Here is a 56,287-nt window from a genome sequence, read left to right as displayed (position 1 = left end):
CCCCATGCGAGAGTAGGGAACTGCCAGGCATCCATCCAGTAAGAGAGCCCTGAACACGCGTTCAGGGCTTTTTTACGTCTGCAGAAAAGTCAGAAGTGCGTAAAAGTTAACCTTTCTTCAGCCAGCTGACGATAAAGTCTGCGATCCGGTCAGGCTGATTGATATCCAGCAGCGGCAGATCCAGCGCCAGTGCTTCATCGCTGGCTACGGCAATAACATATTCATCCAGCAACTCTTCTGCCCCACCTTTTACACCACGCCGCCACAGTGCAATTTTTGTCACTTTCTCATCCCTGAATCCTTCAACCAGTATCAGATCCAGCGCTGCGCTATTCATCTGTGCTGCCAGATGTTGCAGAGAGGCGGGTTCATCAGGCGTCTCACACATCAGTGCCCAGCGCCGCTCGCTGGCAACCATCACCTGATCGGCGCCCGCTTTACGTAAAACGTAGCTGTCCTTGCCTGGCGTATCGATCTCCAGCTGATGATGAGAATGTTTGATCAAACCGGTCCGAACACCGCGCTGTTTTAACAGCGGTATCAGCGATTTAAGGAGCGTGGTCTTGCCGGTACCGCTCCACGCGGCAATGGCGAGTAAAGGTACGTCCATTATTCTCCCTGCTCCTGTGCCAGATCGTCTGCTGTATTAATATTGCGAAATACCCTCTCATCTTCCTCAAACAGCACGGCGTGACCGCCGCTGGCACGCAAAAACTGCATCAGACGCCGTTCGCCGCGTGCGAGATACGTGGCAAGTTCATCAGCCAGCGCCCGGTTAAGCAGAGCCAGCACCGGATGATCGCGCATGGCTGACCTGACCCAGACCGCCGGCGCCTCTGCGCGCTGTTGCCACAGCCGCAGAACAAAATCCTGAGGGATGTAGGGTGTATCACAGGCGCAGAAAACGACCCACTCACTCTGGCTATGGCGTAATCCGCTCAGCATACCTGCCAGCGGTCCGGGCCAGTCAGGCAATGTGTCGGTTATCACCTTACAGCCGCTTAACTGATATTGATCAAGGTGCCGGTTAGCGCTGATCAGCACACTATCTACCTGTGGCTGCAGTCGCTGCAGAACATGCTGATAAAGAGGCTGATTGTGCAGCTGCACCAGCCCCTTATCACGGCCTCCCATACGACTACCCTGGCCGCCTGCCAGAATAACGCCGGTAAATACGGGCATGGTTGTCTCCTTTAATGAACCCATGCAGTGTAAGCAGTGTGATGAGGGATCCGCTATGAAAAACCATCGTCTTAACGAACTGATTGCGCTTCTGCAGCCTGCCTGGCAGCAGGAGCCAGAATGTCACCTGCTGGGCTTTTTACACAAGCTCGCGCAGGAGGCGGGCTTTCATGGCCCGTTAAGTGAATTACGCGACGACATATTGATTTACCATCTCAAAATGCGTGATACCGACAGCACGACAGAAATACCCGGTATCAGAAAAGATTACGAAGCAGACTTTAAAACGGCACTGTTACGCGCACGCGGTGTGATCAAGGCTGACGAGTAGTGCTATCCTTGCGCATCTACTGCAAAGGTAACATACAGGGCCGAAAATGAACGACGCTGCCTTTAATTTTCATACGCTGGATCCGGATGCCATCCTCGATGCTTTATGGGATACCGGGCTGCGGGTGGAGTCAGGCTTAACGGCGCTGAACAGCTACGAAAACCGCGTTTACCAGTTCAGCGATGATGAAAACCGGCGCTACGTCGCTAAGTTCTATCGTCCGCAGCGCTGGAGCCGGGAACAGATCCTTGAAGAGCATGCGCTGTCGCTGGATCTATTGAATGACGACGTGCCGGTAGCGGCACCGCTTACGCTACAGGGCAGCACGCTTAACCAGCATGCCGGATTTATGTTTGCCGTGTTTCCCAGCGTGGGTGGTCGTCAGTATGAAACGGATAACGAAGAACAGATGGAGTGGACAGGACGCTTCCTCGGCCGCATGCATCAGACCGGCTGCCGTAAATCTTTTGTCCGGCGTCCGGCGCTGGGTCTTGAGGAGTATATCCGGCAGCCACAGCAGACGCTGGCGCACAGCGAGCTGGTACCGGCAAGGCTTAAAGAGAGCTTACTGAAGGCGCTGGACAGCCTTTTTATCACGCTGCAGCAGAGCTGGCATACAAAATGGCAGCCGCTGCGCCTGCACGGCGACTGTCATCCGGGCAATATTCTGTGGCGCGACGGTCCGATGTTTGTTGATCTGGATGACGCGCGCACCGGTCCGGCCGTGCAGGATCTCTGGATGCTGATAAACGGCGACCGGCAGGAGCAGCGCATTCAGTGGGATATCCTGATAGAGGCGTATAACGAGTTCGGTGATTTCGATTTACATGAATTGACACTGATTGAGTCTTTACGCGCCATGCGCATGGTTTATTATCTGGCCTGGGTCGTACGCCGCTGGCAGGATCCCGCTTTTCCGCGTGCGTTTCCCTGGATGACTGACGAGGATTTCTGGCGCCGGCAGATTGCCCTCCTGATTGAGCAGGAGCGACTGTTGCACGAACCCCCATTACGGCTTGGTCCGCAATTTTAATAACGTACTCAGGAGATAGGTTAACAATGAAAAAAATCTGGCTTGCGCTGGCGGGAATGCTGCTGGCATTTAGCGTATCAGCGGCGCAGTTCACCGACGGTAAACAGTATGTCACGCTGCAGAAACCGGTGGCAGGTGAACCGCAGGTCATGGAGTTCTTCTCATTTTTCTGCCCGCACTGCTATCAGTTTGAACGTGTTTACCACGTCAGCGACGCGGTGAAGAAGAACCTGCCGGCTGAGACTAAAGTGACAAAATATCACGTCGATTTTCTCGGCGGTGATTTAGGCCCGGTGGTCACGCATGCCTGGGCAGTGGCCATGGCGCTGGGCGTGGAAAGCAAAGTTACCGCACCGATTTTTGATGGCATTCAGAAAACGCAAACCATCACCGATCCGGCCAGCCTGAAAGAAACCTTTATTAAAGCAGCAGGGATCTCAGCTGGCGATTATGACGCTGCCTGGAACAGCTTTGCGGTGAAAGCGCTGGTTGCGCAGCAGCAGAAAGCGGCTTCTGATGTCAATCTGCAGGGCGTTCCGGCTATTTTCGTCAACGGCAAATATATGGTCAATAACGGCGGGCTCGACACCAGCTCTATGGAGAATTTTGTCGCCGATTATGCCAACGTGGTTAAGTTCCTGGCTGAAAAGCAGTAACGCGACACCCTTAAACGCTGGCAACGCCAGCGTTTTTTATTTCTTCATCCTCATTTATTCTTTTTCCTGCCTGCACTCTGTAGTGATATCCACATGGACGATCGCGTTTTCAAAACCGCGTTCTGCGTCACGGCAACTTATTAACCTGTTGTAAATAAATAGTTATTATCTGCTTATTATTTTTCTCATGCTAAAAAAAGAGTGCCTTATGAAATTTGCGCACAAAGTTATCCACAGAAAGATCGTTGCGATCCGCGTTTGATAACCGTGAAAAAAAGCGCCTCTCTCCCGTGTTCATTCAACATTTTTCTCAGGTTGTGGCATCCTTATAAGCCTGAATCTCGCAACGAAGAAACCTTAACACTATGGCGAAAATCGCAGAAAATCCCCTGATTCTGGTAGACGGATCCTCTTATCTCTACCGTGCATATCATGCCTTTCCGCCACTGACCAACAGCGCGGGCGAACCGACCGGCGCGATGTATGGTGTGCTCAACATGCTGAAAAGCCTGTTGATGCAGTATCAGCCCAGCCATGTGGCTGTGGTCTTCGATGCGAAAGGAAAAACCTTCCGCGACGAACTGTTTGAACACTACAAATCTCATCGTCCGCCGATGCCTGACGATCTGCGAGCGCAGATAGCACCGCTGCATGAGATGGTAAAAGCGATGGGGCTGCCGCTGCTGGCCGTATCGGGCGTGGAGGCAGACGATGTTATCGGTACGCTGGCACTGGAAGCGGGCAAACAGGGCCGTAGCGTGCTGATCAGTACCGGTGATAAAGATATGGCGCAGCTGGTCACGCCAGATATCACGCTGATCAATACCATGAGCAATACCGTACTGGGACCGGAAGAGGTTGAGGAAAAATATGGCGTGCCGCCGGCGCTGATTATCGATTTTCTGGCGATGATGGGCGACAGCTCCGATAACATCCCCGGCGTACCCGGCGTGGGAGAGAAGACCGCGCAGGCGCTGCTGCAGGGGCTGGGCGGCATGCACGCCATTTATGACAATCTCGACAAGGTAGCCGATCTGTCATTCCGCGGCGCGAAAACCATGGCGGCCAAACTTGAACAGAACCGCGATGTGGCCTTTCTCTCTTACCAGCTGGCGACCATTAAAACCGATGTGCCGCTGGAGGTCAGTTACGATCAACTGACGGTGAACCAGCCTGACGTTGAGACGCTGCAGACGCTGTTTGCCCGCTTTGAGTTCCGGCGCTGGCAGGCCGATCTGCAGGAAGGTAAGTGGCTGCAGGGCAAAAAGAGTAATGTGCAGGCGCAGAGCGCTCTGGCTGATGAGCCTGAGGCTGCGGAAGCTACTAGCATGCTCTCTGCGGACGGGTATGTCACTATTCTTGATGAGGCAACCTTTAGCGCCTGGCTCGATAAGCTGAAGCAGGCTGAGGTGTTTGCCTTCGATCTCGAAACAGATTCACTCGATACGCTCAGCGCCACCATTGTCGGTATCGCGTTTGCTGTCGCCCCAGGGGAGGCTGCCTACCTGCCGGTTGCGCATGACTATCTTGACGCACCCGATCAGCTCGATCGCACTGACGTGCTGGCGAAGTTAAAGCCGCTGCTGGAGGATGAACGCGCGGCGAAAGTGGGACAGAACCTGAAATACGATCGCGGCGTGCTGAAAAATTACGGTATTGAGCTGCGCGGCATCCGCTTTGACACCATGCTGGAGTCCTACTGCCTGAACAGCGTTGGCGGCAAGCATGATATGGATAGCCTCTCTGCGCGCTGGCTGAATCACAAGACGGTCACGTTCACTGAGATCGCCGGCAAAGGTAAAAATCAGCTCACGTTTAACCAAATCGCGCTGGAACAGGCGGCACACTATGCGGCAGAAGATGCCGATGTGACGCTGCAGCTGCATCAGCAGATGTGGCCAAAACTGGAGCAGGAAGCGGGCCCGAAACAGGTCTTTACCGATATCGAAATGCCTCTGGTTACGGTGATTTCGCGCATTGAGCGTAACGGCGTGCTTATCGATCAGAACATCCTCGCCAGACATTCGCAGGAGCTGACGACCCGCCTCTCTGAGCTGGAACTGAAGGCGCATGAACTGGCGGGAGAGCCGTTTAACCTCTCTTCCACCAAACAGCTGCAGACCATCCTGTTTGAAAAGCAGGGCATCAAGCCCACGAAAAAGACACCGGGCGGTGCGCCCTCAACCAGTGAAGAGGTGCTGGCCGAGCTGGCGCTTGATTATCCGCTGCCAAAAGTCATTCTGGAACATCGCGGGCTGTCGAAGCTGAAATCTACCTATACCGATAAACTGCCGCAGATGATCAATCCGGTCTCAGGACGCGTTCACACCTCTTATCATCAGGCGGTCACGGCGACCGGCCGGCTCTCCTCAACCGATCCGAACCTGCAGAACATTCCGGTTCGCAACGAAGAAGGGCGCCGGATCCGTCAGGCCTTTATCGCCGGTACAGATAAACGCATTGTTGCTGCGGACTATTCTCAGATTGAGCTGCGCATCATGGCGCATCTGTCACAGGATAAAGGTCTGCTGGAGGCCTTTGCGCAGGGGGAAGATATTCACCGCGCCACGGCAGCGGAAGTATTTGGTTCCCCGCTGGAAAAGGTCTCAGCTGAGCAGCGCCGCAGCGCCAAAGCGATTAACTTTGGCCTGATTTACGGCATGAGTGCGTTTGGCCTCTCGCGTCAGCTGAACATCGGTGCCGGTGAAGCGAAGAAATATATGGATCTCTACTTTGAACGCTATCCGGGCGTACTGCGCTACATGGAAAAGACCCGCGATCAGGCGGCGTCTAAAGGTTACGTAGAGACGCTGGACGGGCGTCGTCTGTGGCTGCCGGATATCAAATCCAGCAACGCTATCCGCCGCAAAGCCGCTGAGCGGGCGGCCATTAATGCGCCGATGCAGGGAACTGCAGCGGATATCATCAAGCGGGCGATGATTGCCGTGGATGGCTGGCTGCAGCAGCAGAACAGTGATGATGTGAAGATGATCATGCAGGTACACGATGAACTGGTATTTGAGATCCACAAAGACGCGGTAGAGAGCGCCAGCGAGAAAATCCGTCAGCTGATGGAGAGCAGTATGTCGCTGGATGTACCGTTGCTGGTGGAAGTGGGTGTCGGTGATAACTGGGATCAGGCGCACTGATCTAACTCGCTGCCTGTTAAACATTTTTCTGGAAATTAAACTACAGCCGCTGTGCGAAAGTGTGACGGAGCTGGTAAAAATTATGTCAAAAGCTGAAATTGGATCACAAAAAATCCTTTGTCGGCCAGAAAAAATCAGGTAAAGTTCGTCGCGTAGGGTACAGAGGTAAGATGTTCTATCTTTCAGACCTTTTACTTCACGTAATCGGATTTGGCTGAATATTTAGCCGCCCCAGTCAGTTATGACTGGGGCGTTTTTTATTGGGCTTTTTTCACCCGGCAACGCTGCCGTTACTCAGCCGGCTGGTTATCTGCGTCGCCTTCACGGGCCGGCTCAAGTTCGCTGAACCAGGTATCCAGTTTCTGGCGCACCTTGTCCACGCCCAGTTTTTTCAGCGAAGAGAACATCTCAACCTGCACGTCGCCCATAAAGCCCAGCGCGGCTTCACGCACCATGTTGAGCTGCGCTTTACGTGCACCAGAGGCGAGTTTGTCCGCTTTGGTCAGCAGCACCAGTACCGGAATATTGCTGCTTACGGCCCACTCAATCATCTGCTGATCGAGATCTTTAAGCGGATGGCGAATATCCATCAGCACCACCAGCCCTTTCAGCGCCTGCCGCTTCTGCAGATACTCTGCCAGCGCACGCTGCCATTTACGTTTCATCTCCTCAGGCACTTCGGCATAGCCGTAGCCGGGCAGATCCACCAGACGTTTCCCTTCAACCACTTCAAACAGGTTGATAAGCTGGGTGCGCCCTGGTGTTTTACTGGTGCGCGCCAGACTTTTCTGGTTGGTCAGGGTATTAAGCGCACTGGATTTGCCTGCATTTGAGCGCCCGGCAAAGGCTACTTCAATACCCGTGTCGGCCGGCAGATGACGGATATCTGGCGCACTGAGCATGAAGTGGGTGATGTGATAATTCAAAGCAGACAAAATAGACTCCAGCTGATAGATACGGACTAATGGCGCTGATTATACCTGTTATGACGCAAAAGTACCCGACAGCCGTAGCCCCGACAAATCGTGTAAGAGATCGCCGATTTCTGCTGCCAGTTTTAGCTTAAATATAAAAAGTTCAATATTTTTTTATCGCTAAAATACAGATGGTTGCGCATGATTTTACTCATTTCTCTCTAAAAAAGAGCGAGATCTTACTTGTTGATTTGGCACTTTCGTCTACATTTGGTGTCAGTGCAAGGCAGCACCCATCAGGATGATGCGCTCAGGAGTGTCCGGAAGACCAGGAGCATGGCAGGAGTACGATTCAGGCAGGAATCGGGAATGGACAGGGATTACTCGCAGGAGCGATATGGCGACGGAGCGACCGGGACGTTGAGAGCCGTAAAGGATTTATTCAGAGTTTCCTTCGTACGAAGGTGCGAAATAAGGCGATAGCAAAAGCTATCGCCTTTTTTCTTTGTCTGCTTTCTGCTAGATTTCGCCGCAATTCTATACTGAACTCACTAGGCATCACTGAGACCGGACATCATGAAGCAACCTGCACCCGCCCAGCGTGGCAAACCCGCTGCTAAAGCCAAACGTAAATCGCGTGAAGAACTGAATCAGGAAGCGCGCGATCGTAAACGCGATAAAAAGCACAGCGGCCATAAATCGGGCAGCCGCACCAGCCCGACGGCGCAGAGCAGCGGCAGCGCACAGACTAAAAAAAGCAGCGATGCCCGCGTTGGCAGCAAAAAACCGGTGGCGCTGGTGGCTGACGGCAAAACGCAGCCCGTGAAAAAAGCGGCACCTCAGCCCAAAGTGAAAGCGCAGAAAGTACGCCTGACGCCTGAAGAGGAGCTGGCGAAGCTGGAGAACGACGAACGTCTCGACACGCTGCTCGATCGCCTGGAAAAAGGCGAGACGCTGAGCGGTGAAGACCAGGCGTGGCTGGATGAGACGCTGGACCGCATCGATGAGCTGATGGAAACGCTGGGGATCGCGCTGGATGATGACGCCGAAGATGAGCAGGCTGAAGAAGATATGATGCGCCTGCTGAAAGGGCAGTAATTCCGTTACCGGACGGCATGCACCGTATCGCATGCCGTGCTGAACAGGTATTCGACAATGTTTTGGCCTGGATCAATTTTAGCGCTGCTGCTCACATGTTATATCCTCTGGTTATTGTTTAAACTACGCCGCCTGTCGCGCCTGAAGTCGCGTTTACGGCGGCGTTCTCTTCACCGCTTCACTGACCCTTCTGCGCGACCTTTCCGGACCACACGCCACCGAAAGAGGTAAGCATGACCGCGCAGCAGATAGAATGGGATCAGCAGCTGGTTGAGAAATACAGCGGCTCAGGCCCGCGTTATACCTCCTATCCCACCGCGCCGGAATTCAGCGAAACTTTTCGCGCCGCAGATTTTGAGCAGGCTGCTGCCCGTTATCCTCACCGGCCGCTCTCTCTTTACGTGCATATCCCGTTCTGCCACAAACTGTGTTATTTCTGCGGCTGCAATAAACTAGTGACGCGCCAGCGGCACAAAGCTGACCGCTATCTGAATGCGCTGGCGCAGGAGATTGCCTGTCGTGCTCCGCTGTTTGCCGGTCGCCGGGTGACGCAACTGCACTGGGGCGGCGGCACGCCAACCTTTCTTGACGAAGCGCAGATAAGCCGGCTGATGGCGCTGCTGCGGCATCACTTCGCAATAACGGATGATGCTGAAATATCGATCGAAATCGATCCGCGTGAGATCGCGCCGGCCACGATCGATCATCTGCGGGCGGAAGGATTCAACCGTCTGAGCATCGGGATCCAGGATTTTGACCGGGCGGTACAGGCGCGCATTAACCGGATACAGGATGAAGCGGCGATTGGTGCGCTGGTAGAGCGCGCGCGTGAACAGGGTTTTCGTTCGGTCAGTTTCGATCTGATCTACGGTCTGCCGCTGCAGAGTGCGGAACGGTTTGCGCTGACGCTGCAGCGGGTGATCGCGCTCGCTCCCGACCGTCTGAGCCTGTTCAGTTATGCGCATATGCCGGCGCTGTTTGCGGCGCAGCGCAAAATCAAAGCAGCAGACCTGCCCGACGGCGCGCAAAAGCTGCTGATCCTGCAGCAGAGCATTGCAACACTGACCGCCGCAGGTTACCGGTTTATCGGGATGGATCACTTCGCCCGGCCGGATGATGACCTGGCGATCGCGCAGCGCAGCGGCCTGCTGCACCGCAATTTTCAGGGCTACACCACGCAGGGTGAGAGCGATCTGCTGGGGCTGGGCGTCTCTGCCATCAGCATGCTGGGCGACAGCTATGCGCAGAACCGGAAAGCGCTGAATGAGTGGTACGCCGGGGTGGAGCAGCAGGGCAGCGCGCTATGGCGCGGATTAACGCTGACGGAGGACGATCGTCTGCGGCGTGAGGTGATTAAACAGCTTATCTGCAATTTCACGCTCGATTTTGCCGCCGTGGAGGCGCAGTGGCCGATTGTGTTTGAGGACTATTTTGCCGACGATCTGGCGCAGCTGGCTCCGCTGGTGGCGGAGGGACTGATTTGCTGTGAGAGGCGGCGTCTGACGGTGACCGGACGCGGCCGTCTGCTGATCCGCTCTGTCTGCATGTGTTTCGACCGCTACCTGCGGCAGAAAAGCCGCCAGCAGCACTATTCCCGAATCATCTGAATAACAAAGGGAGCATAGGCTCCCTTGCTATTAACTGAACAGGCTCGCCGTAATGGCGCATACCACAGCAGCCAGCGCAGTCTGCGGCGAATGGGCCACCGCGCTGCCAATGGCTGCCAGATTATGCGCGATTGTCAGCATGACAGATTGCAGCATGATACTTCTCTCCCGATTACCGCGGATATCATACTCACCGGTAACGGTCTGTACAGCCTGTGCGTGCAAAAAATCAGCAGAAACGCCGCTGATTGCGCAGCGTTACTCCATGCCCAGCTCTTTGAGTTTGCGCGTCAGCGTGTTGCGTCCCCAGCCGAGCAGGCGTGCCGCTTCCTGTTTATGCCCCTGAGTATGACGCAGCGCCGTGGTCAGCAGCGTACGCTCCATCTCCGGCTGCGCTTCAGATAACAGGTTCTGATGACCGGAACGCAGCGCGCGATCGGCCCACTGCGCCAGCAGCGTGGCCCAGCTGTCCGGCAGCGACTGCACCGGGCTGTCAGGCGTGGCGGATTCAAATAGCTCCGGCGGCAGATCCTGAATCAGCACTTCCTGACCGGCGGCCATCACCGTCAGCCAGCGGCAGGTGTTCTCCAGCTGGCGCACGTTGCCCGACCAGTGCAGGCGGGTCAGCGCCGTTTCCGTTTCCGGATGCAGGATTTTGGCTTCCACGCCCAGCTCGCGTGCGGCAACCTGCAGGAAGTAGCGTGCCAGACGCGGAATATCTTCGCGGCGCTCACGCAGCGGCGGAAGATGTACGCGAATGACGTTAAGGCGGTGGAACAGATCCTCACGGAATTTGCCTTCCTGCACGCGCAGCTCAAGGTTCTGATGCGTGGCGGCAATAATGCGCACGTCCACTTTTACCGGTGCGTAGCCGCCCACGCGATAGAACTGACCGTCTGCCAGCACGCGCAGCAGACGCGTCTGTACATCCAGCGGCATATCGCCAATCTCATCAAGAAACAGCGTGCCGCCATCAGCCTGTTCAAAGCGCCCCTGGCGGATCTGATTGGCGCCGGTAAACGCGCCTTTTTCATGCCCGAACAGCTCAGATTCAATCAGGTCTTTCGGGATCGCCGCCATATTCAGCGCAATAAAAGGCGCCTTGGCGCGCGGGCTGTGGCGGTGCAGCGCATGCGCGACCAGCTCTTTACCGGTTCCCGACTCACCGTTAATCAGCACGCTGATGGAGGAGCGCGACAGACGGCCAATAATACGGAACACATCCTGCATCGCCGGCGCTTCGCCAATGATGTCGGTTGTCGGGCCGCTGACGGGCTGATTGCGCGGCTGCTGCTGCTCCTGATAGTGGCTGATAGCGCGCTCGACCAGCGCGACCGCCTCATCAATATCAAACGGCTTGGGCAGATAATCAAACGCGCCCTGCTGATAGGCGCTGACGGCGGCATCAAGATCGGAGTGCGCCGTCATAATGATGACCGGCAGCATCGGGTGACGCTGCTTGATCTGCTTCAGTAGCGCCAGGCCATCCATGCCCGGCATGCGAATATCTGACAATAATACGTCCGGGGTTTTGCTGGCGAGTGCATCCAGCACCTCACTGGCGCTGTCAAACGTCGCGCAGCTTAAACCGGCTCCAGTGAGCGCGCGTTCAAGCACCCAGCGGATGGAGCTATCGTCATCGACGATCCAGACTATCCCTCGTTGCATAGAAACCTCACTGGCGAATGGGCAGGTAGACCGAAAACTCGGTGTGACCTGGCCAACTGTTAAATTCAATTTTTCCGGAGTGCTGATCGATCAGGCTGCGGGCGATAGAGAGTCCGAGACCGGTACCCCCTTCGCGTCCGCTGACCATGGGATAGAACAGCGTATCCTGCAGCTGTGCCGGAATGCCCGGCCCGTTATCTTCCACATCAATACGCGCCACCAGCCGGTAGCGCGTGCCGTGCAGCGTCAGCTGAAAAGCGGTACGCGTACGCAGCACGATGGTCCCGCCCTCTGCGCCAAGCGCCTGCAGCGCATTGCGTACGACGTTAAGCAGCACCTGTTCAATCTGGTCAGGATCGTGCGGCAGCTCCGGCAGGCTGGGATCGTAGTCGCGTACCAGCGTTATATTGTCCGGCAGCTCCATCGAGACCAGCTTGACCACGCGCTCCGCCACCTGATGAATGCTCTGCGTAACGTGCAGCCCTGGCTGCTGCGGGCCCAGCAGACGATCGACCAGATTGCGCAGCCGGTCTGCCTGCTCAATGATAACGTTGGTGTATTCGTTCAGTGACGGGTCAGGTAGCGCGCGCGACAGCAGCTGTGCCGCGCCGCGCAGGCCGCCAAGCGGGTTTTTAATTTCATGCGCCAGGCCGCGCACTAAATCGCGTGCGGCAACCTGCTGAGCATGCTGGATCTGCTCCTGGCTGAGCCGGCGCTGATTGTCCATCGGCGCCATCTCCAGCAGGATCAGGCCGTCCGGCAGACGCTGCGCGGTCAGCGACATGATGTGCGCGCGTCCGTCGACCACCAGCGTGACTTCGCTGTCGGTAAAGCCCTGGCCTGCGGCCAGGCTCTCGCGCATCACGTCAATATTCAGCGAAAAGTAGCCGGTCAGCTCCGGCAGCGGCGTACCGAACAGCTTGCGCGAACTCTGCGCCAGCAGCTGCTGCGCAGCCGGATTGGCATAGTGGATCACCAGCCCGTCATCGACCAGCAGAATACTGTTTATCAGGGAGTTGAGAATCTGCCCCGCGTCGGGCAGTGAGCCAGCAACCATACCACGATCCTCTGCACCAAATGGGTGCACTATAGCGTTTTGGGATGGAAAACTCCCCGATAACGGCAATTTTGCGGTGAAAAAAACCCATCCGGAGATGGGCTAAAGTTTCCACGGCAACAAAAAAACGTTGTCCTCTTTTGCCCGGCATGGCGGACAAAAGAGGTGAATGGCCATTTAAACGCTGTAGTAGAGTTCAAATTCAACCGGGTGTGGCGTCATGCGAACGCGATCAACATCTGGCTTGCGCAGTTCGATATAAGCATCGATAGCGTCATCAGTGAATACGCCGCCGCGGGTCAGGAACTCGCGATCTTCATTCAGCGCGTTCAGTGCCTCTTCCAGAGAACCAGCTACTTTCGGGATCTCCGCTTCTTCTTCTGGCGGCAGATCGTAGAGGTTTTTGTCCATCGCATCGCCAGGATGGATTTTGTTGATGATGCCGTCGAGGCCAGCCATCAGCAGCGCAGTAAACGCCAGGTATGGGTTAGCCGCTGGATCCGGGAAGCGCGCTTCAATACGGCGGGCTTTCGGGCTGGCAACAACCGGAATACGGATAGAGGCTGAGCGGTTACGCGCGGAATAAGCGAGCATAACCGGCGCTTCGTAACCCGGCACCAGACGCTTGTAGGAGTTGGTGGTTGGGTTAGCCAGGGCGTTAATCGCTTTAGCGTGCTTAATCACACCGCCGATGTAGAACAGCGCGGTTTCAGAGAGGCCGCCGTACTTATCGCCAGAGAACAGGTTTACGCCACCTTTAGAGAGCGACATGTGGCAGTGCATACCGGAGCCATTATCACCAAACATCGGTTTTGGCATAAAGGTTGCGGTCTTGCCGTAAGCGTGCGCAACGTTGTGCACGACATACTTATAGATCTGAATTTCGTCCGCTTTTTTGGTCATGGTGTTGAAGCGGGTTGCCACTTCGTTCTGACCAGCCGTAGCCACTTCGTGGTGGTGTGCTTCTACGACCAGACCCATCTGCTCCATGGTCAGACACATGGCAGAACGGATATCCTGAGAGGAGTCAACCGGTGGTACCGGGAAGTAGCCGCCTTTCAGACCCGGACGGTGGCCTTTGTTGCCGCCTTCGTACGCTTTGCCGGTGTTCCAGCACGCTTCGATATCATCGATAGCAACGTGTGAACCTGAAGTCGATGAACCGAAACGGATATCGTCAAACAGGAAGAACTCTGGCTCAGGTCCGAACAGCACGGTGTCAGCAATACCGGAAGCGCGCAGGTACTCTTCAGCGCGCTTGGCGATGGAGCGCGGATCGCGATCGTAACCCTGCAGCGTGCCTGGTTCGAGGATGTCACACCGGATGATGAGGGTCGGATCTTCGAAGAACGGGTCCATTACCGCAGTGGTGGCATCCGGCATCAGCACCATGTCTGATTCGTTAATGCCTTTCCAGCCACCGATGGATGAACCATCGAACATTTTGCCTTCTTCAAAGAAGTCTGCGTTAACCTGATGAGCAGGAATGGTGACGTGCTGTTCTTTACCTTTGGTATCGGTAAAACGCAGATCGACGAACTTAACTTCATGCTCGTTCATCATCGAGAGAACGTGTTCAGCGGACATACTCAACTCTCCTGGAAATGGTCATCTGTTGTCGTGGTGAGAGAACTCAAAATGCCTGGAATGTGTCACGACTACTGACCACCCCTGACTAAGATCCCGGCAAGCTATTCAGCCATCAGGCCACTGTCGTTTGCACTTAAAAAAGATAAAGCGAATTCTGTGCCAACTTTTTTTAAGCGCGATAAATGGCGCTGTGCAGCGCGCTGCATTGCATCAGCAGCTGCACCAGAACAGACGCATTGCTTTATTATGGTGCAAAACGGTGCGCTGGTGGCACTAAAATGGTGCATAAAGCCAGCAGAGTGCAGATATTTGCACCGCTAATGGTGCTAAAAACCAGCAGCGCGAGAATATTGTCGGGAAAACTGTGATCATGTTCAGTATTCCGCTTAATCCGTGTACAATACCGCGTTATTTCTATAATGCCTGAGGCAAAGCTGTGATCGAAAATTTGCGTAACATCGCCATCATCGCGCACGTTGACCATGGAAAAACCACCCTGGTCGACAAACTGCTGCAACAGTCTGGTACTTTTGACGCTCGTACCGAAGCGACTGAACGTGTGATGGATTCCAATGATTTGGAAAAAGAGCGTGGAATTACCATCCTCGCAAAAAACACCGCCATCAAATGGAACGACTACCGTATCAACATCGTTGATACCCCGGGACACGCCGACTTCGGTGGTGAAGTAGAGCGCGTCATGTCCATGGTGGATTCGGTGCTGCTGGTTGTTGATGCGATGGATGGCCCTATGCCGCAAACCCGCTTCGTAACCAAGAAAGCCTTTGCTCACGGTCTGAAACCCATTGTTGTTATCAACAAAATTGACCGTCCAGGCGCGCGTCCTGACTGGGTTGTAGACCAGGTATTTGACCTGTTCGTTAACCTCGACGCAACTGACGAGCAGCTGGACTTCCCTATCATTTACGCGTCAGCGCTGAATGGTATTGCAGGTCTGGACCACACCGATATGGCTGAGGATATGACTCCGCTGTATCAGGCCATCGTCGATCGCGTTTCTCCGCCGCAGGTTGAAGCTGATGCGCCGCTGCAGATGCAGATCTCTCAGCTGGACTACAACAACTACCTGGGCGTTATCGGTATCGGCCGCATCAAGCGCGGTAAAATCAAGCCGAACCAGCAGGTTACTGTGATTGACAGCGAAGGCAAAACCCGCAACGCGAAAGTGGGTAAAGTGCTGACGCATCTGGGTCTGGAGCGTATTGACAGCGATCTGGCAGAAGCGGGCGACATCATTGCCGTTACTGGTCTGGGTGAGCTGAACATCTCCGATACCATCTGCGACACGCAGAATGTAGAGGCGCTGCCGGCGCTGAGCGTGGATGAGCCTACCGTGACCATGTTCTTTAACGTCAACACCTCACCGTTCTGCGGTAAAGAAGGTAAATACGTTACTTCACGTCAGATCCTGGATCGCCTGAACAAAGAGCTGGTACACAACGTTGCACTGCGCGTTGAAGAGACCGAAGACGCTGATGCGTTCCGCGTATCAGGTCGTGGTGAGCTGCACCTTTCTGTTCTGATCGAAAACATGCGTCGTGAAGGCTTTGAGCTGGCGGTATCCCGTCCGAAAGTTATCTTCCGTGAGCATGAAGGCCGCAAGCAGGAGCCGTTTGAGAACGTTACCCTCGATATCGAAGAGACCCACCAGGGCTCAGTGATGCAGGCGATGGGTGAGCGTAAAGGCGACATGAAAAACATGGATCCGGATGGCAAAGGCCGCGTACGTCTCGACTACGTGATCCCAAGCCGTGGTCTGATCGGCTTCCGTAACGAATTCATGACCATGACCTCCGGTACCGGTCTGCTCTACTCGACTTTCAGCCACTACGACGACGTGCGTCCGGGCGAAGTTGGTCAGCGTCAGAACGGCGTTCTGATCTCTAACGGTCAGGGTAAAGCCGTTGCGTTTGCTCTGTTTGGTCTGCAGGATCGCGGTAAGCTGTTCCTGGGTCACGGTGCAGAGGTTTATGAAGGCCAGATCATCGGTATTCACAGCCGCTCTAACGACCTGACGGTAAACTGCCTGACCGGTAAGAAACTGACCAACATGCGTGCGTCAGGTACCGATGAGGCAACGACGCTGGTTCCGCCACAGAAAATGACGCTGGAGCAGGCGATCGAGTTCATCGATGATGATGAACTGGTTGAAGTCACGCCACAGTCAGTCCGTATCCGTAAACGTCACCTGACCGAGAACGATCGCAAACGCGCGTCTCGCGGCGGTAAAGAGTAAACGATACGTTCTGTTATCAGGCCCCGCACTGCGGGGCTTTTTTGTTTCTGTTGCCCGCCTTTTTCCCCGAATGCTCCCTGTTCAGCTACGCTTTTTGCCGCTAGAGTGAATGATCCCGGAAGCACAGAGGAGAGGCGTCATGCTGTACATCTTTGATTTGGGTAACGTGATTGTTGATATCGACTTCAATCGCGTACTGGGCGTCTGGAGTGATTTAGGCCGCGTGCCGCTGGCCACGCTGCAGAGTCGCTTCAGCATGGATGAAGCGTTTGAACAACATGAACGGGGTGAAATCAGCGACCCGGAATTTGCTGAACGCCTTTGCGAGCAGCTCGACATTGCCCTGAGCTATGAGCAGTTCACCGCCGGCTGGCAGGCCGTGTTTGTCGGCGTTCGCCCGGAGACGCTGGCGATCATGAACCAGCTTCGCGCCCGCGGCGAGCGCGTGGTGATCCTTTCCAACACCAACCAGCTGCATTTCGAATTCTGGCCGACGCACTATCCGGAAGTGCAGCAGGCTGCCGATCGCGTCTATATGTCGCAGGACCTCGGCATGCGTAAACCGGAAGCGCGGATTTTCAGCCATGTGCTGGCGCAGGAGGGTTACACGGCGGATCAGGCCCTCTTCTTTGATGACAATCAGGCGAATATCGATGCGGCGCGCGCGCTGAGAATCGAAAGCGTGCTGGTGGAGGATCACAAAACCCTGCCGGACTGGTTCGCAGCGCGTGGGTAAATGTGATGGCTGACACTCTGCGCCATCGGGCGCATGCATTTTTTTTGTGGCTGAAGCTGCTGTGGCGGCGCATCGACGAAGATAACATGACCACGCAGGCGGGTAATCTTGCCTACGTCTCCCTGCTGGCGCTGGTGCCGCTGGTGGCGGTGATCTTCGCGCTGTTTGCCGCGTTTCCGGTTTTTTCCGACATCAGCGTACAGCTCAAGAATTTTATCTTTACCAACTTTATGCCGGCAGCCGGCGACGTGATCCAGCGCTACCTTGACCAGTTTGTCGCGAACGTAAATAAAATGACGGCGGTGGGCGCGGTAGGGCTGATTGTCACAGCGCTGCTGCTGATGCACTCCGTTGACAGCGCGCTGAACGCCATCTGGCGCAGCAATTCGCCGCGTCCGATGATCTATTCATTTGCCGTTTACTGGATGATCCTGACGCTCGGTCCGCTGCTGGCTGGCGCCAGCCTGGCGATCAGCTCCTATCTGCTGTCGCTGCGCTGGGTCAATGTCACTGGCGTCACCAGCCTGATCGATCAGGCGCTGCGCATCTTCCCGCTGGTGCTCTCCATTCTGGCGTTCTGGCTGCTTTACAGCGTGGTGCCAACGCGGCGCGTGCCGGGGCGCGATGCGCTTACCGGGGCGGTAGTGGCAGGCCTGCTGTTTGAGCTGGGCAAAAAAGGCTTTGCGCTCTATGTTACGATGTTTCCTTCGTATCAGTTAATTTACGGCGTACTGGCCGTTATCCCGATCCTGTTTCTGTGGGTCTACTGGACGTGGTGTATTGTTTTGCTGGGAGCGGAAGTCACCGTCACCCTGAATGACTATCGCCAGCTAAAGCAGCAGGAACATGAATCATCCCGTGAGGAAACATGATTGCATTAATTCAGCGCGTCAGTGCCGCCAGCGTGGCGGTCGACAACCAGATCATTGGTGAGATTGGCGCCGGGCTGCTGGTGCTGCTGGGCGTGGAAAAAGAGGATGACGATCAAAAAGCCCGGCGGCTCTGCGATAAAGTGCTCGGCTACCGTGTTTTCGGTGACGAGAATGACAAAATGAATCTGAATGTGCACCAGGCTGGCGGCAGCGTGCTGGTGGTTTCGCAGTTTACGCTGGCGGCAGATACCCGTAAGGGCATGCGTCCCTCATTTTCCGGTGGTGCCGCACCGGCGGAAGCGGAACGGCTCTATAACGTCTTCAGCGACTGCTGCCGGGCCAGCGGCATCACAACCGCCAGCGGTCGCTTTGCGGCCGATATGCAGGTTTCACTGGTTAACGACGGTCCGGTCACTTTCTGGTTGCAGGTGTGAGATCGGCAGCCGGGCGGCAGGCGATCGGCCACGCTGGCTCCGAACGGGAGAATCATTTTATGTATCATCTTCGAGTGCCTCAGACGGCCGAAGAGCTGGACATGTATTACCAGTTTCGCTGGGAAATGCTGCGCAAGCCGCTGCGCCAGCCGCAGGGTTCAGAACGGGATGCCTGGGACGCGCTGGCGCACCATCAGATGGTGGTGGATGAGCAGGGCAAGCCAGTTGCCGCAGGCCGCCTCTATATTAATGCAGAGAATGAAGCCGCTATTCGCTTTCTGGCTGTGCATCCGTCGGTGCAGGGCAAGGGGCTTGGGACGCTGGTGGCGATGACGCTGGAGTCCGTCGCGCGACAGGAAGGTGCCAAGCGCGTAACCTGCAGCGCGCGCGAAGACGCCGTGGAGTTTTTTGCCAAGCTGGGTTTTATCAACCAGGGTGAAATCACCGCGCCGCAGACCACGCCGGTGCGCCATTTTCTGATGATCAAACCGGTGGTGACGCTGGATGATATTCTGCATCGCGCCGACTGGTGCGGCCAGCTCCAGCAGGCGTGGTATGAGCATATTCCGCTGAGTGAGAAGATGGGCGTGCGCATCCTGCAATATACCGGGCAGAAATTTGTTACCACCATGCCGGAAACCGGCAACCAAAACCCGCACCATACGCTGTTTGCCGGCAGTCTCTTTTCACTGGCCACGCTGACCGGCTGGGGGCTGATCTGGCTGCTGCTGCGCGAACGTCATCTGGGCGGGACGATTATTCTGGCGGATGCGCATATCCGCTACAGCAAACCGATCAGCGGACGGCCCGGCGCCACCGCCGATCTCGGCTCGCTGAGCGGCGATCTCGACCGCCTCGCACGCGGGCGCAAGGCGCGCGTGCAGCTGGAGGTTGAGCTGTACGGTAATGAGGAGCCGGGTGCAGTATTTGAGGGTGTCTATATCGTGCTGCCTGCGGACCAGCATGGTCCACTCGAAGCGGGTGGCTCCGGCGCGCTGATAAACTGAGGCTGGCGCAGCCGATCGCGCAGTAACAACGCGATCGGCCTGCCGTTCTTACTCTGTCTGCCCGTTACGCATGCTTTGCTGCAGCGAGCCGGCGTCGGTGGTAACGGAAAGGTCCGCCGTAATGCCCGGACGCAGTGATGTACCGGCGCGCAGTGACCCCTTAAGCTGCAGCTGCAGATTACTGTCGCCGCTCTGCGTCAGCGCTGGCCAGCCCCAGTTTTCCAGCACGTTGACCGGCACCGCCTGGCCCTTCAGGCTCAGCGTCAGCGGACGTTCGGCGCTCTGGCCTACCGTTGCCGTCGCCTCCAGCAGTCCATTGCCGTTAAAGGCGCTCATTTCTGTTATCTGGATTTGCTGCTCATCTGCCGTCAGCGCTATCGAGGGATGACGCAGATCGGTACGGTTAAAGGTCGCTTCTGCCGCGTTAAGACTCGCTTTGCCCGACCAGATCCCCCACTGATGTGCGCGCGCCAGCAGCAGATTGTCCGCAGAGCCGTCCAGCGCCGTCATCTGGAAAGGAAACGCCGGGTTGATATCGATGATCAGGTTACGATTGGCGGTGGCGTGCTTCACCAGCACGCTGTCAAGCCAGGCGGGCAGGGTAGCCTGCCAGCGCTCGCGCCAGTTCTGCGGCAGCGTATACTCCAGTCCGGCCACGGCCAGATCGTCCAGCGTCAGCTGCCGGTTGCTGCGCGTCCAGCTGCCGCTGGCGCGCAGGATACCGTTAACCCAGCGGGAGCTGAACTGCGTAAGTCTGACGCCTTCAGGCGAGAACTCTGCGTTAACGATAGGATCATCCAGCGCCAGGCTGCCATTAATAAAGTTGCCGGCATTCATCGCCAGGTAGCCTTCGTTACTCTGCCAGTCGCCGTTGCGCAGGGTAATGCCCCGCAGCGTAAGATCGAGATCGGTGACCGCCCAGTCCGGTCCCTGCAGTCGGGCGTCGGTGACATCCAGACGGTTAATCGTGACTGCAGGAGCCGTCAGCAGCGGGCGCAGGAAATCATGCAGCGACTGGCTGGTCTGCAGACGGATATCATTCAGGCGCAGCTGATCAATGCTCCAGTTGCCCTGGTCGTCACGCTCCGCCCGACCGGTTACCGATCCCCGGGCGATATCCGCACCTATCGTGGTCAGCTGCAGACGGCGCTGCGCCACGTTGCCCTGCAGCAGGACGTTATCACCAGCCAGACCGTTCAGCGTCAGCTGCGCAGCGCTTATCTGAAACTGCGCGTCACTGCCCAGCATATCGGCAGGCACAGGTTTCCATGGAACGATACCGCCATTAACGCCGCGGGCAGAGAGCGGCAGCGTCGTGCGCGGGCTTTCGAGGCGCACATTTCGCAGCTGCAGGCGGTTGGCCTGAACGGGTAGCATGGTGGATGGCGTCTGATTGGCGAGATTGATCTCCCCTTCATGAATTTCAATGCTGTCAAAATGAAGCCAGTCGCTGAACTGCACCATCGCCAGGCCAAGATCGATGCGTTTAGCCACGACAACCGCAGGCTGGCCATCGTGACCAAAACTGAAATTATCCAGCACGATATGCGAAGGGGAAGAGAAGTTGTGCTCAATTTTACTGACGGAGAGATGCCACGCAGTTTTATCACTTACCCAGCGGCTAAACCAGCCGGCGCCCCACTGTGTCTGCACCAGTACATAACCGATCACCAGCAGCAGCAGAATCAGCAGTAATAGAGTAAGGAAAAACTTGCCCAGGAATTTCATTGCATTCATCCATCGCGATCGTTGTCCGGTCAGTGGTTGTTATGCCTGAATTACCGTTACAGCTCAACCGTCTGGCGAAAAATGCGGATAAATAGCAGGCAGGCGGACGCCTGCCTGCTGCGCTATTTTTCCTGCGGGAAAATAAGATTAAGCACGATCGCGGTAATACCGCCGGCAGCAATACCGGAAGAGAGCAGCGTTTTCAGCCATTCTGGCGCAAACTGCAGAATCAGCGGCTGCTGAGAGACACCGAGTCCGACCGCCAGCGACAGCGCAATGATCATGATAGCGCGGCGATTAAGCGGCTCGCGGGAGACAATGCGCACGCCGGAAGCGGCGATGGTGCCGAACATTACGATAGTGGCACCGCCCAGCACCGGTTCCGGAATATGCTGAACAAAGCCGCTGACCGCCGGAAACAGCCCGAGAACCACCAGCATCAGCGCCACCACAAAGCCTACATAGCGGCTGGCCACGCCGGTCAGCTGGATCACACCGTTGTTCTGACCAAAACAGGAGTTGGGAAAGGTGTTAAACAGGGCAGAGACGCAGGAGTTCAGGCCGTTTGCCAGCACGCCTCCTTTCAGACGCTTCATATAGAGCGGGCCGCTGACCGGCTGTTCTGAAACGTCAGAGGTGGCGGTGATATCACCGATGGTCTCCAGCGAAGTAACCATAAAGACCAGCATCAGCGGGATCAGCAGATTCCAGTCAAAACCCAGCCCGTAATAGAGCGGTGAAGGCACAGCCAGCAGCGGCTGCTCTACCGGTGCCGCGCTCTCCGGCAGCATATCCAGTCCCCACGCCAGTGCATAACCCACCGCCATCGCGATCACCAGCGATGCCACACGCAGATAGGGGTTGCGCTGACGGTTAAGCAGAATAATCACCAGCAGCACGGCACCTGCCAGCAGCAGATTATCAGGCGCGCCAAAGCTGTGATCGTTCATAGCAGCAAAGCCGCCGCCAATTGAGGTCAGTCCGACCTGAATCAGCGAGAGACCGATAATCATCACCACGATGCCCGACACCAGCGGCGTAATAATCCGGCGTGCAAGATGCAGCACGCGCGACAGCAGCATTTCGGTACAGGAGGCGACCATCAGCGTGCCAAACAGCGCTGCCATCATGGTGGGCACATCCGCGCCACCATTCTTCAGCGCCATACCGCCCATAATCAGCGGCGTGACAAAGTTAAAGCTGGTGCCCTGAATCGACAGCAGCCCTGAGCCCACCGGTCCCCAGGTTTTAATCTGCAGCAGCGACGCCACGCCGGAGGCAAACAGCGACATACTGATGATGTGCTGCGTATCCTGTGCCGGCAGCCCCAGCGCCTGGCAGATCAGCAGCGCCGGGGTGATCACGGCGACAAACATCGCCAGCAGGTGCTGACAGGCGGCAAACAGCGTCTGCGGTAGCGGCGGGCGATCCTCAAGACGATAAATCAGTTCGCTTTTTGTCGTGGCAGACGCACTGGCGGGCGAAAGGGGTTCGGCACGATTAACAGACATGACAGGCTCTCAGTAACAGCAAAGTGGCGATTTTAAACGGTTGCCCGCTGAAAGCAATCGTTTGCATCGCTGCGGCTGATGACCGGCTGGACAATTTTTCAGCGGGCGAGCAGGGCGCGCCTGGAACCGGCCTCTAGGCGTGGCTGTAGCGTTCAGTTTCCGGCAGCCAGCGTTCAATCAGCGCCTGTGCCTGTTCGGGGTAATATTGATGGATATGACGCGCTACGCGCTGCACTTCGGGGATCATGGCCTGATCGCGCAGCAGGTCAGCGACCCTGAATTCAGCGTTGCCGGTCTGCCGCGTGCCCAGCAGCTCGCCGGGACCGCGAATTTCCAGATCGTGCTGCGCAATCACAAAGCCATCGTTGCTGTCGCGCAGTACCTGCAGGCGACGCTGAGCCGTTTTGCTCAGCGGGGCTTTATAAAGCAGCACGCAGTGTGAGGCGACAGCGCCGCGTCCGACGCGCCCGCGCAGCTGATGCAGCTGTGCCAGGCCAAGCCGCTCCGGGTTTTCGATGATCATCAGGCTGGCGTTAGGGACATCCACGCCAACCTCAATAACGGTAGTGGCGATAAGCAGCTGGATCTCGTTCGCTTTGAACGCGGCCATTACCGCCTGCTTCTCAGCAGGCTTCATACGACCGTGCACCAGGCCGGTACGCAGATCGGGTAGTGCCACGCTCAGCTCCTGCCAGGTCGCTTCCGCGGCCTGCGCTTCCAGCACCTCCGATTCATCAATCAGGGTGCAGACCCAGTAGGCCTGACGTCCCTCCAGACAGGCGCTTTTTACGCGTTCAATAATCTCGCTGCGGCGCGTGTCCGGAATGGCAACCGTTGTGACCGGCGTGCGGCCCGGCGGCAGCTCATCAATAGTCGAGGTGTCGAGATCGGCGTAGGCGGTCATCGCCAGCGTACGCGGAATGGGTGTCGCGGTCATAATCAGCTGATGCGGATGAAAACCCTGCTCTTCTCCTTTTTCCCACAGCGCCAGCCGCTGATGCACACCAAAGCGGTGCTGCTCATCAATAATCACCAGCGCCATGCCGCTGAACTTCACCTGCTCCTGAAACAGCGCGTGCGTGCCCACCACCATCGCCACCTGACCGCTGGCGATCGCCGCCTGCTGCGCTTCGCGCGCTTTGCCTTTCTGCTTGCCGGCGAGCCAGCCAACCTCGATGCCGAGCGGCGCAAACCACTGACGGAAATTTGCAGCGTGCTGCTCGGCCAGCAGTTCAGTCGGTGCCATAAGCGCCACCTGTTTGCCGTGGGCAATGACGTTAAGCGCTGCCAGAGCCGCCACCAGCGTTTTACCGGAGCCAACATCGCCCTGTACCAGGCGCAGCATCGGATAGTCATTAGCCAGATCGCGCTCAATCTCCTTTACCACGCGCTGCTGTGCGCCGGTCGGAGAGAAAGGCAGCGCGGCCAGCAGCTTGTCCACCAGCGTATGGCAGGGTGGCAGCGGCAGCGCATGATGACGCTGTGCGCCCGCGCGTACGGCCAGCATGCTGAGATTATGCGCCAGCAGCTCTTCAAGAATTAATCGTTTCTGTGCCGGATGGCGGCCGGTTTCCAGCTCGCTGAGCCGGAGATCGGGCGGCGGCCGGTGCAGCGTGCGCAGCGCATCAGGCAGGCTGATCAGCCCGCCGCTCAGCTCTGACGGCAGCAGCTCAGCGATGGCACAGCTCTCCAGGAGAGTCAGCGCCTGGTCAGTAAGGTTGCGCAGCGTGGCCTGACGTATCCCTTCCGTGGTGGGATAGACCGGCGTCAGGGTTTCCTGCAGCTCAACGCCGCCCTGCTCACCCTGAACGCGATATTCAGGATGGATAATTTCAGCGCCGCGCTGTCCGCGCTTGATCTCACCATAAGCGGTGACGCGGCGACCGGGCGCCAGGCTGTTTTTCATGCCGGCGGTAAAGTTAAAAAAGCGCAGAGTGGCAATCCCGCTGCCGTCGCCAATCTGGCATACCAGCATGCGGCGGCGACCAAAGGTGACTTCGCTGTTCAGCACCTCGCCTTCGATGGTGGCCCAGATACCAGGCAGCAGATCGTTAATTTTGTAGAGCTGAGTGCGATCTTCGTAGCGCAGGGGCAGATGCAGCAGCAGATCCTGGATAGTAAACAGGCCGAGTCTGGCCAGCTTAGCGGCCTGGCTGGCGCCGACGCCGGTCAGGGTACTGAGCGGTATGGCATCCAGCAGCCGGCCTTTCATTTCCGACCCGTGGCTTGCATGGCGGACCACCAGCTGGCATCAGCATCGATACCGCCCTGCATGTTGATCTGCGGATAGGGCAGGCCTTTCTGCTTCGCCACGCGGGCGAGAACCGGATAGCCGCCTTCAAACAGCAGACGCTGCTGCTCTTCTTCATCCAGCAGGCTGTGCTTACGCTGATACATGCCGGCATTCTGTCGCTGGCGCTGCGCTTCATACAGAATCAGCGCCGAGGCCACAGAGACATTTAGCGACTGCACCATACCTACCATCGGAATAATAATATCCTGGTCAGCCAGCGCCAGCGCGTCGGCGGTGATGCCGGTTTTTTCCTGACCCATCAGAATGCAGGTCGGGCGGGTGTAATCGATAGCGCGAAAGTCGACCGCCTTGTCTGAAAGGTGGGTGGCGAGCACCTGCATGCCGCGATCTTTCAGATGGCGTACCGCTTCCGTAATATGCGTATGGGTTTTAACTTTTACCCAGCTGTTGCTGCCTGCGGAGGCCGAAACCATCGTGCGCATCCGCACGCTGGGCCAGACGGCGTGAACCTCATGAATGCCCACTGCGTCTGCCGTGCGGATCACCGCAGAGACATTGTGCGGCTTGTGCACCTGCTCCATGCAGACGGTGAGATCGTGCTGACGCAGCGCCAGCATTTCCTGAATTCGGGCAAAACGTTGAGCATTCATGCATTAATTACGGTTACGGTGGACTTTAATCACATCCGGCATCACGCGAATTTTGCGCATGATGTTTGCCAGATGGACGCGGTCGTTAGCAGTCAGACGGATAAAGGCGCTGTAGACGCGGCCATCGCGCTCTTCGGTATTCAGGCTCTGAATATTCGATCCCGCCGTGTTAATGGCGGCGGTCAGGTTCGCCAGCGCACCCTGGTGGTTAAACATATCCACCTTAATCTCCGCCACGAATTCCTGATCGGTTACCTTATCCCACTCTACCGCCATAAACTTCTCGGGCTCTTTCTGATAGCCACGGATATTACGGCACGATTCATGGTGCACGACCAGACCCTTACCAGGGCTGACGTGTGCGACAATCGGGTCGCCGGGAATAGGACGGCAGCACTTGGCGAAAGTGATCAGTACGCCATCCGCGCCTTTGATCGGCAGTTTTTTGCTGCGCTTGCTGCTCTGCGCCGCATCCGCAGCGGACTGCAGCAGGTTTTTCGCCACGACCACGCTCATGGCGTTGCCCAGACCAATTTCAGCCAGCAGATCGTCCATGCTGGCGAGCTTCATACGCTCCAGCTCCAGCTGCACGTTTTCTGCCGGTATCTCAGCCAGCTTTTTACTGCCGCCCAGCGCATGGCTCAGCAGACGACGCCCGAGGTTAACGGAATCTTCACGCTTGAGGTTTTTCAGCAGCTGACGGATCTTGGCGCGCGCTTTTGAGCTGACCACAAAGTTGAGCCAGGCAGCGTTCGGGCGTGCGCCAGGCGCGGTGATAATCTCGATTGTCTGTCCGCTGGTGAGCGGCTGTGACAGCGGATAGGGCTGGCGATCGACGCGTGCACCCACGCAGGCGTGGCCAATGTCGGTATGTACCGCGTAGGCGAAATCGACCGGCGTCGCACCCGCAGGCAGCTCAACGATGCGGCCTTCCGGCGTAAATACGTAGATTTCATCCGGGAACAGATCGGATTTAACACTTTCGATAAATTCAAACGAGCTGCCGGCGCTTTGCTGCAGCTCCAGCAGGCTCTGCAGCCATCGCTGAGCGCGGATTTGTGCGGTCGTGCCGCTTTCGCCCGCTTCTTTATAGGCCCAGTGGGCTGCCACCCCCATCTCTGCCATCTGATCCATATCTTCGGTACGGATCTGCACTTCAACCGGCACGCCGTGCGGGCCAATCATGGACGTGTGCAGGGATTGATAGCCGTTGGCTTTGGGGATAGCGATATAATCTTTGACGCGGCCGGGACGCGGTTTATACAGGCTGTGCATCTGACCCAGCACGCGATAGCAGGTATCGAGATCTTTCACCACCACGCGGAATGCGTAGATATCCATGATCGAGTGAAAACGCTGCTCTTTGAGGTGCATTTTGCGGTAGATCGAGTAAAGATGCTTTTCACGTCCGCTGACGCGGCAGGGAATGCCCGCCTCCAGCAGACGCCCGTCAATTTCTGACAGGATCTTCTGAATCATCTCTTTACGATTACCGCGCGCCGCTTTTACCACCTCTTTGATCACCCGAAAACGATTAGGGTAGAGCGCTTCAAATCCCAGCTCTTCCAGCTCTGTTTTCAGATGATGAATACCAAGACGGTGCGCCAGCGGGCTGTAAATCTCCAGCGTCTCCAGCGCAATGCGGCGTTTTTTATCCGGACGCAGGGCGCCCAGCGTGCGCATATTATGCGTACGGTCAGCCAGCTTGATCAGAATGACGCGGATATCCTGCACCATCGCCATGATCATTTTGCGGAAGTTTTCAGCCTGCGCTTCTTTCTTGTCGCGGAACTTCAGCTTGTCGAGCTTGGATACGCCTTCCACCAGTTCAGCCACGCTCTTGCCAAACAGCTGTTCCATGTCCTGGTAGGTGGCAGGTGTATCTTCGATCACATCATGAAGCAGCGCGGCCATCAGCGTTTCATGGTCGAGTTTCATCTCGGCCAGAATGCAGGCCACGGCAACAGGATGAGTGATGTAGGGCTCACCGCTGGAGCGAGTCTGTCCCTCGTGAGCATCACGTGCGACAAGGTAGGCTTGCTTGAGGCGCTTGATTTGCTCCTCAGGCAAGTATTTTTCAATCAGCTGATTGAGGCTTTCAAACAGATACAAGGTTGACCTGCAGAGTGCGGTTAACGACGACCTTCAGCGATAGCGGTAACGGCTTGCAACTCAGCGGCTTCCTGCTCTTGCTGTTCCTGACGATCACGCACATCCAGAATCTGGTTGGTGATCAGGCCTTCTTCGATTTCGCGCAGGGCGATAACGGTGGCTTTATCGTTCTCTTCCGGAACCAGCGGGTCCTTGCCGCCTACCTGCATCTGACGTGCACGACGTGCAGCGACCAACACCAGGTCAAAACGGTTACCAATTTTCTCTACTGCGTCCTGAACGGTTACGCGTGCCATAGGTGTGCTACTCCACAGATGATGAAGAAATGACTGGGCATAATACTGAAACTGAATTCAGACTGCCAATAGTTTGCTGATTAAAGCATCATGACGCGCTTTCTGGCGTCCCATACGCAGACGTTCTGCGCGAATAATGGTTTTCAGATCGGACAGCGCCAGATCGAAATCATCATTAACAATCAGGTAATCGTATTCAGCATAGTGGCTCATTTCCGCCACGGCCTGCGCCATGCGACGGGCGATAACCTCTTCGCTATCCTGACCACGGCCGCGCAGACGGCGATCCAGCTCTTCGGTTGACGGCGGCAGGACAAAAATACTGCGTGCTGCAGGCATTCTGCTGCGGATCTGCTGCGCGCCCTGCCAGTCGATATCCAGAAAGACATCCACGCCGGTGGCCAGAACCTGCTCAATCGCGGCACGGGATGTACCGTAATAGTTGCCAAACACTTCGGCATGCTCGAGGAACGCATCCTCAGCAATCATGCTTTTAAATTCAGTTTTGGAAACAAAAAAGTAGTGCTCACCATGCGCTTCGCCAGGCCGCATGTCGCGGGTGGTGTGCGATACCGACACCTGCGTGTCGTAGAGCGGTTGTGTCTTTAACAGCGCCTGAATCAGGCTGGATTTACCCGCGCCGCTGGGGGCGGAAACAATATAAAGCGTGCCTTGAGCCATGGTTATCTTGAATTGAGTAAAGAGCGGAGTCGATTTCCTGCACAGTATACACGGGTTGGGGCCGCCACGCAGCGTTTGCCGCGCAGGTAAGGCAATTCTTTTCTGCGAACAGGCGCAAACCACGCGGTAACAGAGAGTAAAACGTCAGATTTGTGCGCGAGCGCGATTCCATACTCTGCGCAGGCTACTGGCTATGACCACCGCCGCACGCTTCAATCAGCAAAAAGGAGAGCGGCAATGAAACGATGGCTGTGGTTAGGTCTCTGCCTGCTGAATGCAGAAAGCCGGGGAAAAGCGCTGTGCCCCGTCTGGTCGCCGGTGCGGGCGCAGCAGGAGATAACGCGCCTGCAGGAGCAGCTGCGTCACTGGGACAACGTTTACTACCAGCAGGGGGCGTCGCCGGTCAGCGATGATGACTATGACAGTCTGCTTTCCCGGCTGCAGCAGTGGCAGCGCTGCTTTGCACCCGGCGAACCGGTACATGAAACCGCGCTGCCGGCAAGCCGTGGCGCGCCACATCCGGTTGCGCATACCGGGGTGCGCAAGCTGCGCGACAGGCTGGCGGTCGCTTACTGGATGCAGCATAAATCCGCGCTCTGGGTCCAGCCTAAGGTCGATGGCGTGGCCGTCACGCTGGTCTATCGTCACGGCAGGCTGACGTCGCTTATCAGCCGTGGCGATGGCGTGCGCGGTGAGGAGTGGCGCGACAAAGCCGCACATATTCCGGCTATTCCGCAGCGGATTGAGACCTCGCTGGCGGAGGTTGTCCTGCAGGGAGAGCTGTTTCTGCAGATGACCGATCACCAGCAGGCGCGCGATGGCGGAGCCAGTTCGCGGGCGCAGATAGCCGGCGCGATGATGCGGCGCGAAATCGGTCCGCTGCTGAAACGCACCGGGCTGTTTATCTGGGCGTGGCCGGACGGCCCCCCGGAGATGACGGAAAAACTTACGCAGTTGTCGCGCTGGGGCTTTGATCTTGCCCGGCAGTGGAGCCAGCCGGTCAGCGATGAAGAAGAGGTTGCCGCGTGGCGCGAGCGCTGGTTTCGCGCCGCGCTGCCGTTTGCCACCGATGGCGTGGTGATCCACGCTACGCCTTCTGCTGCCGGCAGAGACTGGCAGCCAGGGCAGGGAAGCTGGTCCGCCGCATGGAAATATCAGCCTGCCGAAGTCAGCAGCGAAGTGCGTGCCGTTACGTTTTCCGTTGGCCGCACCGGAAAAGTTGCGGTGGTGCTGAACCTGCAGCCGGTGCAGGCAGAGGATAAAACCATCCGGCGTATCAGCATCGGCTCTGTTGCACGCTGGCGCGCGCTGGATGTGATAGCCGGCGATCAGGTCACGCTGACGCTGGCCGGGCTGGGGATCCCGCGTCTGGAGCGGGTGATCTGGCGGGTGGCAGAACGCCACTATCCGGAACCGCCCGCCAGTGATGATTTCCACGCCACCAGCTGTCTGCATATTACGCCTGCCTGTCGTGCGCAGTTTCTTTCCCGCCTGAGCGGGCTGAGCCAGAAAACCGTACTCGATATTACCGGTATGCAGCGCAGCAGCTGGCAGCGCCTGGTACAGCACGGTGCGCTGACGCATCTGTTTTCATGGCTGACGCTGACGCCAGAGCAGATTGCTGCAGCAGAGGGCATATCGCCGGCACGGGCGCAGCGTATCTGGCTCAGTTTCAGGCTGACGCGTCAGCAGCCGCTGCGTCGCTGGATCGCGGCGCTGGGTCTGCCGCTGCCGCGTCAGGCACTTGCATCCCTGCCGGATACGCAGTGGGAGGCGCTGCTGGCGCGCACCGGGGCGGACTGGCAGCAGCTGCCGGGGGTTGGCGACGTGCTGGCGCAGCGGCTGGTCACCATGCTGCAGACGCCTCAGCTGCGTGAGCTGATCGCGTTTCTGCAGCAGCAGGGCATTCCGGCTGCTCCCTCAGTGTTCAGGATGGGGATAGTTGAAGACCGGCAGGCCGAGACGGAAACGCAGGGCGAGCAGGCGGGCAGTAAAACCGAACAGCAGGGTGATAATGACTACCGCTTCATGCGCCAGCGAGGTTTTCAGCAGCAGGATATAGATCCAGCCAGATGCGAAGGCGATACCGGCATACAGCTCTTTCTGGAACACCAGCGGAATGCGGTTGCAGAACATATCGCGCAGCACGCCGCCAAATACGCCGGTGATGACCGCAGCAATTGCGGCGATGATCGCCGCGTGGCCGGAATCCAGCGCGACCTGCGCACCAATAATGGAGAACACTACCAGGCCCAGCGCATCAAGTACCAGAAACACTTTGCGCAGGTGATTCATCAGCGGTGCAACAAAAGTGGTGACCACGGCTGCCGCCGCAACAATCATGATGTATTCCGGATGCTTCACCCAGCCGAGCGGGTAGTGACCCAGCAGAATGTCGCGCACCGAGCCGCCTCCGATCGCGGTGACAGAGGCGATAATAATAACGCCAAACAGATCCATTTTGCGTCGGCCTGCAGCCAGCGCGCCGGTCATCGCTTCAGCGGTGATGCCGATAAGGTAGAGAACAGTTAATAGCATGGGGGGCTCCAGCAGTCTGGCCGGCAAGGCTAAAGCCTCCGCGACACAGAGACTACTGAGATTTTTTCAACTGAACAGCGTCAGATTAGAATAGGTAATGTGATGATTAGGAAAAGGCAGGCGGGAAAGGGGAGAAACAAAATGCGTCAATATTTATGATAAAAAAATATGATGCGGGGAAGCCTGTTTTCAGACGAGAATCGATTAAATTACCTGCAGCGCAGAAAAGAAAAAAGCGTGCTGTTAACCAGCACGCGAACGCATCGGACAGATGCCCAGAGCCCACCATACAGACTTGTTGTTATTATCCGTTTCTTGCTCGCACGCTGGCGAATTCTTTCAGGCTAAAACGGTACGCAGGCTGGAACCAGGCGCGGCCGTAGTAGCAACAGAGCAGCATTCTGACGGAGACCAGCGCAAGGTATCCCCAGACCGCGCATAGTGCTGACGGCATCAGCCACACCGTAAAGAGTGTTGCCGCCAGGCCCGCTGCTACCGAGGTGATCTCGATAAAAGCGATACGCGTAAACTGCTTTTCCCGCTGCAGGATAGCCCGGTAGTGCTGCCCCTGCGGGATAATAATAAATATTACCGACATCATCTCCAGCATAACCGCAAGCTGCGGCTGCTGTGCTATAGCACTATAAATGTCACTACCAATAAACAATGCTGCAAAAATAAATAAGCCGGTAAAAATACTTCCCCAGTAAAGAACGGACATTTCGCTATTATTAAAGCTTATTTTGCGAATAATTTTATTATTAAAGCCGCGATCGGCAAGTGTATCGATAACCAGCAGAGCCAGTATGGCGATAACCAGCAGGTTTAATTCATTCGCCTGCAAGGTCTGCGCCAGCAGCGTCAATTGTAAAACGCCAATGCCAATAATTTTTGCTGAAGAGAGAAGCGACCATTTGGCGCTGGACAGCTCTCTTTCACGTATCGCCACAGTATGCTCATTATGGTACATGTACCATTACAGTTAAGGAGTTGTACAGAGCAGAAGCGGCATGCCCTGCACCTTAGTGCAGCACATCCTGACGCAATCCTGAGATACCTTTCAGGTTTTGCCATTTATAAATACACTGCAGCAAATGGTGTTCTGAAAATAGCGCAATACCGCAGGCGTTTATTATTTCTTTTGTCTGCACGGTATCTCCTCCGGTACGGAGGAAATCCGTGAGATCGTTATAAAATCCTTTTATATTATTATAATCCCCGGCCAGCATCCTTCTGGCAATCTCAACAAATTCTTTTTCTGACAACAAAGGATAAGTTGAGCGATCCATGTTTTTCCCTGTTTTTATTATTAAGTCTTGCTGTGTGTGAATACGTTATACAGTTTTTTATTTAATTTAACACCATGAGAAAATTCCTATAAACAAACTTTAGAAATTAATGGTTTCAGACTATGCATTAAAATAGTTAAGCAGTGATGTTTCTGACTAATTAATCTTTTCAGGAAATTGTCTTATTTCTCTCAGCGCCTGACCTCTGAATGACATAAATATCCCTTTATATCAATGCCTTTACAAGATTGCGTCATGCCGTCAGCCAGGAATTTTCCTGTTAACAACGCTTTAGCCTGGCTGGGGGTACGGTGCTGAAATCAGGGAAAAAACCACGAAACAGTTAAGGAGTACTGCGCAAAAAAAATGCAATTTTTTTTGTAATTGCGCCCAGCGATGGCTGGGAAATCAGGATTTATGTAAGCGTTTGATTCTAGTGAGTTAAAAGATAAAGTAATCTTTCCATGTCGGCGCGCAGGGCCGCCACTTCCTGCACGAAGTGCGCATCGGAAGTAAAAGGCTGACAGTAGAGCACGGCCACAAGTTCAGCCCCCTGGCCATTAGCAATCACGCGCATCGGCATGTAGCGCTCTTTACCGCTGCCGTTATCTGTCCAGTAGTCCATAACGCCAAACGGATTATGCGGCGTAAAACGCAGTTTCAGCGAATTCTCTCCGCGCCTTGCCCGCCAGTATTGTCCCTCCTGCACCAGCGTTGCGCCGTTCAGATCGCTTACCCATTTTGCAAAACAGGTGGGTTGCCAGATGGTTTCATACAGATCCAGCCAGTTACGCGGCACGGTAAGCGTGAGAGTCTGTGAGGGCAGCATAATGCCTCCTGAGGCAGTGTCATTCATAATGAACTTACCCTATCGGAAGCTGACCGGGCTGCCTATGACGCAACGGAAAAAGTGTGGTGCAGCAGAGGTTTTTTGCGCTATTGCCGGCAAAGCCGCGCTGCCGGCAGGAGGATGACTGTTACGTGAGGGGGCAGGGCAGCCGGCAGCGGATGCTGCCAGCGGGTGTAGCCTGATTACCGGAGCGGCAGTGCGCACGAAAGAGAAAATGCATGCGGACCGCTATTGCGCAGATCAGACGTAAAGAGAGGCTTCACCTGGCGGACGCGTTTTGAAACGGCGATGCAGCCACAGGTACTGCTCCGGCGCGCGCAGGATCTCTTTTTCAATCACTCTGTTCATATAGGCAGCGGCAGCGGCTTCATCTTCATGCGGATAGCCTTCCAGTTCCGGCTGAATAATGAGCTGGTAACCGGTTTTATCCGGATTGCGGATCAGGACAATCGTCAGCATTGCGGGCCGCGCAAGACGCGACAGCACAAAGGTGCCATTCGTGGTTGCCGCTTTCTCTACCGCAAACAGCGGTGCAAATACGCTGCCTTTCGGACCGTAATCCTGATCGGGTGCAAACCAGACGGCTTCGCCCTGCTTCAGGGCCTGCACCATGCCGCGCAGATCGCGACGGTCAATCATCGCTTTATTGGAACGCATACGACCTTTGGTCTGCGCCCACTCCATCGCCTGATTGTTATGCGGACGATACATGGCCATCATTGGCTGACAGAGACCGGTAATACGGCCGCCCAGCTCCAGCGACATAAAGTGCACGCCGATAACCATCACGCCGCGCTGCTGATTCTGCGCATTCTGCAGGTTAGCAATACCGCTGACATCAAACAGACGACGAACCCGCGCATCTGACCAGAACCATGCAATACCGGTTTCTGCCAGCGCCATGCCGAGCGACTCAAAGTTGCCGGCAATCATGACCTCTTTCTCTTCTTCATTAATATGCGGGAAGCAGAGTTCAATATTGCGACGGGTGATGCGTTCGCGCCGCTTGAGGAAGTGGCGCGAGAGCTTGCCCGCGGTTGCCCCGAGGCGGATCAGAACGGGATAGGGAAGCTGCACCAGCAGCCAGAGCACGGCCAGACCGAACCAGGTAAACCAGTAACGGGGATGCAGCAGTGTGGAGCGAAACTGTCCGGTTTTCTTCATAGCACCTTCATAGGTAGAGTAAATGTAACGCGCTAAGAAGTCGGTCCATGGTTCCTGGTGCGGTACAACTGTAGTAATTACGACCGGCACTTTAGCAAATAGTGCCTTAGGAATTCTGCTAACTTTAGTGTCTTTAGGATTGATGGAATTTATGGAACCCGGGACATTACCGGCTGCAGGAGAGATGATTTTTCTATTAAGTCAGCAAAATCAATCAGATAAATCAGAAGGGTTAACGCTGAAGATACCGCAGATATGTCAGGACAGGTCAGCAGCAGACACAGCTGTACATCATTGAACGCACAATGCTTACATTGCAAAACCAAAAAAATAGTCTACCTGAAGAATTGCTGCCTGAACCCGCTGCTGCGGGCTCAGGCAGAGATGCCGCTAAGGCTGGCAGATGGAACGTTATTCGATGTTCTGAATCTGCTCGCGCATCTGCTCAATCAGAACCTTCAGCTCAATGGCTGCAGCGGTGATATCTGCATTGATCGATTTAGAGGCTAAGGTGTTCGACTCGCGGTTAAACTCCTGCATCATAAAGTCGAGGCGACGGCCGACCGCTTCCTTCTTCTTCAGGATGTTGTAGGTCTCTTTTACATGCGCGTCGAGGCGATCCAGCTCTTCCGCCACGTCAACGCGCTGGGCCATCATGACCAGCTCCTGCTCCAGACGATTATTCTCCAGCTGAACTTCCGCCTCTTCCAGCCGGGTCACCAGGCGTTCGCGCTGCCATTTCAGCACGTCCGGCATCTGCGCACGTACTTTGCTGACTTCCTGCGACACGCCGGCAAGACGCTGCTCAATCAGACTCTTCAGCGCGTTACCTTCACTTTCACGCGCTTCGATAAAGTCATCCAGTGCGCCATCCAGCGCCGTCAGCAATTCAGCATTAATGGCGTCCAGATCCTGCTCCGGTGCTGACATTACGCCCGGCCAGCGCAGAATATCCAGCGGATTGATGGCACCCTCATCGCTCTGCATTTTTACCCAGTTGGCGGCCTGCACCAGCTGTTTTGCCAGCGCTTCGTTCAGTTGCAGCTCGCCCTGCGCGCCCGGATCGGCATCAAAACGCAGATGGCACTCAATTTTGCCGCGCGTCAGGCGGGTGCGGATGCGCTCGCGGATCACCGGCTCCAGGCCGCGGAACTGTTCCGGCAGGCGAATATAGGTTTCCAGATAGCGCTGGTTCACCGAGCGCAGTTCCCAGGTCGCGCTGCCCCAGCTGCCTTTGGCTTCGCGACGGGCGTAAGCGGTCATACTGCGGATCATAAGCTTGTACTCTTTCAGGGAATGTTCTGCGCATTATAGCGGCGTGCGGTGCGGCGGGATAGGGATAGCAAAACGCTGCTATGTTTAGAGCAGGCCCACTGATCCTGAGCGAGCATATTACCCGGCGATGATGATGTCCGATCTGTTTCGTACTGCGTATAAATCTGTTTGCAGCTTTGTGGCACTGCTGCTGCTGGCCGGATGCCAGACTGCACCCGCGCGCCTGCAGCCGATCCCGCAGCACAACGCACCGGTGGCGCTGTGTGGTGCCGGAGAGATGATGATGCAGACCACGCTGTGGCTGAGTGCAGTACCGGAGCGGGAATGGCAGCCGTTTCTGCGTGAGGAGCTGATGCCGCACTTTGGCGATACGCTGACAAGCTATGACGCCACAGGAAAGGGAGAAGCGCGCCGGGTTGTGGTGCTGCTCTATCCGCCAGATGTCGCCTTTTCTGCCGTGATTGAGCGCGCGCGCGACCGGTATCGTACGCGCTTTAACGCCAAAATAACCACCCGCATCGATACGCTGGTCTGCGCTGCTGTCCGTTGAGCAGAAAGAGAATCGTCGATCTGCCCCACGCGCGCGGGACAGCTGCGGCTGAAATCCGTATAATGCGCAGCCAAACTCAAGCAAGCCGGAGAGAACCTATGCGTCCTGCAGGCCGTAGCACTTCTGAAGTGCGCCCCGTTACCCTTACCCGTCACTACACCAGACACGCCGAAGGCTCGGTTCTGGTTGAATTTGGTGAAACCAAAGTGCTCTGCACCGCGACCGTCGAAGAAGGCGTGCCGCGTTTCCTTAAGGGTAAAGGTCAGGGCTGGGTAACCGCAGAATATGGCATGCTGCCGCGTTCAACCCACAGCCGCATGGCGCGCGAAGCGGCCAAAGGCAAGCAGGGTGGCCGTACGCTGGAGATCCAGCGTCTGATTGCCCGCTCGCTGCGTGCTGCGGTCGACCTCGCCGCGCTGGGTGAATACACCATCACGCTGGATTGCGATGTAATTCAGGCGGACGGCGGCACGCGTACCGCGTCAATCACCGGCGCCTGCGTGGCGCTGGCGGATGCGCTGAATGCGCTGGTTGCCGCAGGTAAACTGAAGAGCAGCCCGCTGAAAGGCATGGTAGCCGCTATCTCCGTCGGTATCGTTGGCAGCGAGGCGCTGTGCGATCTGGAGTATGTTGAAGATTCCGCAGCGGAAACGGATATGAACGTGGTGATGATGGAAGATGGCCGCATGATTGAGGTGCAGGGTACCGCAGAAGGCGAGCCGTTCAGCCACGAGGAGCTGTTAACACTGCTGGCGCTGGCGCGAGGCGGGATTGAACAGTTGATTCAGGCGCAGAAGGCTGCGCTATCCAGTTGATGTACTAAGGCGACCTCCGGGTCGCCTTTTCTTTATTTGAGGAGTGAGAGATGAAAGCCTGGCAGCGTCAGTTTATTGAATTTGCCCTGAATAAAGGGGTGCTGAAATTTGGTGAGTTTACCCTGAAGTCGGGACGAAAAAGCCCCTACTTTTTTAATGCCGGCCTGTTTAACAGCGGACGCGATCTGGCCCTGCTGGGGCGTTTCTATGCGCAGGCGCTGGTTGACGGCGGTGTCAGTTTCGACCTGCTGTTTGGCCCGGCGTATAAAGGTATTCCCATCGCCACGACCACCGCTGTAGCGCTGGCCGACCATCACGATCGCGACGTGCCCTACTGCTTTAACCGTAAAGAAGCAAAAGATCACGGTGAAGGCGGTTTGCTGGTGGGCAGTCCGCTGGAAGGCAAAGTGATGCTGGTTGATGATGTGATCACCGCCGGTACGGCGATTCGCGAATCGATGGAGATTATCAGCGCGCATCATGCCACGCTGGCTGGCGTCCTGATTTCACTCGATCGCCAGGAGCGCGGGCGCGGGGAGATATCAGCGATTCAGGAAGTCGAGCGCGACTATCACTGTACGGTCACCGCCATTATTACCCTGAGCGATCTGATTGATTATCTGGCTGAGAAGCCGGAGATGGCAGACCATCTGGCGAAGGTCCGCGCTTACCGTAACGAATACGGTATCTGAAACCGCACTGCGGCCGCCATCAGTGACGGCCGCAGCAGGCGCGCTGGTACACGCCTGGCCCGGCAGGCAAGAGATTAAATCAGCTGCGCGGCTATCAGCGGCCAGCGGCTGTCAAACTCCGCGGTCGGACTGTAGCGAAACTCAGAACGGACAAAGCGCGACAGCAGGCCTTCACAAAACGCCAGCAGCTGGCTGGCCAGCAGGGCTTCATCTGTCCGGAATCCCTCTCCGTCGCGGATTTTCTTTTCGCGCATCACCTGACGCATCTGCGTTTCAATGCGCTCAAACAGCTGGTTAATACGTCCCTGCAGGCGATCCTGTTCAAACATCAGCGCGTGGCCGGTCAGAATACGCGTCAGCCCCGGATTACGCTCACCAAATCCCAGGATAAGCTGCACAATCAGACGCAATCGTGTCGTGGTCTCTTTTTCGTCATTCAGGATCAGATTGATGCGGGTAATCAGACTCTCTTCGATAAACTCAATCAGACTGTCAAACATCCGTGTTTTACTGGGGAAGTGGCGGTAGAGGGCCGCCTCGGAAACGCCTACGTTAGCGGCCAGCCGGGCGGTGGTAATTCGCTGGGTGCCATCCCCTGACTCCAGCATCTGCGCCAGCGTCTGCAAAATCTCTTCGCGACGGTTCCTTTTCGCGACTTTTTTCTCTGCCATGACCTTCAACACCCCTGAAATTCATTAAATACAGGCAATACCTGCCTGTCTGCCGCAGGTAATTACCTGCAGCGACATGCGTTAACAAGATGGCTAAATGAAGAGTGGTAACTTACTGACGGCCAGAGTGGCCAAAACCGCCTGCACCGCGATCGCTGGTATCAAAATCTTCGACCAGGTTAAATTCCGCCTGTACCACCGGCACAAACACCAGCTGCGCCAGACGATCGCCCGGCTGCAGGGTAAAGTGCTCCTGACCGCGGTTCCAGACTGAAACCATAAGCTGTCCCTGGTAGTCAGAATCGATCAGGCCGACCAGATTACCGAGCACGATACCGTGCTTGTGACCCAGGCCGGAGCGCGGCAGGATCACCGCGGCCAGCGTCGGGTCAGCGATATGGATGGCGAGGCCGGTTGGCACCAGGGTAGTCATACCTGGCGCGATCTCCAGCGCCTCATCAAGGCAGGCGCGTAAGTCGAGACCTGCAGAGCCAGAGGTGGCGTAAGCGGGCAGCGGAAAGTCGCTGCCAACGCGCGCATCAAGAATTTTAACGTCTATTTTTTTCATCATAACGGCTGACTATCTCGTCTATTAACTGTTGGCCAAGGAGCGACTTATCGCTGAGCGGTAAGCGTTTTTCTCCCTCCTGCCAGAAAAGGTGAAGCGCATTGGTGTCGCTGTTGAAACCCTGACCCGCCTGCGCGACATCGTTAGCGCAAATCAGATCCAGATTTTTCCGTACGCGTTTTTGCCGCGCGTATTCTTCCACATTCCGGGTTTCGGCGGCAAATCCCACTACGTAGGGACGATTTTCCTGCAGTGCCGCCACGCCGGCGACAATATCCGGGTTCTTCACCAGCTGCAGCGTGACGTTATCGTCGTCACCCTGTTTTTTCATTTTTTCAGCTGCAACGGTTGCCGCGCGATAGTCCGCCACGGCGGCACTGGCAATAAAGATATGCTGCTGGCCGATCTGCGCCATCACCGCCGCCTGCATCTCCAGCGCGGTTGTCACGTCGATACGCTGCACGCCGGCGGGGGCGGCCAGCGTGACCGGACCGGAGACCAGCGTGACGCGGGCACCGCGTCGGGCCGCGGCGGCTGCTATCGCGTAGCCCATTTTGCCTGAGCTGTGGTTGCTGATATAGCGCACCGGATCCAGCGCTTCGCGGGTCGGACCCGCGGTAATCATGATACTGAGATGCTGCAGATCGCGGACTGGCTCGGCCCACTGAAGCGCATGTGCCACAATCGCCAGCGGATCGAGCATACGGCCTGGTCCTGTGTCACCGCACGCCTGGCTGCCGCTATCCGGTCCCCAGATCATGACGCCGCGCTGCTGCAGGCGCTGCAGGTTCTCCTGCGTGATGGCGGCGCGGTACATCTGCTGATTCATCGCCGGTACCAGCGCCAGCGGCGCGTCGCTGGCGAGACAGGCGGTAGTTACCAGATCGTTGGCCATCCCGGCGGTAATGCGGGCGATTAAATCAGCCGAGGCGGGAGCCAGTACAATCAGGTCAGCCCATTTAGCCAGCTCAATATGACCCATCGCGGCTTCGGCAGCGGGATCGAGCAGGTCATCAAACACCGGATAGCCGGAGACCGCCTGCAGGCTGAGCGGGGTAATAAAGGCCCGGGCTGCGGAGGTCATCATTACGCGCACCTCGGCGCCGCGATCGCGCAGACGTCGCACCAGCTCCGGCGCTTTATAGGCAGCGATACCGCCGCTGACGCCCAGCAGAATTTTTTTCCCGGCTAATCCAGTCATGTTGTTTGCCTCTACTTAACGCATGATGCCGCGCCCGGCGCAGCAGACAGGCCAACTTTATCATAAAACCGTCCGGCCGCCTGTTCACCGACCGTGCCCTTTGCGAGGCATCTCTGAAAAGAGAAATGCAGTACTGGCATCGCTGACCGCCAGCGCGCATTCTGATCCTCCGCCACAGGGAGTAGCGTAATGAAGAAACTGGCACCACGGGAAAAACTGATACAGGCGGGCGCAGAGTCGCTGGAGGATGCCGAATTGCTGGCGATTTTTCTGCGCACCGGTACGCACGGCATCAGCGTTATGGCGCTGGCGCGGCAGATGCTCAATGAGTTTGGCTCACTGTATCGCATCATGACCGCCAGCGAGCGAGAACTGAGCCTGATTAAAGGCGTTGGCCGGGCAAAGCTGACCCAGCTGCACGCGATAGCCGAGCTGGGACGGCGTTTTTTTGCCAGCCAGCTGGCGCGTGAAAATGTGATGGAGAATCCGCAGGTCACACGTCACTATCTGCAAAGCGTACTGGCCCATGAGAAGCGGGAAATTTTCATGGTGCTGTTTCTTGATAACCAGCATCGGGTACTGCAGGCACAGAAGATGTTTTCCGGCTCAATCAGCAGCGTGGAGGTTCATCCGCGCGAAATTGTGCGGGAAGCGCTGAAAATCAACGCCGCAGCGGTGATTCTGGCGCACAATCACCCTTCGGGACACGCCGATCCGAGCCGCGCTGATCGGGAAATTACCACCAAAATTGCTCAGGCGTGCGCGCTGCTGAGTATTCGCCTGCTGGACCATCTGGTGATCGGTCACGGCGAGTTTACCTCATTCGCTGAGCGCGGCTGGCTATAGTTTTACGCCTCAATCGGGCAGAAATACGGCGTTTTTGCGCGATCCGGAGGGATCTTTATCTGTTCGGGACTTGAGCACTTGAGCTGAGCGGCGTATACTACGCCACCTTTGAGAATCTCGGGTTTGGCGTTTGGGCCAGCTTAGCGGGTTCACATGGAACTCGCCTGGCGGGCTAAGGCCTGACGAGGCGGCCAAAACCTATGTTTTTAAAGCTCGAGCTGATTTGATTTTTGGAGAATAGAAATGTCACGAGTCTGCCAGGTAACTGGAAAGCGTCCGGTGACCGGTAACAACCGTTCCCACGCAATGAACGCGACGAAACGCCGTTTCCTGCCGAACCTGCACTCTCACCGTTTCTGGGTTGAGAGCGAGAAGCGCTTCGTTACTCTGCGTGTATCTGCTAAAGGTATGCGTGTTATTGATAAAAAGGGCATCGATACGGTTCTGGCCGAAATCCGCGCCCGTGGTGAGAAGTACTAAGGAACTGAATCATGGCTAAAGGTATTCGTGAGAAGATCAAGCTGGTTTCCTCTGCTGGTACAGGTCACTTCTATACCACCACGAAGAACAAGCGTACTAAACCTGAGAAACTGGAACTGAAAAAGTTCGATCCGGTTGTACGTCAGCACGTGATCTACAAAGAAGCCAAAATTAAGTAATTTTGGTGTTCTTGCGAAAAACCCGGCTCCGGCCGGGTTTTTTGTTTGTGCGCTATGTCAACACGTTGAGGAGATGCGATGCCTGAATTACCTGAGGTAGAAACCAGCCGACGCGGTATTGAGCCTCACCTGGTGGGGGAAACCATTCTGCACGCTATTGTGCGCAATGGGCGCCTGCGCTGGCCGGTTTCCAGTGAAATCCACGCGCTGAGCGATCAGCCGGTCCTGAGCGTGCAGCGGCGGGCAAAGTATCTGCTGCTGGAGCTGCCCCATGGCTGGATCATCATTCATCTCGGCATGTCCGGCAGCCTGCGCATTCTGCCCGGTGAACAGCCGGCAGAAAAGCATGACCATGTCGATCTGGTCATGAGTAACGGCAAAGTGCTGCGCTATACCGACCCGCGACGTTTTGGTGCGTGGCTCTGGAGCGCCGATCCGGCGGGCAGCAGCGTGCTGGCCCATCTTGGACCGGAGCCGCTCAGCGACGCCTTCAGCAGCGACTATCTGTTTACCCGCTCGCGCGGCAAGCGTACCGCCATCAAGCAGTGGCTGATGGACAATAAGATTGTGGTCGGGGTGGGCAATATTTACGCCAGTGAGTCGCTGTTTACCGCCGGTATACTGCCGGATCGGGCGGCGGGAAGCCTGAGCGAGGCGGAAGCGACGCAGCTGGTGGACACGATAAAAGCGGTGCTGCTGCGCTCTATTGAGCAGGGAGGCACCACGCTGCGCGATTTTCTACAGACTGACGGGAAGCCAGGCTATTTTGCTCAGCAGCTGCAGGTCTATGGCCGCGCTGGCGAACCCTGCCGCGCCTGCGGCACGCCGATCCTCAGCGGCCGGCATGGACAGCGCAGCACCTTCTGGTGTCCGCACTGTCAGCACTGATCACGGCTGCTGCAGTCTGGCCAGCAGCGCCTGATGAATGACGGCAGGCAGGAATGCCTGCACGTCACCGCCGTGACGCGCCACCTCTTTTACCAGCGACGACGACACAAATGAGAAGCCCTGCGACGGCAGCAGAAATACCGTTTCCAGCGCGGGCAGCAGATGGCGGTTCATCTGTGCCAGCTGTGATTCGTACTCAAAATCAGCCACCGCCCGCACGCCGCGTACCAGTACGTTCGCCTGCTGCGTCCGGGCAAAATCAGCCATCAGCTCATTAAAGCCCACGACCTCAACGTTAGTCAGATGCGCGGTGGCCTGACGCGCTAAATCGACGCGTTCGTCCAGCGTAAACAGCGGTTTCTTACCGGGGCTGGCAGCAATCGCCACGACCAGACGATCAAACATGCGGGCCGCGCGCGTGACGATATCAAGGTGTCCGAGCGTCATCGGGTCAAACGTGCCGGGATATATCGCTTTCGTACTCATACGCGGCCTTGTGCAGAAGTATGGTGCAGCGCCCAGAGCGCGGCATATTTATTGAACGTATACTGCGCGTTAACCACTGCCAGGATCCAGCCCTGTTTTCCGTCCAGAAAGCCGGCGCGCAGCAGCAGTGTTTTGGCAAACGCCCCCAGCGTATGGGAGAAAATGGCGAACAGGCCGCAGCGCTTGCCGCGCTGAAAGCGCTCCTGCGCCCAGGCTTCGGCATAGTTCATCTGCTTACGCTGAAACGCGATCAGATCGCGGCAGGTGAGGTGCGCCAGATCGCCAGGCAGCGTCACCACGGGCGCGCCCTGCGTCTCCAGCGACTCATGCACCAGATTGTCGTTATAGCTGAGGTGGCGCGGATAGAGGCGCATTACGCGATCCGGATACCAGCCGCTGTGACGCATAAAACGGCCGAGGAAAAAATTGCTGCGGCTAAGGCTATAAACCGTGGCAGAAGGCGGCTGGCACAGCACCTGCTCAATGGAGCGGCGCAGCGCCGGAGTCACGCGCTCGTCAGCATCCAGCATCAGGATCATCTCTCCGGTAGCGAATGCCTGCGCGCGCTGGCGCTGTTTGCCATAGCCTGCCCACGGCAGCGCTTCATAAACCTGCGCGCCCTGCGCCCGGGCAATCTCTGCGGTGGCGTCACTGCTACCCGAATCAAGCAGGATGATTTCATCAGCCCAGGCAACAGATGCCAGCGCGTCAGGCAGCAGTTCAGCTTCATTCCGGGCGATCATCACGACCGAAAGACGTTGGCGTTGTGACATAAATTAGTGTGCTCGCGGTGGCAGGTGAGGCTCCAGCAGCTGCAGCAGGCGCTGCAGCGCGCCCTGATTCTGATGCAAAACCTCAACGGCGTGACGGCCATAATAGCGACGATAGTCATCATCCTGCAGCAGATTGGCGACCTCTTTCTCCAGCGCAGCGGCGTCACTGACCGTGATCAGCCCCTCTGCCTGCTGCAATTTGGCGCAGATATCTTTGAAGTTCCAGGTGTGCGGCCCCATCAGCACCGGGATGGCATGAGCAGCAGGTTCGAGCGGGTTATGACCGCCGCGTTCAACCAGGCTGCCGCCGACAAAAGCGAGGTCGGCAATGCCATACAGCAGCATCAGTTCACCCATGGTGTCGCCAACCACGACCTGTGTGGTGGCGGAAGGAACCGCACCGCTGCTGCGCAGCATAAACGTAAAGCCGCGTTTTTGCGTCAGATGACATGCATCCTTAAAGCGTTCAGGATGACGCGGCACCAGGATCAGCAGCAGATCGGGAAACTGCTGCAGCAGCTGGCGGTGGGCATCCAGCACGATGGCCTCTTCACCTTCGTGCGTGCTGGTGGCAATCCATACCGGACGGCGCGATGCCCACTGACGCCGCAGCGTAACGGCCCTGGCCGCCAGCTCTGGCGTAACGGAGATATCAAATTTCAGGCTGCCGGTGACCGCCAGGTGCGACCGTTTCAGGCCCAGGCTGAGAAAGCGGTCGCCATCTTCGCTGTTCTGCGCCGCGATCAGCGTGATGCTCTGCAGCAGATCGCGCATAAAGCCACCCAGCTTTTTATAGCCGCGGGCGGAACGCTCAGAGAGACGGGCGTTGGCGATGACCAGCGGAATCTCGCGCTGGTGCAGGATGCGAATGATATTTGGCCACAGCTCGGTTTCCATGATGATCACCAGACGCGGATCAACCGTATCCAGAAACCGGTTGATGGCACCGGGCAGATCGTAAGGCAGGTAAACATGGTGTACATCTTTACCAAATGCCGACTGCGCGCGCTCTGAGCCGGTGGGCGTCATGGTGGTCACGGTGATGGGCAGTGACGGATAGCGATGGCGCAGCGCCCGCACCAGCGGTACCGCAGCCAGCGTTTCACCTACCGATACTGAATGCAGCACGATACCGTGCGGCTCTACCTTGCCGGTGCAGTAGCCATATCGTTCAGCCCAGCGTTTACGGTAGGCCGGCGCTTTGCGACCGCGCAGCCACAGGCGCAGCCAGATAAATGGCTGAATCAGATAGAGCAGGGCGGTATACAGGGTCGTCATAGTTATCGTTACGACATATTCGCGTCAAAAAACCGGAGAAAGGCGGCATACTATCAGAAATTCACCGCCTGCTCACATCACTTCGTCAGCGCGGGTTCAGCACGCGCTGGTAGAGCGAGGTCAGCGCATTGGCCAGCCGCTCAGGCCCGTAAGGTTCCACCCGGCGGCGGGCGGCGGCGCCCATCCGATCGTCGTCTGACAGGGCAGGCACCGCCAGCACGGCCTCTTTTAACGCGCGGATATCCAGCGCGTCGCAGACAAAGCCCTCTTCACCCTGGCGGATAAACTCGGCGCCGCCGCAGCCGGTGCTGGTGATCACCGCCAGTCCGCAGGCCATGGCTTCCAGAACCACATTCGGAAACGGATCGTACAGCGTTGGCAGCAGCAGCGCATCGGCGGCGTGATAGAACGGCTGCACATCCTGCTGAACGCCGGCAAAGCGCAGGCGATCAAGACAGTTAAGCTGGTTTGCCAGCTGCTGATAGCGCGACAGCTGTTTATCCTGACCGACCACAATCAGATAGCGATCGGTTTGCGCCACCGCTTCAATTGCTGCTTTCAGCCCTTTGCGCTCAAACCCGGAACCGACGTAGATCATTACGTGCGCATCCTGCGGCAGCCGCAGCTGATGGCGCGCCGCATGGCGCAGGCTGGGTGTCGCGGGCTGAAAGCGTTTGCTGTCGATGGCATTGTGGATCACGTGAATATTGCCGGCATCCAGCGTGAAGTAGCGCAGGATATCCCGCTTCACCATCTCAGAGTTGCAGATCACCGCTTTGAGCGACGGATCGTTAAACATCTCCGCTTCAGCCTGCAGCACATAGCGATGGTAGGGGCTGAGCGCTACACTCAGACGCTGCCACGGGGAAACAATGCGCGCCCGCTGCTCTAACCAGACCCGATGTACACCGTCGCCGGCACGAAAAATGTCGCACCCGGCGATGCGCTCGTGACTCTGAACAAGGTCAAACTGTTCCCGCTCCCAGCAGGCGCGCGCTGCACGTGCAAAACCGCGCTCGCGGGAGATGCGGCCAAACTTTGCCGGGTTGCAGATATGCAGATGCCAGGCGGGATTGGGCGTGCCCTGCCAACTGCGGGTAATGATATTGAGATCCAGCTGCTCGCTATCCAGCGCCTCCAGCGCGCGTGAAATAAAGCGTTCGGCTCCGCCGTCCGGGCGATATTTCTGCCGGACGATAGCCAGACGTATTTTATTCATGCAAATAGCTCCTTGCGGCGGTTAGCACATCGGCGACCGGAATGGCGGAAAGATAGCGCTGCTCCGTGCGGGTATCGATCGAATCGGGCGACGGCAGCGGCGCATAATCACCTGCCCAGATCACCCGGTTATTATTGCCCCATGGGCGCCAGTGCTGCAGCTTCGTCGGCCCGAACAGCGCCAGGCAGGGCGTATCCAGCGCCGCTGCCATATGCATCGGCGCAGAGTCGACACCAATAAAGAGCTGCGCCGCATCAATCAGCGCGGCCAGCTGCGGCAGCGACAGCTGGCCGGCAAGGGATACCACGCGTGAGGTGGAGCAGAGCGACTGAATATGCGCTATCATCGCCAGCTCTTTTTTATCCGGTGCTGCCGTCAGCACCAGGGTATGCCCTTCATCAGAGAGCGCCGCGATCAGCTGCGCCATCTTTTCATCGTCCCAGCATTTAAATACCCAGCGCGACGTAGGCTGCAGCACAATAAATGGCCCGGCGATCTGCTGCTGCGCCAGCAAAGCATCTACTTTCTGCCGATCGGCTTCGCTGAAATGCATCGATGCGACTGCATTTGTTACGTCGATTCCGAGCGGAGCCAGCGCGCTCATATTCTGTTCAACCGTATGCAGCTGATGATGCCGGGTGGTGGAGACGCGCTGATTGTGGCACCAGCGCCAGAGGGCGTTGTCGCGTTTGCGATAGGCAAAGCCAATGCGCACCGCAGCACCTGACAGGCCGGTAATAATGGCGCTGCGCCACTGGTCGGCGAGGTTGATCACCAGATCGTAGCGGCAGGCGCGAACGGCGGAGAGGAGCGCCAGTTCATGGCGCAGTTTCTGCAGGCTGCCCTCTTTTTTCCAGCTGCGATCGATAATATGCAGCTGGCGAATTGCCGGATGCGCTTCCAGCATCGGCCGGGTTTCTTTATAGAGCAGCACATCGATATGTGCATCAGGATAACGCGCGCGCAGCGCATTGATGACAGGCGTTGTCAGCAGCATGTCACCATGATGGCGCAGTTTGATCACTAAAATAGATTGTGGGGTGAACCGGGCTGGAATCGGGCTTGCCATACTTATTGATCTCAGGATTCAGTGAGCCGATTGTAGGGCAAACCCGAAAGGGGTTAAAGCGAGCAGTGGTGCTTATTTCTGGCGCCAGCGATAAATGCGGTTCAGCCACAGCAGCAGCTGATACCACTGTTTCAGGCCACGCGCATTGCGCAGCATACGTTTATGCGTGCCTGTACTGAACAGATCCGCCAGCATCGCCTGCCGCGCATCCGCTTCAGGCTCGCGCCGGATAGCGTGACAGACGCTGAGCGCTTCATGCGTGATCTGGTAGTGAAACATCGGATAAATGCGGATATGACGGCGATAACGCTGGTTCAGCTCTTCCAGCATGCGCGCAATTTTCAGGTAGTGACGCTGATACTCTACATTGCGCTGGCCGGTGCGTTTGCGGTTGCTGATGGAAGCGTCATGCATGTAGTAGCGATAGAGCACACGATCGGTATAGCGCACGCGCGTGGCGTTAAACATAAATTCCGTGGTCCAGGGAATATCCTGATGATGCAGTCCCGGCTCAAACAGCAGATTGCAGCGCGTAATCAGCTCACGGCGATAGATGCCGAGCCAGACAACATGCATGTAACGCCGCGTTCTGAGCGCGGTGTTCAGCCACTCAGGTCCGCTCAGCACAGCGGTGCTGGTGAGACGATCGTGAGGAATAAGCGGTCTGGTACGCTGGCTCGCTTTGAAATACCACTCGGCGTTGCACTGTGCCGCATCAAGTCCATCACGCTCTGCCATTTCTGTCAGCGTCTGGTACATCGTCGCATCCATGGTGTCATCGGCGTCGGGAAAGCTGACGTACTTACCGCGCGCGATCGCCAGGCCGGCATTTCGCGCCCGTGACACGCCGCCGTTGGCCTGATGGATCACACGGATATGCGGATAGCGTGCAGCGTAAGCGTCTGCCTGCTCGCCGGAGCCGTCAGTTGAGCCATCATCGACGATGATAATCTCAAGATCGGTCAGCGTCTGGGCTAACAGCGCCTGGAGGCAGGCAGCAAACTCAGTACCGGCATTGAACATCGGAATGATAAGGCTGAGTAATGGCGTGGAATGTTCTGGTTGGGCTGTCATGAGGTCATTTCATTGTTTCGACGCGCCAGACGCTGCTGCTGTCGGGTGCGAATAAAATCGTGGATATCACTCAGCTTACGCTGATCCAGGTTGAAAAGCTGTTCAACCGGATGCGCGAATTTATATTGCGCATCAAATACAAAAGAAGAGGGCGCGATATGGTCAGGACCAATCAGCAGTACATCGCCCAGCGGCCTCTGCTCTTCTACACAGCAGGGACCATAAATCAGAATCACCGGTACCTGCTGTGCATCAGCGATGTATACATTGCCGGAATCGGAGGCGATATAGAAATCCATTTCGCCGATAACGGCCGGTAGCGCTTCCAGCGACACTTTCCCCACCAGACTGATCAGGTTGTCGCGATGCCCCGCTGTTTTGAATAGCTCCTGAACGCGCGACTGTTCATTTGGCGNAAAAAAGGTGCAGTGAAGGTCGCTCAGGTGGTCAAACAAACGCTGCCAGATAGCGGGCGGAATGGTTTTGGCCTGATTACCGGCGGTCACACTGATACCGATACGCGTTCCCGCGCACGCTGCGATCTCTGGGGGCAGTGAATCAGGCTGCCATAGCGGCAGCGTCGCGTGTTTGGGGTAACTCTCTTTAGTGAAAGAGCGATCGGCGAGCTTCAGATAGTTTTCCAGCGTCAGCGTATTTTTTTCATGCTGTACTTCGCCGCTTGCGGTGTAATAGAAGAGGTTCTGATACCCCTTGCGGCGATAGCTGGACAGAAACTGCTTATTATCCGCATTGCAGCAGGCGGCAATAAACAGATTCAGGTTGGTCGGGTGCAGCAGATAAATATTGTCGTAGCGATTAAGCAAATGCCAGACCAATTTGAGCTTTTTAAGCAGGCCGGAACGATACTCTTCGATATACCAGATGTGTTCAAGGGTAGCGTCATTGCTGGCGAGCGGCGCAACGCTTCTGCTCAGCAGCGCATCACTTTTCCCGAGGTGCGTGAGCAGCGGAGTGATATTAATAAAATCGCCAATTTTGGCGGTCTGAATGACCAGATTTTTTCCGCTACGCGTCCGGAACAGCTTCATCACCCATTTAATCGGGCAGAAAATGATAAATATAATAATGTAGGTCAAGCAATTATCCCCATATTCTGGCCGCATCCCACCGGGGATTTCTTAATTCGAAACATGGCGTGCCGTTGAAAATGATGTTTCTGTTACAGGATCCAGCTGCAGATATTGCTGACAAATAGTAGCCAGACTATAAATGCTCAAATCGAGGTGCTGTAAATCGGGGGGGCTGGCATACACATCGCGCATTTTTTCTGCCAGCGACGCGGCGTTCAGATCGGCCAGACAGCGGGAGAGCGGGCCGGTCAGGATCTCAGCCGGGCCACCGGGGCAGCGTGTACTGACTACCGCCGTGCCGCAATGTAAAGCCTCAACCAGCACGTTGCCAAACCCTTCGCTATCTGAACTCACCACCAGCATCTGAGCATGGCGGATCCACGGATAGGGATTTTGCTGAAAGCCTTCAAAACGGACACGCTCTGAAATGCCCAAATCTCGTGCCTGCTGGCGTAACGCTTCCAGGAGTTTCGTGCTGCCCTGACCCAGCAACACCAGGGGAGCCATTATGCCGCTCCGCGCATAGGCGTCGAGCAAGCGGTCCTGACGTTTCGCCTCATGAATGCGTCCTACGTGGACAAGGTAATTCTGGCCGGCCAGCGGGCAGGGCGCGGCCGCCAGTTCGTCGAGCCGATCAAAGTCGAAAGGATTGAAAATAACGCGGGTCAGGCGTGGCCTGACGCCGACATTCTTTATCAGATCATCGATAACATACTGTGACACGCCGACCAGCTGACGCCCCTGATAGACATAACGTATTTTTAGCTGCTTTAACCAGCGGGAAAAACCTGTTTTACGTCCCAGATAGGAGGCAGAAAAGACGCCGTGCAGGCAGTACCAGGTTTTAGCTGCATCAAGCGATCGGGCTCGCCTGACAATGCGATCGGTTTTGTGCAAATGGGAAAAGATTAAACTGAACTTGCCGTTCAGCGCTTCACTCTGGCGTACCACCTCATCAAGCAAGCGCGCACGACGTACGGTTTCTGTCATTTTTCGCCACGGGCGGGCGCTGTGATCGCACACCACCTGATAATCCACGCCTGCAGGGATAGGGTAATCGCATATTTTTCGCAGAGAGAAAATCGAGACACGATATCCCAGAGAAATAAAACCCTCAGCCAGCGTTAAGACGACTTTTTCGGCGCCGCCGCCGGGCAAACCATCGATCACCATTAAAATGCGTTTCGACAAATTATCTACCTCTGCCTGCCTGTCAGCCTGGTGGTGAAACTGAGCTATTATCTTTCCGATATGAGTACGTTTATCGGCAAATGAACCAATGCTGTAAAAAGTCTGCCATAACTGCGCGCGGTAAGCAGCTAAAGATAAATCCGGTCTGCTTTTTATTCGCGCTATTCTGGTTTACCCGGAGCGCTGTTCCCTGACCCGGCCAGCGGCGCTGGAAAAGTTTGCGCCTGCCACAGGCGGTGCGTACCATAGTGACGATAACAGTGAAATATACCGGACAAGTTATGGAAAAGCCTGCCTTTTTAATTACCCTGGATACGGAAGGCGATAACCTGTGGCGCAACCGCAGCGGAAAGGTGACAACGCATAACGTCAGCTTCCTGCCCCGCTTTCAGAGGCTGTGCGAAAAGTATGGCTTCAAACCCACCTGGCTGACGAATTACGAAATGGCGAGCGATCCTGCCTATGTAGAGTTCGGGCAGGATTTACTGGCCCGCGGACAGGGGGAGATCGGTATGCATCTTCACGCCTGGTATAGCCCGCCGGAATATAAACTGACGCAGGATGACTGGCGTTATCAGCCCTATCTGATTGAGTACCCTGAGTCCGTTTTACGCGATAAGGTCGCCTTTATGACGGCGTTGCTGGAGGATGCATTTCAGCAAAAAATGACCAGTCATCGCGCCGGCCGCTGGGCTTTTAACGAAGTTTATGCGCAGGCTTTAATCGATAACGGCTATCTGGTTGACTGCTCCGTCACGCCACGAGTCAGCTGGCGTAATTCATCCGGCGCCCCGCAGGGGAGCGGAGGAACCGACTATAGCCACTTTCCCGATCGCGCTTACTATATAGACACCAGCGATATCTCAAAGCCGGGTAACAGTTCGCTGCTGGAGTTGCCCATGAGCATTCAGTATCGCTACGGCGCGATGACCAACCAGTTTAAAAAGGTGTGGAATCAGCTGCGTGGCAAGCCGCGCGGCCCTTCAGTTAACTGGCTGCGCCCGACCGGCGGCAACCTGAATGAAATGAAAAAGGTTGCTGCGCAGACACTCAATCAGGGCAGTGATTACATCGAGTTTATGCTGCACTCCTCTGAATTCATGCCAGATGGCAGCCCCACGTTTAAAACGGAGGCGGACATCGACAGGCTGTACGACGATCTGGAGCAGCTCTTTATCTGGCTACAGCCACGGGTACAGGGAATGACGCTGACAGAGTATGCCTTGCATAAAAAAGCTCATGCACGCTGATGCGTTTCAGATTTGCGCTTTCTGAACCGGCTGTTCAGGTATGAGAAGAGTGTATCGACCTGAGGAAAGCGCAGCTGCAGATATTTTTTTGTCCTGCAGTTGCCCTTGCATATTATTGCCGCTGCGCGGAACAGCGTGATGGCAGAGCGTTCATAATAGTAATAGCCGTAGATGATTTTCGACATACTCTTTATTTCTTTAAAGCAGTCCATCAGCATATAGGATGCCAGGCGCTGACGGGAATTATCTTTATCTTTTGCCCAGGCAAGCATTTTCTGCATGGCAAAGATCAGATCATCGATATCGCTTTTTCTGACATTGCGCGTAATACCGCTTTTGTTATCGCGGTAAAAATAGAGCGTATTTTCCAGATGCGTAATCTTATCTGTCCTGAAATAGAGGAAAGGCGTAAAGATAACATCTTCGTAGCGCCTGCCTGATGCGAAGCTTTCACCGCTCAGCAGGGCGCGACGGTAAACCCGGTTCCACAGATGCCACATCGATTTTTGAAAGAGGGGTTCAAGACAATTTATCCCCTGAGTCTGAAAATCGTAGGCGATACGTTTTACATCGACGTTTTCCGCCTCATCAGGCGGCTGATGTTCAAAGCGCTGATAGTTAAAGTCGATTAAATCATCATTATCAGCCAGCAGCAGCGGCCTGATAACCGCAATATAGTGCCTGCTGACAATATCGTCTGCATCAATAAATGTGACAAATTTTCCCTGAGCATGCTGCAGGCCGATGTTGCGGGTCTCAGCAATACCAAAATTCTCTTGCTGCAGAAATCGTACCGTCTCGTGCTGTTGTGCCTGCAAAAAATCTTTTATCACTCTGACTGAGTTATCTGTTGAGCCATCGTCGATGATGATAACTTCAATGTCAGATTCAAGTTGCGTAAACAGCGATCGCAGGCAGGGAAGAATAAACTCCCCCGCATTAAAGCAGGGGATAATGATGCTTAAAACAGGTGGGGTCGATTTTGTCATTGATTTTTTTCCTGATGATGCGGGCCTTTCATCATGGAGAAAGCGAATATAATTGTCAGGCAATAGATCAGCGTACATTCTGTACTAAAGAAAATCACATCACTTAGCCCATAACCAATCAATGCCAGCGCCAGCGTCAGCAAAAGCGCATTGCCGCCGCGCCTGAATGCATAAACCAGCAACATAATATAGAAGTTCACCAATGCCAGCGCGCCGGCGATACCTTTTATCGAAAAGGTTTCCAGCACTTCGTTATGCATATGAACCGTCAGGTAGGGTAAGGCGCCATAAAGTTGTGGCTGCTGCTGAATGATCTTTCTGGCCAGCAGAGCCCGCTGTTCGGCTGACTGGCCCGCAGGTGACTCGGTGCCGGTTTGCAGAGCAATAATCTGCATACTCAGGCGGGAGACAACTGAGTTCTCACCGCGATTTTTATGCATATCTGCAATATTTTGCTGAAACTCATCGATGCGATTAGCAATCTTTTCTTTGAATATCAGTGAGCCAGCGATAAACAGCGCTGGAATAATGACAAAAAGTGCGACTTTATATCTTCTGCTGATAACATTTTTTGAAAATAAGACAAGTATCAGGGCCAGTACGGGAAAAAGAAGCATTGCCGCACGCGTGCCGGTCAGAATAATGGCAAGATAGCTAAACAGAAAGGCTGCGGGAAAAAGGAAAAGCTTAAGTTTGTTTTTCTGCAACAGAATCGCTTTGAGAAATAGTAAATTGACAGCGCTGATAATATAGGCAGCCATGGTAGCCCGATCAAAGTTCAGCTCAACGCGGCGAAGATGCAGCCAGACACCCTGATAGATGGCGTAGGCATTAACTGCCAGGCCAGTCAGCAGTGCGGCAAGGATGGCTTTTTGGCGCAAATCGCTTTTGTCATTTAAAACAAAGAAAAGAATAAATGCGCCCGATATCTGCAAGCGGCCTGTTGACTGATACTGACGATAGAGGCTGATAAAATCGCCAGGCTGTTTATAGACCGCGGTCCAGATGATACTGGCGATACCCACCAGCAACATAGCTACAGGCAAAGCGATATTTATTCGCAATTTAGCGTAATATAAGGCATGAGTAGCTATGACAATAAAAGCAATATAGCTGGTTATATAAAATACGTTGCGGCCAAAGCTGCCACCAAAGGGTGCTGTAAGCAGCGCAGTTGCGCATCCAAAAAATATCAGGGTACTTATTGCTGAGTGAGGAGCTTCACGCCTTGCCAGATAATTACTGATTTGCATTTTTTATATTCGCAATCTCGGTTAAAGAACTCTCTATTTCATGTCTGAAATACGCATAGTCAAAGTGCTTCATAGTCCAGCTTTTAGCGTTTTCACTGTATGTCTGATAGTTCTCTTTTTGTATCAGAAATTCAAACGCATCAGCACAATCGATATGAGAAAGCAGCATCGGTTCTGTCATGTCATCTTTTATCGGATCATACACCTGATAAGGGAAATTGACGTCAATTCCCGTCAGCTGCTGATGTTCACTCAAAGAAACTTTTGGTGCTAAGCCGACGCCGCAAATTTTGTCTGCAATCACTTCAGGCTGACCGTCGACAAAAGGAAAAATGACAGGTACGCCAAAATAGAGTGCTTCCATACAGGAGAGCCCAAAAGGCTCGGTCACCGGCGTGCTCATGTAAATATCAACGCGATTGAAAAATTCGGCAATATTATGCTGAAAGCCACTGAACCTGACACGCTCTGCTATGCCAAGCCGCTGCGCTAAATCTTCAAATGCTTCGCGGTCAGGGCCTTTGCCGGCAACTTCAAGCGTGACATTATGCCCGCGCGTTAACAGCTCTTTCATCATCAGAAGCGAAACGGAGATCCCTTTCAGACCCACCTGACGTGATGCCGTTCCGATTCTGACTGGCTGGCTAAGCTGCCGCACTGCAGGATCTATTCCCTGGGGCGTAACGAGACGGTTAATTACGACTTTATGCAGGCAGGGCAGATTAAAACGGTGCTGCATTACGCTGGACGACGCCCGCGAGGCGGAAATAACCCCATCCAGCATGGCCATAAATGCAAGCGTTTTACCGTTCTTTGGATAACGCCAGGAACAGCCGTGATCGTAATAAACCAGTTTTGCCTTGCGGGGTTTAGCGGTAAGCCGGGGAACCAGATCCCAGACGATAATCATATCGGCATTACTGGCATTTACGCGTTTTTGCAGCAGGTGCTTGCGCAGAAACTGCGGGCTTTTCAGACGAAAGCGCGGAAACAGCCGGTTAGCGAAGGTAACGTGCTGCCGGGGCATCTGCTGCAAAATATCCGGGTCGATCTGATTGCTGATGCAGATAACGTCATCGCTTCCGTCGGAGACGTCATTAATGTACTGAAGGAACAGCCGCTCAACGCCGCCCATTTTACCTAAATTGATAATGTGCAGTTTCTTCATGCCAGCACCTGCTTTAATGTCTCCAGCACCCTATCCGGCATGATATCTGCCATGCTGTCACCCTGAACCGGGCGCAGCGCATGCTGGTTTCTGCCGTAACCGCCAATCAGCCCCGGGTCGGTGGGACCGAACAGCGTAATATTGGGTCTGTCCAGCGCTGCGGTCAGATGGCTGAGCCCGGTGTCCACCGAGACCACTGCGCGCGCACCTGCCAGCTGCTGCGCCACCTGCTCCAGCGTCAGTTTTGGCAGGACTTCCACATGGGAAAAGCCCTCTGCCAGCCGCTGCGCGCGCTGCTGTTCATGTATTGCGCCCCACGGCAGCCTGATTTGCAGGCCGGTGGGCTGCAGTAGCCTGATCAGCTCGCGCCAGTGCGCTTCCGGCCAGTGTTTATTGTCGCGGGTTGTGGCGTGCAGAAACACCAGCCAGCTGGGGGCTGCTTCGGTCCGGGGAGTCAGAAAATGTGCCGCGATGGCGTAATCGCCCTGGGTGGCAGGCTTTTCATAGCCCAGACTTTTCGCAAACAGCTCACGCGTGCGCTCAACGGCGTGCTGCTGCTTGCTGACCTCATGACGCCTGTCGTACCACCAGCTCGCAAAAGGCTCACGCGCGCTGCG

General features: G+C 55.9%; 54 protein-coding genes and 1 pseudogene (1 of these 55 running past the window's edge). 20 read left to right on the top strand and 35 right to left on the bottom strand.

Annotation, left to right across the window (positions count from 1 at the left end; genetic code table 11):
• Positions 1-106: 106 nt before the first annotated feature.
• Complete coding sequence (mobB, locus tag F3I15_RS14800; RefSeq protein ID WP_150018433.1) at positions 107-610, bottom strand: molybdopterin-guanine dinucleotide biosynthesis protein MobB; 504 nt, start codon at positions 608-610, stop codon at positions 107-109.
• Entirely contained in the window at positions 610-1,182 is a 573-nt protein-coding gene (gene mobA, locus F3I15_RS14795; RefSeq protein WP_150018432.1) for a molybdenum cofactor guanylyltransferase MobA, read from the bottom strand. The genes mobB and mobA overlap by 1 nt, the downstream gene beginning before the upstream one ends.
• Before the next feature lie 55 nt (positions 1,183-1,237).
• On the opposite strand from mobA, the gene F3I15_RS14790 reads away from it, so the two are divergent.
• The 4 genes from F3I15_RS14790 to polA all read left to right on the top strand — a co-directional run bounded on the left by F3I15_RS14790 (position 1,238) and on the right by polA (position 6,351).
• Positions 1,238-1,513 (top strand): YihD family protein, encoded by a 276-nt coding sequence (locus F3I15_RS14790; protein ID WP_150018431.1) that lies wholly within the window; start codon positions 1,238-1,240, stop codon positions 1,511-1,513.
• Positions 1,514-1,559: 46 nt separating this feature from the next.
• On the top strand, positions 1,560-2,546 hold the full coding sequence (locus tag F3I15_RS14785) for a serine/threonine protein kinase (RefSeq protein ID WP_150018430.1): 987 nt from the start codon (positions 1,560-1,562) through the stop codon (positions 2,544-2,546).
• Positions 2,547-2,572: 26 nt separating this feature from the next.
• Positions 2,573-3,202, top strand: a complete 630-nt coding sequence (gene dsbA / locus F3I15_RS14780) for a thiol:disulfide interchange protein DsbA (protein WP_039381357.1) — start codon at positions 2,573-2,575, stop codon at positions 3,200-3,202.
• Positions 3,203-3,567: 365 nt separating this feature from the next.
• Positions 3,568-6,351, top strand: a complete 2,784-nt coding sequence (gene polA, locus F3I15_RS14775; protein WP_150018429.1) for a DNA polymerase I — start codon at positions 3,568-3,570, stop codon at positions 6,349-6,351.
• Positions 6,352-6,641: 290 nt separating this feature from the next.
• Here polA and yihA read toward each other — a convergent pair whose 3' ends face one another.
• Entirely contained in the window at positions 6,642-7,286 is a 645-nt protein-coding gene (gene yihA / locus F3I15_RS14770) for a ribosome biogenesis GTP-binding protein YihA/YsxC (RefSeq protein ID WP_039381353.1), read from the bottom strand.
• 555 nt (positions 7,287-7,841) lie between these two features.
• Between yihA and yihI the strand changes: the two genes are divergently transcribed.
• Complete coding sequence (gene yihI / locus F3I15_RS14765; protein WP_150018428.1) at positions 7,842-8,363, top strand: Der GTPase-activating protein YihI; 522 nt, start codon at positions 7,842-7,844, stop codon at positions 8,361-8,363.
• A gap of 233 nt (positions 8,364-8,596) precedes the next feature.
• Complete coding sequence (gene hemN, locus F3I15_RS14760) at positions 8,597-9,970, top strand: oxygen-independent coproporphyrinogen III oxidase (protein WP_150018427.1); 1,374 nt, start codon at positions 8,597-8,599, stop codon at positions 9,968-9,970.
• A 30-nt stretch (positions 9,971-10,000) separates the two neighbouring features.
• On the opposite strand, the gene F3I15_RS14755 is transcribed toward hemN, so the two are convergent.
• The 4 genes from F3I15_RS14755 to glnA form a co-directional block, all read right to left on the bottom strand.
• Positions 10,001-10,126, bottom strand: coding sequence for a YshB family small membrane protein (locus F3I15_RS14755; RefSeq protein ID WP_139239666.1), 126 nt, complete (start codon positions 10,124-10,126; stop codon positions 10,001-10,003).
• Between the two features lie 102 nt (positions 10,127-10,228).
• On the bottom strand, positions 10,229-11,638 hold the full coding sequence (gene glnG, locus F3I15_RS14750; RefSeq protein ID WP_039381345.1) for a nitrogen regulation protein NR(I): 1,410 nt from the start codon (positions 11,636-11,638) through the stop codon (positions 10,229-10,231).
• A 7-nt stretch (positions 11,639-11,645) separates the two neighbouring features.
• Positions 11,646-12,695, bottom strand: coding sequence for a nitrogen regulation protein NR(II) (glnL, locus tag F3I15_RS14745; RefSeq protein ID WP_150018426.1), 1,050 nt, complete (start codon positions 12,693-12,695; stop codon positions 11,646-11,648).
• A 177-nt stretch (positions 12,696-12,872) separates the two neighbouring features.
• On the bottom strand, positions 12,873-14,282 hold the full coding sequence (gene glnA / locus F3I15_RS14740) for a glutamate--ammonia ligase (RefSeq protein ID WP_039381340.1): 1,410 nt from the start codon (positions 14,280-14,282) through the stop codon (positions 12,873-12,875).
• A 439-nt stretch (positions 14,283-14,721) separates the two neighbouring features.
• Here glnA and typA point away from each other — a divergent pair, with 439 nt between their 5' ends.
• The 5 genes from typA to fabY all read left to right on the top strand — a co-directional run bounded on the left by typA (position 14,722) and on the right by fabY (position 19,591).
• The gene (gene typA, locus F3I15_RS14735; protein ID WP_150018425.1) at positions 14,722-16,542 is read left to right on the top strand and encodes a ribosome-dependent GTPase TypA; all 1,821 of its coding nucleotides are present in this window, start codon (positions 14,722-14,724) and stop codon (positions 16,540-16,542) included.
• Positions 16,543-16,681: 139 nt separating this feature from the next.
• The gene (gene yihX / locus F3I15_RS14730) at positions 16,682-17,278 is read left to right on the top strand and encodes a glucose-1-phosphatase (RefSeq protein WP_150018424.1); all 597 of its coding nucleotides are present in this window, start codon (positions 16,682-16,684) and stop codon (positions 17,276-17,278) included.
• 5 nt (positions 17,279-17,283) lie between these two features.
• The gene (locus tag F3I15_RS14725) at positions 17,284-18,150 is read left to right on the top strand and encodes a virulence factor BrkB family protein (RefSeq protein WP_150018423.1); all 867 of its coding nucleotides are present in this window, start codon (positions 17,284-17,286) and stop codon (positions 18,148-18,150) included.
• Positions 18,147-18,584: a D-aminoacyl-tRNA deacylase gene (dtd, locus tag F3I15_RS14720; protein ID WP_150018422.1), complete on the top strand. Its 438-nt coding sequence runs from the start codon at positions 18,147-18,149 to the stop codon at positions 18,582-18,584. The genes F3I15_RS14725 and dtd overlap by 4 nt, the downstream gene beginning before the upstream one ends.
• A gap of 59 nt (positions 18,585-18,643) precedes the next feature.
• A complete protein-coding gene (gene fabY, locus F3I15_RS14715; protein ID WP_039381327.1) occupies positions 18,644-19,591 on the top strand; it encodes a fatty acid biosynthesis protein FabY in 948 nt (315 codons plus the stop codon).
• 48 nt (positions 19,592-19,639) lie between these two features.
• On the opposite strand, the gene F3I15_RS14710 is transcribed toward fabY, so the two are convergent.
• The 7 genes from F3I15_RS14710 to gmk all read right to left on the bottom strand — a co-directional run bounded on the left by F3I15_RS14710 (position 19,640) and on the right by gmk (position 28,823).
• Positions 19,640-21,319, bottom strand: coding sequence for an AsmA family protein (locus tag F3I15_RS14710; RefSeq protein WP_150018421.1), 1,680 nt, complete (start codon positions 21,317-21,319; stop codon positions 19,640-19,642).
• 122 nt (positions 21,320-21,441) lie between these two features.
• Positions 21,442-22,830 carry an NCS2 family protein gene (locus F3I15_RS14705; protein ID WP_150018420.1) on the bottom strand — a complete coding sequence of 463 codons (1,389 nt, stop codon included), beginning with the start codon at positions 22,828-22,830 and terminating at the stop codon, positions 21,442-21,444.
• A 133-nt stretch (positions 22,831-22,963) separates the two neighbouring features.
• Positions 22,964-25,042: an ATP-dependent DNA helicase RecG gene (gene recG, locus F3I15_RS14700; RefSeq protein ID WP_150018419.1), complete on the bottom strand. Its 2,079-nt coding sequence runs from the start codon at positions 25,040-25,042 to the stop codon at positions 22,964-22,966.
• Complete coding sequence (trmH, locus tag F3I15_RS14695; RefSeq protein ID WP_039381320.1) at positions 25,039-25,734, bottom strand: tRNA (guanosine(18)-2'-O)-methyltransferase TrmH; 696 nt, start codon at positions 25,732-25,734, stop codon at positions 25,039-25,041. Before trmH ends, recG begins: the two co-directional genes overlap by 4 nt.
• 3 nt (positions 25,735-25,737) lie before the next feature.
• A complete protein-coding gene (gene spoT / locus F3I15_RS14690) occupies positions 25,738-27,846 on the bottom strand; it encodes a bifunctional GTP diphosphokinase/guanosine-3',5'-bis pyrophosphate 3'-pyrophosphohydrolase (protein WP_039381317.1) in 2,109 nt (702 codons plus the stop codon).
• Positions 27,847-27,866: 20 nt separating this feature from the next.
• Positions 27,867-28,142, bottom strand: coding sequence for a DNA-directed RNA polymerase subunit omega (rpoZ, locus tag F3I15_RS14685; protein WP_013511051.1), 276 nt, complete (start codon positions 28,140-28,142; stop codon positions 27,867-27,869).
• Between the two features lie 57 nt (positions 28,143-28,199).
• The gene (gmk, locus tag F3I15_RS14680) at positions 28,200-28,823 is read right to left on the bottom strand and encodes a guanylate kinase (protein WP_039381313.1); all 624 of its coding nucleotides are present in this window, start codon (positions 28,821-28,823) and stop codon (positions 28,200-28,202) included.
• 237 nt (positions 28,824-29,060) lie between these two features.
• Here gmk and ligB point away from each other — a divergent pair.
• Positions 29,061-30,797, top strand: a pseudogene (gene ligB, locus F3I15_RS14675) (NAD-dependent DNA ligase LigB); the annotation flags it as partial.
• On the opposite strand, the gene F3I15_RS18360 reads toward ligB, so the two are convergent.
• From F3I15_RS18360 to F3I15_RS14650, 6 genes are all read right to left on the bottom strand, one after another.
• Complete coding sequence (locus F3I15_RS18360; protein ID WP_223810719.1) at positions 30,744-31,361, bottom strand: trimeric intracellular cation channel family protein; 618 nt, start codon at positions 31,359-31,361, stop codon at positions 30,744-30,746. The pseudogene ligB and the gene F3I15_RS18360 sit on opposite strands and share 54 nt — an antisense overlap.
• 304 nt (positions 31,362-31,665) lie before the next feature.
• Positions 31,666-32,310 (bottom strand): oligosaccharide flippase family protein, encoded by a 645-nt coding sequence (locus tag F3I15_RS14670; protein ID WP_190289178.1) that lies wholly within the window; start codon positions 32,308-32,310, stop codon positions 31,666-31,668.
• 73 nt (positions 32,311-32,383) lie between these two features.
• Positions 32,384-32,650, bottom strand: coding sequence for a hypothetical protein (locus F3I15_RS14665; RefSeq protein ID WP_150018416.1), 267 nt, complete (start codon positions 32,648-32,650; stop codon positions 32,384-32,386).
• A gap of 433 nt (positions 32,651-33,083) precedes the next feature.
• Positions 33,084-33,479, bottom strand: a complete 396-nt coding sequence (locus F3I15_RS14660) for a polyketide cyclase (protein WP_150018415.1) — start codon at positions 33,477-33,479, stop codon at positions 33,084-33,086.
• 261 nt (positions 33,480-33,740) lie between these two features.
• A complete protein-coding gene (gene lpxP, locus F3I15_RS14655) occupies positions 33,741-34,664 on the bottom strand; it encodes a kdo(2)-lipid IV(A) palmitoleoyltransferase (RefSeq protein WP_150018414.1) in 924 nt (307 codons plus the stop codon).
• A gap of 411 nt (positions 34,665-35,075) precedes the next feature.
• The gene (locus F3I15_RS14650; RefSeq protein ID WP_150018413.1) at positions 35,076-35,939 is read right to left on the bottom strand and encodes a YicC/YloC family endoribonuclease; all 864 of its coding nucleotides are present in this window, start codon (positions 35,937-35,939) and stop codon (positions 35,076-35,078) included.
• A gap of 133 nt (positions 35,940-36,072) precedes the next feature.
• Here F3I15_RS14650 and F3I15_RS14645 point away from each other — a divergent pair, with 133 nt between their 5' ends.
• From F3I15_RS14645 to pyrE, 3 genes are all read left to right on the top strand, one after another.
• Complete coding sequence (locus F3I15_RS14645; RefSeq protein WP_190315039.1) at positions 36,073-36,489, top strand: DUF3574 domain-containing protein; 417 nt, start codon at positions 36,073-36,075, stop codon at positions 36,487-36,489.
• Between the two features lie 98 nt (positions 36,490-36,587).
• Positions 36,588-37,304: a ribonuclease PH gene (gene rph / locus F3I15_RS14640; RefSeq protein WP_094111962.1), complete on the top strand. Its 717-nt coding sequence runs from the start codon at positions 36,588-36,590 to the stop codon at positions 37,302-37,304.
• Between the two features lie 50 nt (positions 37,305-37,354).
• A complete protein-coding gene (gene pyrE / locus F3I15_RS14635) occupies positions 37,355-37,996 on the top strand; it encodes an orotate phosphoribosyltransferase (protein ID WP_150018411.1) in 642 nt (213 codons plus the stop codon).
• A gap of 74 nt (positions 37,997-38,070) precedes the next feature.
• Here the strand turns inward: pyrE and slmA are convergent, their stop codons facing one another.
• The 3 genes from slmA to coaBC all read right to left on the bottom strand — a co-directional run bounded on the left by slmA (position 38,071) and on the right by coaBC (position 40,436).
• Positions 38,071-38,667, bottom strand: a complete 597-nt coding sequence (gene slmA / locus F3I15_RS14630) for a nucleoid occlusion factor SlmA (RefSeq protein ID WP_094111963.1) — start codon at positions 38,665-38,667, stop codon at positions 38,071-38,073.
• Positions 38,668-38,779: 112 nt separating this feature from the next.
• Positions 38,780-39,238, bottom strand: coding sequence for a dUTP diphosphatase (dut, locus tag F3I15_RS14625; protein WP_039381277.1), 459 nt, complete (start codon positions 39,236-39,238; stop codon positions 38,780-38,782).
• Positions 39,216-40,436: a bifunctional phosphopantothenoylcysteine decarboxylase/phosphopantothenate--cysteine ligase CoaBC gene (gene coaBC, locus F3I15_RS14620; protein ID WP_150018410.1), complete on the bottom strand. Its 1,221-nt coding sequence runs from the start codon at positions 40,434-40,436 to the stop codon at positions 39,216-39,218. The genes dut and coaBC overlap by 23 nt, the downstream gene beginning before the upstream one ends.
• A 189-nt stretch (positions 40,437-40,625) precedes the next feature.
• Here coaBC and radC point away from each other — a divergent pair, with 189 nt between their 5' ends.
• The 4 genes from radC to mutM all read left to right on the top strand — a co-directional run bounded on the left by radC (position 40,626) and on the right by mutM (position 42,829).
• Entirely contained in the window at positions 40,626-41,282 is a 657-nt protein-coding gene (radC, locus tag F3I15_RS14615; protein WP_150018409.1) for a DNA repair protein RadC, read from the top strand.
• Between the two features lie 243 nt (positions 41,283-41,525).
• Positions 41,526-41,762 carry a 50S ribosomal protein L28 gene (gene rpmB, locus F3I15_RS14610; protein WP_010616494.1) on the top strand — a complete coding sequence of 79 codons (237 nt, stop codon included), beginning with the start codon at positions 41,526-41,528 and terminating at the stop codon, positions 41,760-41,762.
• A gap of 11 nt (positions 41,763-41,773) precedes the next feature.
• The gene (gene rpmG / locus F3I15_RS14605) at positions 41,774-41,941 is read left to right on the top strand and encodes a 50S ribosomal protein L33 (RefSeq protein WP_001051798.1); all 168 of its coding nucleotides are present in this window, start codon (positions 41,774-41,776) and stop codon (positions 41,939-41,941) included.
• Positions 41,942-42,019: 78 nt separating this feature from the next.
• A complete protein-coding gene (mutM, locus tag F3I15_RS14600) occupies positions 42,020-42,829 on the top strand; it encodes a bifunctional DNA-formamidopyrimidine glycosylase/DNA-(apurinic or apyrimidinic site) lyase (protein ID WP_150018408.1) in 810 nt (269 codons plus the stop codon).
• Here mutM and coaD read toward each other — a convergent pair whose 3' ends face one another.
• The 8 genes from coaD to F3I15_RS14560 all read right to left on the bottom strand — a co-directional run bounded on the left by coaD (position 42,830) and on the right by F3I15_RS14560 (position 50,992).
• Positions 42,830-43,315, bottom strand: coding sequence for a pantetheine-phosphate adenylyltransferase (gene coaD / locus F3I15_RS14595; protein ID WP_039381263.1), 486 nt, complete (start codon positions 43,313-43,315; stop codon positions 42,830-42,832). It abuts the gene before it with no gap.
• Positions 43,312-44,088, bottom strand: a complete 777-nt coding sequence (locus F3I15_RS14590; protein WP_150018407.1) for a glycosyltransferase family 2 protein — start codon at positions 44,086-44,088, stop codon at positions 43,312-43,314. Before F3I15_RS14590 ends, coaD begins: the two co-directional genes overlap by 4 nt.
• Before the next feature lie 3 nt (positions 44,089-44,091).
• Positions 44,092-45,366, bottom strand: coding sequence for a lipid IV(A) 3-deoxy-D-manno-octulosonic acid transferase (gene waaA, locus F3I15_RS14585; protein WP_150018406.1), 1,275 nt, complete (start codon positions 45,364-45,366; stop codon positions 44,092-44,094).
• Positions 45,367-45,451: 85 nt separating this feature from the next.
• Positions 45,452-46,585, bottom strand: coding sequence for a glycosyltransferase family 4 protein (locus F3I15_RS14580; RefSeq protein ID WP_150018405.1), 1,134 nt, complete (start codon positions 46,583-46,585; stop codon positions 45,452-45,454).
• Positions 46,578-47,654, bottom strand: a complete 1,077-nt coding sequence (gene rfaQ / locus F3I15_RS14575; RefSeq protein ID WP_150018404.1) for a putative lipopolysaccharide heptosyltransferase III — start codon at positions 47,652-47,654, stop codon at positions 46,578-46,580. Before rfaQ ends, F3I15_RS14580 begins: the two co-directional genes overlap by 8 nt.
• 72 nt (positions 47,655-47,726) lie before the next feature.
• Entirely contained in the window at positions 47,727-48,728 is a 1,002-nt protein-coding gene (locus tag F3I15_RS14570; protein ID WP_150018403.1) for a glycosyltransferase, read from the bottom strand.
• On the bottom strand, positions 48,725-49,825 hold the full coding sequence (locus tag F3I15_RS14565; protein ID WP_150018402.1) for a glycosyltransferase family 9 protein: 1,101 nt from the start codon (positions 49,823-49,825) through the stop codon (positions 48,725-48,727). The genes F3I15_RS14570 and F3I15_RS14565 overlap by 4 nt, the downstream gene beginning before the upstream one ends.
• Positions 49,826-49,867: 42 nt before the next feature.
• Positions 49,868-50,992, bottom strand: a complete 1,125-nt coding sequence (locus F3I15_RS14560; protein ID WP_150018434.1) for a glycosyltransferase — start codon at positions 50,990-50,992, stop codon at positions 49,868-49,870.
• A gap of 299 nt (positions 50,993-51,291) precedes the next feature.
• Between F3I15_RS14560 and F3I15_RS14555 the strand changes: the two genes are divergently transcribed.
• Entirely contained in the window at positions 51,292-52,260 is a 969-nt protein-coding gene (locus tag F3I15_RS14555; protein ID WP_150018401.1) for a deacetylase, read from the top strand.
• On the opposite strand, the gene F3I15_RS14550 is transcribed toward F3I15_RS14555, so the two are convergent.
• The 4 genes in view from F3I15_RS14550 to rfaC are tightly spaced (each overlapping or abutting the next) and all read right to left on the bottom strand, a layout consistent with a single transcriptional unit that may run on beyond the window.
• Entirely contained in the window at positions 52,248-53,249 is a 1,002-nt protein-coding gene (locus tag F3I15_RS14550; protein WP_150018400.1) for a glycosyltransferase, read from the bottom strand. The genes F3I15_RS14555 and F3I15_RS14550 overlap by 13 nt on opposite strands.
• A complete protein-coding gene (locus F3I15_RS14545; RefSeq protein ID WP_150018399.1) occupies positions 53,246-54,502 on the bottom strand; it encodes an O-antigen ligase in 1,257 nt (418 codons plus the stop codon). The genes F3I15_RS14550 and F3I15_RS14545 overlap by 4 nt, the downstream gene beginning before the upstream one ends.
• Positions 54,489-55,670: a glycosyltransferase gene (locus tag F3I15_RS14540; protein WP_150018398.1), complete on the bottom strand. Its 1,182-nt coding sequence runs from the start codon at positions 55,668-55,670 to the stop codon at positions 54,489-54,491. The genes F3I15_RS14545 and F3I15_RS14540 overlap by 14 nt, the downstream gene beginning before the upstream one ends.
• Positions 55,667-56,287: the 3' portion of a lipopolysaccharide heptosyltransferase RfaC gene (gene rfaC / locus F3I15_RS14535; RefSeq protein WP_150018397.1), read on the bottom strand. 348 nt of this gene lie beyond the right edge of the window; the window shows 621 of its 969 coding nt (coding positions 349-969); its start codon lies beyond the right edge, outside the window; it ends in the stop codon at positions 55,667-55,669. The genes F3I15_RS14540 and rfaC overlap by 4 nt, the downstream gene beginning before the upstream one ends.

The sequence above is a fragment of the Pantoea sp. M_9 genome, assembly GCF_008631385.1.
GTDB classification, from domain to species: domain Bacteria; phylum Pseudomonadota; class Gammaproteobacteria; order Enterobacterales; family Enterobacteriaceae; genus Pantoea; species Pantoea eucrina.
The sequence above is the reverse complement of the archived record's forward strand: the minus strand, read 5'-3'. Positions and strand labels throughout refer to the sequence as shown.

What these genes read in the sequence shown, in the direction of transcription:
- rfaQ (WP_150018404.1), bottom strand. Translation starts at nt 47,654, where the DNA reads ATGGCAAGCCCGATTCCAGCCCGGTTCACCCCACAATCTATTTTAGTG.
- polA (WP_150018429.1), top strand. Translation starts at nt 3,568, where the DNA reads ATGGCGAAAATCGCAGAAAATCCCCTGATTCTGGTAGACGGATCCTCT.
- F3I15_RS14710 (WP_150018421.1), bottom strand. Translation starts at nt 21,319, where the DNA reads ATGAAATTCCTGGGCAAGTTTTTCCTTACTCTATTACTGCTGATTCTG.
- radC (WP_150018409.1), top strand. Translation starts at nt 40,626, where the DNA reads ATGAAGAAACTGGCACCACGGGAAAAACTGATACAGGCGGGCGCAGAG.
- glnA (WP_039381340.1), bottom strand. Translation starts at nt 14,282, where the DNA reads ATGTCCGCTGAACACGTTCTCTCGATGATGAACGAGCATGAAGTTAAG.
- F3I15_RS14540 (WP_150018398.1), bottom strand. Translation starts at nt 55,670, where the DNA reads ATGAAGAAACTGCACATTATCAATTTAGGTAAAATGGGCGGCGTTGAG.
- F3I15_RS14645 (WP_190315039.1), top strand. Translation starts at nt 36,073, where the DNA reads ATGTCCGATCTGTTTCGTACTGCGTATAAATCTGTTTGCAGCTTTGTG.
- waaA (WP_150018406.1), bottom strand. Translation starts at nt 45,366, where the DNA reads ATGACGACCCTGTATACCGCCCTGCTCTATCTGATTCAGCCATTTATC.
- lpxP (WP_150018414.1), bottom strand. Translation starts at nt 34,664, where the DNA reads ATGAAGAAAACCGGACAGTTTCGCTCCACACTGCTGCATCCCCGTTAC.
- F3I15_RS14705 (WP_150018420.1), bottom strand. Translation starts at nt 22,830, where the DNA reads ATGTCTGTTAATCGTGCCGAACCCCTTTCGCCCGCCAGTGCGTCTGCC.
- glnL (WP_150018426.1), bottom strand. Translation starts at nt 12,695, where the DNA reads ATGGTTGCTGGCTCACTGCCCGACGCGGGGCAGATTCTCAACTCCCTG.
- mobB (WP_150018433.1), bottom strand. Translation starts at nt 610, where the DNA reads ATGGACGTACCTTTACTCGCCATTGCCGCGTGGAGCGGTACCGGCAAG.
- slmA (WP_094111963.1), bottom strand. Translation starts at nt 38,667, where the DNA reads ATGGCAGAGAAAAAAGTCGCGAAAAGGAACCGTCGCGAAGAGATTTTG.
- hemN (WP_150018427.1), top strand. Translation starts at nt 8,597, where the DNA reads ATGACCGCGCAGCAGATAGAATGGGATCAGCAGCTGGTTGAGAAATAC.
- F3I15_RS14755 (WP_139239666.1), bottom strand. Translation starts at nt 10,126, where the DNA reads ATGCTGCAATCTGTCATGCTGACAATCGCGCATAATCTGGCAGCCATT.
- F3I15_RS14560 (WP_150018434.1), bottom strand. Translation starts at nt 50,992, where the DNA reads ATGGTGATCGATGGTTTGCCCGGCGGCGGCGCCGAAAAAGTCGTCTTA.
- dsbA (WP_039381357.1), top strand. Translation starts at nt 2,573, where the DNA reads ATGAAAAAAATCTGGCTTGCGCTGGCGGGAATGCTGCTGGCATTTAGC.
- rpmB (WP_010616494.1), top strand. Translation starts at nt 41,526, where the DNA reads ATGTCACGAGTCTGCCAGGTAACTGGAAAGCGTCCGGTGACCGGTAAC.
- F3I15_RS14590 (WP_150018407.1), bottom strand. Translation starts at nt 44,088, where the DNA reads ATGTCACAACGCCAACGTCTTTCGGTCGTGATGATCGCCCGGAATGAA.
- F3I15_RS14550 (WP_150018400.1), bottom strand. Translation starts at nt 53,249, where the DNA reads ATGACAAAATCGACCCCACCTGTTTTAAGCATCATTATCCCCTGCTTT.
- F3I15_RS14660 (WP_150018415.1), bottom strand. Translation starts at nt 33,479, where the DNA reads ATGCTGCCCTCACAGACTCTCACGCTTACCGTGCCGCGTAACTGGCTG.
- F3I15_RS14580 (WP_150018405.1), bottom strand. Translation starts at nt 46,585, where the DNA reads ATGAATAAAATACGTCTGGCTATCGTCCGGCAGAAATATCGCCCGGAC.
- gmk (WP_039381313.1), bottom strand. Translation starts at nt 28,823, where the DNA reads ATGGCTCAAGGCACGCTTTATATTGTTTCCGCCCCCAGCGGCGCGGGT.
- yihX (WP_150018424.1), top strand. Translation starts at nt 16,682, where the DNA reads ATGCTGTACATCTTTGATTTGGGTAACGTGATTGTTGATATCGACTTC.
- F3I15_RS14545 (WP_150018399.1), bottom strand. Translation starts at nt 54,502, where the DNA reads ATGCAAATCAGTAATTATCTGGCAAGGCGTGAAGCTCCTCACTCAGCA.
- trmH (WP_039381320.1), bottom strand. Translation starts at nt 25,734, where the DNA reads ATGAATGCTCAACGTTTTGCCCGAATTCAGGAAATGCTGGCGCTGCGT.
- coaBC (WP_150018410.1), bottom strand. Translation starts at nt 40,436, where the DNA reads ATGACTGGATTAGCCGGGAAAAAAATTCTGCTGGGCGTCAGCGGCGGT.
- coaD (WP_039381263.1), bottom strand. Translation starts at nt 43,315, where the DNA reads ATGAGTACGAAAGCGATATATCCCGGCACGTTTGACCCGATGACGCTC.
- rpoZ (WP_013511051.1), bottom strand. Translation starts at nt 28,142, where the DNA reads ATGGCACGCGTAACCGTTCAGGACGCAGTAGAGAAAATTGGTAACCGT.
- F3I15_RS14785 (WP_150018430.1), top strand. Translation starts at nt 1,560, where the DNA reads ATGAACGACGCTGCCTTTAATTTTCATACGCTGGATCCGGATGCCATC.
- dtd (WP_150018422.1), top strand. Translation starts at nt 18,147, where the DNA reads ATGATTGCATTAATTCAGCGCGTCAGTGCCGCCAGCGTGGCGGTCGAC.
- F3I15_RS14555 (WP_150018401.1), top strand. Translation starts at nt 51,292, where the DNA reads ATGGAAAAGCCTGCCTTTTTAATTACCCTGGATACGGAAGGCGATAAC.
- mutM (WP_150018408.1), top strand. Translation starts at nt 42,020, where the DNA reads ATGCCTGAATTACCTGAGGTAGAAACCAGCCGACGCGGTATTGAGCCT.
- F3I15_RS14665 (WP_150018416.1), bottom strand. Translation starts at nt 32,650, where the DNA reads ATGGATCGCTCAACTTATCCTTTGTTGTCAGAAAAAGAATTTGTTGAG.
- dut (WP_039381277.1), bottom strand. Translation starts at nt 39,238, where the DNA reads ATGATGAAAAAAATAGACGTTAAAATTCTTGATGCGCGCGTTGGCAGC.
- mobA (WP_150018432.1), bottom strand. Translation starts at nt 1,182, where the DNA reads ATGCCCGTATTTACCGGCGTTATTCTGGCAGGCGGCCAGGGTAGTCGT.
- F3I15_RS18360 (WP_223810719.1), bottom strand. Translation starts at nt 31,361, where the DNA reads ATGCTATTAACTGTTCTCTACCTTATCGGCATCACCGCTGAAGCGATG.
- rph (WP_094111962.1), top strand. Translation starts at nt 36,588, where the DNA reads ATGCGTCCTGCAGGCCGTAGCACTTCTGAAGTGCGCCCCGTTACCCTT.
- recG (WP_150018419.1), bottom strand. Translation starts at nt 25,042, where the DNA reads ATGAAAGGCCGGCTGCTGGATGCCATACCGCTCAGTACCCTGACCGGC.
- F3I15_RS14725 (WP_150018423.1), top strand. Translation starts at nt 17,284, where the DNA reads ATGGCTGACACTCTGCGCCATCGGGCGCATGCATTTTTTTTGTGGCTG.
- fabY (WP_039381327.1), top strand. Translation starts at nt 18,644, where the DNA reads ATGTATCATCTTCGAGTGCCTCAGACGGCCGAAGAGCTGGACATGTAT.
- F3I15_RS14650 (WP_150018413.1), bottom strand. Translation starts at nt 35,939, where the DNA reads ATGATCCGCAGTATGACCGCTTACGCCCGTCGCGAAGCCAAAGGCAGC.
- F3I15_RS14570 (WP_150018403.1), bottom strand. Translation starts at nt 48,728, where the DNA reads ATGACAGCCCAACCAGAACATTCCACGCCATTACTCAGCCTTATCATT.
- glnG (WP_039381345.1), bottom strand. Translation starts at nt 11,638, where the DNA reads ATGCAACGAGGGATAGTCTGGATCGTCGATGACGATAGCTCCATCCGC.
- F3I15_RS14790 (WP_150018431.1), top strand. Translation starts at nt 1,238, where the DNA reads ATGAAAAACCATCGTCTTAACGAACTGATTGCGCTTCTGCAGCCTGCC.
- pyrE (WP_150018411.1), top strand. Translation starts at nt 37,355, where the DNA reads ATGAAAGCCTGGCAGCGTCAGTTTATTGAATTTGCCCTGAATAAAGGG.
- rpmG (WP_001051798.1), top strand. Translation starts at nt 41,774, where the DNA reads ATGGCTAAAGGTATTCGTGAGAAGATCAAGCTGGTTTCCTCTGCTGGT.
- yihI (WP_150018428.1), top strand. Translation starts at nt 7,842, where the DNA reads ATGAAGCAACCTGCACCCGCCCAGCGTGGCAAACCCGCTGCTAAAGCC.